Below are 47,464 nucleotides of genomic sequence, written 5' to 3'. Positions count from 1 at the left end.
CACGACGAGCTCACCCTCGAAATGGTCACCGACGAGGAACGCGACTACATGTGGGCCGAATACGCGAAAGACCCGCGTATGCGCGCCAACATCGGTATCAGGCGGCGGCTGGCACCCCTGCTGGACAACGACCGCAACCAGATCGAACTGTTCACCGCCCTGCTGCTGTCCCTGCCCGGCTCGCCGATCCTCTACTACGGCGACGAGATCGGCATGGGCGACAACATCTGGCTCGGCGACCGCGACGCGGTGCGTACGCCGATGCAGTGGACACCCGACAGGAACGCAGGGTTCTCCTCCTGCGACCCGGGCCGCCTGTTCCTGCCCACGATCATGGACCCGGTCTACGGCTACCAGGTCACCAACGTCGAAGCCTCCATGTCGTCCCCGTCCTCGCTTCTCCACTGGACCCGGCGCATGATCGAGATCCGGAAGCAGAACCCGGCGTTCGGACTGGGCTCGTACACCGAACTGCCCTCCTCCAACCCCGCCGTGATCGCCTTCCTGCGCGAACACAAGGACGACCTCGTCCTGTGCGTCCACAACTTCTCCCGCTTCGCCCAGCCCACCGAACTCGACCTACGGGCGTTCAGCGGCAGCCACCCCGTCGAACTCATCGGCGGAGTCCGCTTCCCCGCGATCGGTGAACTCCCCTACCTACTCACCCTCGCAGGACACGGCTTCTACTGGTTCCGGCTCACCCGAGTCACCCCGCGCACTGGCCGACGACATTGAGCGTGTGCCCGCGAAAGGACGCGTCACCATGCCGAAGACCGCTTCTCTTCGCCCGAGCAGGACGGACCTCACCCGGCCGCTGACCTCGCTCGGTGGGCTGCTGCGCGAATGGCTGCCCCAGCAGCGCTGGTTCGCGGGCAAGGACCGGCCCGTCACGGACCTGGGCCTGCTGTCGATGACCGAGCTGTTTCCCGGCTGTCTGCATCTGCTCGTCCGCACCGGCCACACGCCCGTCCCCGCCCCCGGCGGCACTCCCCCGCCCGGCGACTGCTACCAACTGCTCCTCGGCGTACGAGACCGTATGTCACCGCACCTTCGCCGGGCCCTCATCGGCCGCGCGCAGGAAGGGCCCTTGGCGGGGTTGCTGGTCTACGACGCCCTGCACGACCCCCGGGCGGCGGAACTGCTGCTGGAGCGTCTCCGGCATCCCGGCACGGCCGGCCCCCTGCGTTTCGAGGCCGACCCCGGTGTCACCGTGCCCGCCGGACTTGCCCCGCGCCTCCTTGACGTCGAGCAGTCCAACTCCTCGCTCGTGTACGGCGACTCGTTCATCCTGAAGGTGCTCAGACGCGTCCAGCCGGGTGTCCACCCCGACCTGGAGGTGCCCGCCGCCCTCGCCCGCCAGGGCTGCGCCCGCGTACCCGCCCCAGCCGCCTGGTTCCGGACCGACCTGCCGCAGGACGCGACCCTCGGCGTGCTCCAGCCGTTCCTGCCCGGCGCCTCCGACGGCTGGACGCTGGCCCTGCGCGCCCTCGCCTCGGGGCACCCGTTCACCGACGAGGCCCACGAACTGGGCCGCGCCACCGCCGACGTACATCTGGCCCTCGCGACCGCCTTCCCCGGCGACACCCGCGGCATGCGGCACGACACGCGTACGGCGGCGGCGATGGCCGAGCGTCTCGATGCCGCCGTACGCCATGTACCGGCGCTGCGGCCGTACGCCCGGGGACTGCGGGCCGCGTTCGACACATCGGCCGGGTTCGACGCCGGTCCGGACGCGCAGCGCGTCCACGGTGATCTGCACCTCGGACAGGTGCTGTGCACCGGGGGTACCGGCGGGGACTGGTTCGTGATCGACTTCGAGGGTGAGCCGTCCCGTCCCCTCTCCGAGCGCCGCAGCGCCCAGTCACCGGTACGGGACATCGCCGGCATGCTGCGCTCCTTCGACTACGCCGCCCGTACGCGTCGGCCGTGGCGCCCCGAGTGGGCGCAACGCTGCCGGGACGCCTACTGCGCGGGGTACGCGGCACGGGCCGGCTGGGATCCGCGCCGCATCCCCGGGCTGCTGCGCGCGTACGAGACCGACCGGGCCGTGTACGAGGTCGTGTACGAGGCCCGGCACCGCCCCGACTGGCTCCCCGTCCCCATGGCGGCGATCGAGCGACTCGCCGTCCGAGGAGGCTGACCGCTGTGGCCCTGCACGACTCCGACTCCGCCCTCCCCGACCCGTCCTCCCTGGGCAGACCCGATGCCCTCTGGGACCCGGGCGAGCGGCAGCGCCTGCTCTCCGGCACCCATCACGACCCGCACGCGCTGCTCGGCGCTCATCCCGTGCCGGGTGGCGGGGTCGTCTTCCGTGCCCTGCGCCCGCTCGCGCGCGGCGTGAGTGTGGTCGTGGACGGGCGGGTCAGTGCGCTCGACGACGACGGTGACGGGTGCTTCAGCGCCCTGATCCCCCTCGATCGCCCCATCGCCGAGACTCCCGACTACACGCTGCTGGTGTCGTACGAGGGCGGTGAGTCGAAGAGCGAGGATCCGTACCGCTTCCTGCCCGCCCTCGGTGAGCTGGATCTGCATCTCATCCGTGAGGGGCGGCACGAGGAGCTGTGGCGGGCGCTCGGCGCCGAGCCGATGACCCACCAGGGAGTCACCGGCACCCGGTTCACCGTCTGGGCACCCAACGCACGCGGGGTCCGGGTGGCCGGGGACTTCAACTTCTGGGACGGCACCGGGTATCCGATGCGGTCGCTCGGCTCCTCCGGGGTGTGGGAGCTGTTCGTGCCCGGCGTCGGGGAGGGCGAGCGGTACAAGTTCGAGGTCGTGGCGCGGGACGGCGGCCGGGTCATGAAGGCCGACCCGATGGCCCGGCGTACCGAGGTGCCGCCCGCGACGGCGTCCGTCGTCACCGTCTCCCACTACGAGTGGGGCGACGAGGAGTGGCTCGCGCGCCGCTCCGGCAGTGCCGTGCACGAGGAGCCGTTCTCCGTGTACGAGGTCCATCTGCCGTCCTGGCGGCCCGGGTTGACATACCGTCAGCTCGCCGATGAACTCCCCGCCTACGTCAGGGAATTGGGCTTCACGCATGTGCAGCTCATGCCGGTGGCCGAGCATCCCTTCGGCGGCTCCTGGGGGTATCAGGTCACTTCCTACTACGCCCCGACCGCCCGGCTGGGTTCCCCCGACGACTTCCGGTATCTGGTCGACGCGCTGCACCGGGCCGGTGTGGGTGTGCTGTTGGACTGGGTTCCGGCGCATTTCCCCAAGGACGACTGGGCGTTGGCCAGGTTCGACGGGGAGCCCCTCTACGAGCCCGGCGACTCACGACGGGCCGAGCATCCGGACTGGGGGACCTACGAGTTCGACCTCGGGCGGACCGAGGTGCGGAACTTCCTGGTCGCCAACGCCGTGTACTGGTGCGAGGAGTTCCACCTCGACGGGCTGCGCGTCGACGCGGTCGCCTCGATGCTCTACCTCGACTACTCGCGTGACTCCGGGCAGTGGACGCCGAACGTGCACGGCGGGCGGGAGGACCTGGACGCGGTCGCCTTCCTCCAGGAGATGAACGCCACCGTCTACCGGCGGGTCCCGGGGGTCATGACGATCGCCGAGGAGTCCACCGCCTGGGGCGGGGTGACACAGCCGACCGACAGCGGCGGGCTCGGCTTCGGGCTGAAGTGGAACATGGGGTGGATGCACGACTCGCTCGGCTATGTGGGACACGAGCCGGTCCATCGCAAGTACCACCACAACGAGATGACGTTCTCCATGGTGTACGCGTACAGCGAGAACTACGTCCTCCCGATCTCCCACGACGAAGTGGTCCACGGCAAGCGGTCGTTGGTGTCGAAGATGCCGGGTGACTGGTGGCAGCAACGGGCGAACCACCGCGCGTACCTCGGTTTCATGTGGGCCCATCCCGGCAAGCAACTCCTCTTCATGGGGCAGGAGTTCGCCCAGGGTTCCGAGTGGTCCGAGGCCGACGGGCCGGACTGGTGGGTGCTGGACACGGAGTACGCGGCCGAGCCCGACCACCGGGGCGTGCGCGATCTGGTCCGCGATCTCAACACCGTCTACCGGCGCACCCCCGCCCTCTGGCAGCGCGACACCGATCCCGCCGGTTTCCGGTGGGTGGCCGGGGACGCCGCCGAGGACAACGTCTTCGCGTTCCTGCGCTACGACGCGGCCGGGGCGCCCCTGTTGGCCGTCAGCAACTTCTCGCCCGTCGTCCGCCACGACTACCGTCTCGACGTGCCCGGCTCGGTGCCCGCCTGGCAGGAGGTCCTCAACACGGATGCCGCCCGGTACGGGGGCAGCGACGTCCGCAACTCCGGGCCGCTGAAGCCCCGTTCGTCGAGTGTCCGGCTGACGTTGCCGCCGCTCGCCACGGTGTGGCTGATGCCGGTGCGCGGGTGAGGTGACGCGAGGGGCACGTGTGGAAAGCGTCTTCCGAACCACTGCCGAGAACACGCCCTGAGCATCTTCGGGACACCTACTTCACAGTTCCCGACAACAACGTCCGCCACCTGAGCTAGATTCGTTCACCGTCGATAACTCCACTCGTCGGCGTGGTCACAGTCAGTACGATCCAGGAGCAGCGCATGCGCGACTTCGCCCTCGCTCCCCCCACCACCGCACCGCTGACGGGCGGTCTCGCCGACAGTGTCTTCGACACGGCGCTGCGGGAACCCGACCTGCCGCAGCTCGCGCGCCGCCTCGACCCGGCCAGACCGGACTGGACCGAGGTGACGGCCGCCGACCTACGGGACGAGGTCGTCGATCTCGCCAAGGGGTTCGTCGCCTCCGGCATCTCACCGGGCCACCGCGTGGCCATCATGGCCCGCACCCGCTACGAGTGGACGGTGCTCTGCTACGCGCTCTGGGCGGTGGGCGCCGAGGTCGTGCCGATCTACCCGACGTCCTCGCGCGACCAGGTCGCCTGGATCCTCTCGGACTCGCAGTGCAGCGCCGTCGTCGTCGAGGACGAACAGGGCCTGATGACCGTCGGCTCGGTCTGCACCTCGCTGCCCCTGCTGCGCAACGTGTGGCAGCTGGACGACGGAGCCCTGCCCCAACTCGTGGAGCTGGGGCGGCCGGTACCGATGGCCACGATCGACTCCCTGCGCCGGATCGTGCTGCCGGACTCAGCCGCGGTGATCGCCTACACCTCCGGCACGACCGGGCATCCCCGCGGCTGCGCCCTGAGCCACCGCAACCTGGCCAGCCCCTGCGACACCCTGCTCGCGGGCTGGCGGCAGACGGCGGCACCGCCCGGCGAGCAGCCAAGCGTCCTCGCCTTCCTGCCCTTCTCGCACGTGTACGGCCTGATGATCCAGGGCCTGTGTCTGCGCGGCGGCATGCTGATGGGGCACGAGCCCGACCTGAGCGGGGACGCGCTGTCGTCGGCGCTGCTCTCCTTCCGGCCGACGTATCTGTACGCGGTGCCGTCGGTGTTCGAGAAGATCTACAAGAACTTCCTGCGCGCCGCCCAGAAGGCCGGCCGGGGCACCCTGTTCGAGCGGGCCGTCGGCACCGCGCGGGACTTCGCGACGGCTGTCGAACGGCAGCGGCTGGGCACCGGCTCCGGACCCGGATTCGATCTGCGGCTCCAACACGCCCTCTACGAGCGGACGGTGTACCGCAAGCTCCGTGCCGCCCTCGGCGGGCGGGTGTGCGGCGCGGTCTCGGGCGGCTCGCCCCTCAACCGCGAACTGGCCCTGTTCTATGCGGGTATCGGCATCCTCGTCCATGACGGCTACGGCCTCACCGAGACCAGCGGCGGCATCACCGCGCAGCCCGTGGGCCGGGAGAAGTTCGGGACGGTCGGGCAGGCTCTGCCCGGCTCGGAGATCCAGGTCGCGGACGACGGCGAGATCATGGTGTACGGCGCCTCCGTCTTCCAGGGGTACGTCAACGACGACGCCTCCACCCGGGCCGCGCTGTACGGCGGCTGGCTGGCCACCGGGGACATCGGACGGCTCGACCAGGACGGGTATCTGACGATCACCGGGCGCAAGAAGGACATCATCATCACCAGCAGCGGCAAGAGCGTCGCGCCGGCGGCCCTGGAGCAGCGGCTGCGGGTGCATCCGCTGGTGCACCAGGCGGTGATCGTGGGCGACAACCGGCCCTGCGTGGGCGCCCTGATCACCCTCGACCCGGAGTTCCTGGCCCACTGGCGGGGCTCGCTCACCCTCCAGGACGACGCCCCGGAACGGCAGGCGCGTGAGGAGAACGCCCTGCGGGAGGAGATCGGACGGGCCGTGGCCGCCGCCAACAGCACGGTGTCGCGGTCCGAGTCGATCCGGGTGTTCCGGGTCCTCGCGGAGCCCTTCGCCCTCAGCAACGGTCTGCTGACGCCCTCGATGAAGCTGCGCCGGGACGCGATCGTGCGGCACTACGCCGTCGAGATCGACGCGATGTACCAGGCCCGGGCGCCCATTCCCCGGCCGAACCCGGCGGCGGAGGAACTGGCGCGCTGGGAGGACGCCGACAACATGTTCCGCTGAGCCGACGGCGCGTACACGGGGCGGATGTTGGTTGACGGTACGGCGGGCGGGCCCGCAGAGTGATCTCCGTATCGGCCCTCCCGTACGGATTGGACCCTGTCGTGACCAGTACCGCCGCACCGTGGTCGCACCCGCCCGTCAAGGTCGGGCTCGTCGGCGCCGGACCCTGGGCGCGGGGGGTGTACGCGCGCGTGCTGGCCGCCGGCCCCGAGACCGAGCTGGCCGGGGTCTGGGCGCGCCGCCCCGAGGCCGCCGAGGAGACGGCGGCACCGTACGGGGCGCCGGTCGCCGCCAGCTTCGAGGAACTGCTCGACTCCTGCGAGGCGTTGGCGTTCGCCGTGCCGCCCGCCGTACAGGCCGAGCTTGCCCTGCGCGCCGCGAAGGCGGGCAAGGCGCTGCTGCTGGAGAAGCCGATCGCGGAGGATCTCGGGGCGGCCCGGCGGCTGGTGGACGCGATCGACGAGGCCGGGGTCGTCTCCCAGGTCACCCTGACCAACCGCTACCACCCCGAGACCCGCCGGTTCCTGGAAGCGGCGGGCGAGGCGGACGTGTTCGGCGCGCGGGCGGCCATTCTGAACGGGGCCTTCCTGGGCGGCGCGTTCTCCACCCCCTGGCGGCTCGAACACGGCGCGCTGCTCGATATCGGGCCGCACGCCCTCGACCTGCTCGACGCGGCCGTGGGGCGGATCGTCCGGGTGCGCGGGGCAGGGGATCCGCGCCGCTGGATCGAACTCACCTGTGAGCACGAGAACGGCGCGGTCAGCCAGGCCTCCCTGTCCGGTTCGGTGACCGTGACTCGGAGCGTCTCCCGCATCGAACTCTTCGGTTCCGGCCCGGAGTTGGTGTTCGACAGCACCGACCTCGACCACGAGGAGAGCTGGCCGGTGCTGCGCCGAGAGTTCGCGACCGCCGTACGCACCGGTGTTCCCGGCGAACTGGACGCCCGTCGGGGCCTGCATCTGCAGACGCTGATCGCGCAGGCGTCGGAGGGCTGAGCACCCCCGGACACCCCTGCTCACCCCCGAAACCCGACGTGACGTGGATCACGCCCTGCTTCGGGGTCGATGCGGAACAACCCGGGGAGGTCGGCCGTTCTTACCTACGTGGCTGCGGAGGGGACAGTGTCCCCGGGCCTCACCTATAGCCCATGGGGAAGATCGTTCGGCTGAAGCCCCATGGAGCCTTTCGCCGAGAGGCGACCGCCCTCCGCGTGCCACCACCTACGGCCCTGGCTGGTCTCCCCCGTCCAGCCAGGGCCTTCTCATGTCAAAAATCGGTCTTGTTCCCGTCGCCGAGGTGCCCGAGGCGTCCGCAACGGCTCAAATGGGGGTAGGGGAAGCATCCAGATCGCCGGCGAGGAGCCCTGCTCATGACCAAAGCGACAAAGCTGCTGTCCGCCCTTCCCCCGCCCCGCCGTGAGCGGCTGCTGGCGCTCGCGACCGAGGTGTCCTTTCCCGAGGATCACACGATCTTCGAGGCGGGCGGCACCGCCGACCGTTTCTGGGTCGTCCGCTCCGGCGCGGTCTCCCTGGTCCAGCAGGTGACGCCGGTGCAGCGGGTGACCGTGGCGAGCCTCGGCGCGGGCGATCTGCTCGGCTGGTCCTGGCTCTTCCCGCCCCATCAGTGGGACTTCGGCGCCGAGGCCTTCAGTCCCGTACGCGCGTACGAGTTCGACGCCGAGGCGGTGCTCAGGCTCTGCGACGAGGAACCGGCCCTCGGGCTGCAACTGGTGCGGATCATCGCCGAGATCCTCGCCTACCGGCTGGAGCTGACCCGGGGCAAGTTGATGGACCACTACTCCCTGCACAAGCGGGGCCCCGGGTAGGGGGAGCCGGTCCGGTGCTCAGACGCGGTAGCGGCGCAGCGCCGGCATCGCGGCCGCCAGGGCCAGGGTGACGGCGACGACCAGGAGTCCGCCGCCGGCGACGGCCGTGCGGGTGCCCAGGGCGGATGCCGTGGTGCCGTGCAGCAGGTCGGCCAGGCGGGGACCGCCCACGACGACGACCGTGAAGACGCCCTGCATCCGGCCGCGCATCTCGTCGGTCGCCGCCGACAGCAGGATCGCCACCCGGAAGACGCTGGACACCATGTCGGCGACCCCGGCGGCGACCAGGAACGCCACCGCCACCCACAGGCTGGTGCTCAGCCCGAAGCCCGTGATCGCCAGCCCCCAGGCGACGACCGCCCCGATCACCATCCAGCCGTGCCGCCGCGCCCGCGAGAACGTGCCGGAGAACAGTCCGCCGACCACCGCGCCCACGGGGATCGCCGCGAACATCAGCCCGAGAGCGAGCCCCTCCCCGTAGGGGGCGTACGTCTGGGCGGCGAGCTGCGGGAACAGGGCGCGGGGCATGCCGAAGACCATGGCGACGATGTCCGCGAGGAAGGACAGCAGGAGCACCGTGTGCAGGGCGATGTAGCGGAATCCGGCCACGACCTCCCGTGCGCCCGCCTTCCGGGAGGCCGCAGGGCCCGGCGGGAGCGCGGGGAGCCGTACGACGGACCACAGGGTGACGCAGAGGGCGAGCGCGTCGATCAGATACAGCTCGGCGAGGCCGATGACGGGTATGAGGGTGCCGGCGAGCAGCGGGCCCGCGACCAGGCCGGTCTGCATGACGGTCGTACCGAGGGCGTTGGCGGCGGCGAGTTCCTCCTGGGGGACCAGCTGGGCGACGACGGCGCTGCGGGCCGGTGAGTTCAGGCCGAAGAAGGCCTGCTGGAGGGCGAGCAGGATCATCAGGGTCGCCACCGAGTCGAGGCCGACGAGGGCCTGGATCCAGAACAGCAGCGACGTGACGGCGATACCGGCGTTGGTGATCAGCAGGAGCTTGCGGCGGTCCATGCTGTCGGCGACCGCGCCGCCCCACAGGGCGAACACGACCAGGGGCAGGAGTCCGGCGAGGCTCGCGTAGCCGACCCAGGCGGAGGAGCCGGTGATGTCGTAGATCTGTTTGGGCACGGCGACGGCGGTGAGCTGGCTGCCTACGGCGGTGACGGCGGTCGAGGACCACAGGCGGCGGTAGGCGGGGCGGCGCAGGGGCCGGGTGTCCATGGCCCAGCGGCGTCCGGCCCGGCGGGGCTCGTCCGTGGGGGTCTTCGGCTGGGAGTCCTCGTCGCTGCCGGTACTGCTCTCGCTGGGGTCCACTGATGTCCTGGTTGCTAGTTACATCCAATCGGCTCAGCTTTCAATATCACAGGTACCGCAGGGGCTGCCGGGGTCTTCCGCGGCGAGCGTCCGGGCGGCGCTGTCCAGCAGCATGTCGAGGGCTGTCGGATAGGCGCTGGCGACCATGCGGGCGGCGAGCAGCGGGGCCGCCTCGGCGATGCGCGGGTGGGTGGTGCGGGGCAGGCGGGCGTAGGTCGAGCGCCACATGTCCTCGTCGGCAGTGAGGCTGGCGCGCGGCAGGGCCAGGGAGGCGGCGTCGAGGGCGGCGAAGGCCAGCGTCTGGTCGATGAAGGCGTGGTAGATCCGTACCGTCTCCGGCAGCGGGAAGCCCGCCGTGCGCAGGACGTCGAGGATGGCCTCGTCGGCGGCCAGTTCGTGGGCGCGGCCCGTGACGCGGCTGGCGGTCAGGACGGCGGCCTGCGGATGGCCGACGTACGCGGCGTGGATGCGCAGTCCGATGGCGCGCAGGTCCGCCGACCACTCCCCCGTCGGTTGCCAGCCGTGCAGTGCCTGGCCGATGAGGGCGTCGCCGATGGCGAGGGTCAGGTCGTCCATGCCGCGGAAGTAGCGGTAGAGGGTGCTGGGGTCGGCGTCCAGGGCAAGGCCGAGGCGGCGGGCGGTGAGGCCGGCGCTGCCGTGTTCGCGGAGCATGCGCAGGGCGGTGTCGACGATCAGCCGCTCGGACAGGACGGTGCCGCTTCTGGTGGGGCGGCGGCGCCGTCGTTTCTCCTCCGGTACCACCGGTTTCGGCATGGTCGCTCGCCTCCGTGGTTCGTTCGTGGTCCGTTCGCGGGGTCTTATGCCAACGCCATTGACCTTAGACGACGGCAGGGCGTTGGATCGGTGGACAACGACATCGGAACCGCCGTAACCACCTGATCCTTCGGAACCTTCGTAAACAGGGAGTTTTGCCATGCGTGTGCTGCTCGTGGGCGCCGGCGGGGTGGGGACCGCGATCACCCGGATCGCCGCCCGGCGATCCTTCTTCGACCGGATGGTCGTGGCCGACTACGACCCGGCGCGGGCGGAGGCGGCGGTCGCAGCGCTCGGGGACGGGGACCGGTTCGTGGCGGCGCGGGTCGACGCGTCCGACGAGGGCGCGGTGGCGGAGCTGCTGGCCCGGCACGGGTGCGATGTGCTGCTCAACGCGACGGACCCGCGCTTCGTGATGCCGCTGTTCCGCGCGGCCCGCGCCGCCGGGGCCACCTATGTCGACATGGCGATGTCCCTGTCGCGTCCGCATGCCGAGCGGCCGTACGAGGTGTGCGGGGTGAAACTCGGCGACGAGCAGTTCGCGGCGGCGGACGAGTGGGCGAAGGCGGGCGCGCTGGCCATCGTCGGGATGGGCGTGGAGCCGGGCATGTCCGATGTGTTCGCCCGGCACGCCGCCGACGAACTCTTCGACGAGATCGAGGAGATCGGCATCCGCGACGGCGCGAACCTCACCGTCGACGGCTATGACTTCGCGCCGTCCTTCAGCATCTGGACGACGATCGAGGAGTGCCTCAACCCGCCGGTGGTCTACGAGTCCGGCCGGGGCTGGTTCACCACGGAACCCTTCAGCGAGCCGGAGGTGTTCGACTTCCCCGAGGGCATCGGCCCGGTGGAGTGCGTGAACGTGGAGCACGAGGAGGTGCTGCTCGTGCCGCGCTGGATCGACGCGCGCCGGGTCACCTTCAAGTACGGCCTGGGCGACGAGTTCATCCAGACCCTCAAGACGCTGCACCTGCTCGGCCTCGACCGCACCGACCCCGTGACCGTCCCGAGCACTTCAGGCCCGGTCGCCGTCTCGCCCCGGGACGTCGTCGCCGCCTGTCTGCCCGACCCGGCGACGCTGGGTGAGCGCATGCACGGCAAGACGTGCGCGGGGACGTGGGTCAAGGGCACGAAGGACGGGGCGCCGCGCGAGGTGTACCTGTACCACGTGGTCGACAACCAGTGGTCCATGGCGGAGTACGGCTCCCAGGCGGTGGTGTGGCAGACGGCCGTCAATCCGGTCGTCGCCCTGGAACTCGTCGCCACCGGCGCCTGGACCGGTTCGGGAGTCCTCGGCCCGGAGGCGTTCCCGGCCCGCCCCTTCCTGGACCTGCTGGAGGCGTACGGCTCGCCCTGGGGCATGCGCGAGCAGTGAGGTGCCCTCCCCGGGCCGGAACCCGGGGAGGCAGGAGCCCTAGGGAGCGGACGGCTTGCCCTTCGTGCCGATCCAGGTCTTGAACAGCGGGTCCAGGTCCTTGCCGGAGACTCGCTCGGCGAGGGCGGTGAACTGGGCGGTCGTACCGTGACCGTTGCGGTGCTGGGCGGCCCAGGTGCGCAGGATCTTGAAGAACGCCGTGTCACCGACCGCTTGGCGGAGCTTGTGCAGGGCCATGGCGCCACGCTGGTAGACGGGACTGCCGAAGATGTTCGCGCCGCTGCCCGGGTCGGCGGGCGGGAACGACCACAGGTCGTCGTCGGCCGGCGTGGCGTAGAGGTCGTCGAAGGTCTTCTGGGCGCTCGGGCCGCCGTGCTGTTCCGCGTACAGCCACTCCGTGTAGGTCGCGAAGCCCTCGTTGAGCCAGATGTCCTTCCAGCTGGTGAGGGTGACGGAGTCACCGAACCACTGGTGCGCGCTCTCGTGGACGAGGGTGCTCAGATCGGGTGCCTGGTCGTACACGGGACGGGTCTGTGTCTCCAGGGCGAAGCCGACCTGTGGGGCGCGGTCGACGATGGATCCGGCGGCCTTGTACGGGTAGGGGCCGAAGAGCTTGGCCTCCCACTCCAGGACGGACGGCAGTTTCTTCAGCACGGGCGCGGCGGCAGCGGCCTCGCGCGGATCGACGGCGTTGTAGACCTTGATGCCGCTCCGGGTGGTGTACTGCTCGACCTTGAACCTGCCGACCGTGGCCGTGGCCAGGTAGGCGGCCATCGGCTCGGACTGGCGCCAGCGGAAGGTGGTCTTGCCGCCCGCGGTCTTCTGGCCCAGGAAGACGCCGTTGGCGACCGCGGTGCGCCCCTGGGGGACGGTGATCGTGAAGTCGTACGAGGACTTGTCCTTGGGGTGGTTGTTGCCGGGGAACCAGCTCATGGAGCCCTGCGGCTCCCCCGCGACGAACACACCGTCGTCGGTGGCGATCCAGCCGTCCTTCGAGCCGTCCGGGTCGATGACCGCCTTGGGGACGCCGCTGTAGGTGACGGCGACCTGGAAGGTCTGGTTCTTGTTCAGGGCGCGGCGCGGGCTGACGATCAGTTCCTGCCCGGAGCGCCGGAAACCCGCCTTGACGCGGTCGACCGTGAGGGCGGTGACCTTCAGGCCGCTGAGGTCGAGGTTGAAGCGGGTCAGCTTCTGGGTGGCGCGGACGGTGAGAACGGCCCTGCCGTCGAGGCGGCGGCTGGTGGGGTCGTAGCGGAGGTTCAGGTCGTAGTGGCCGACGTGATAGCCGCCGTTTCCGGACAGCGGGAAATACGGGTCCCCGACACCGGAGCTGCCGGTCGTCGCGGCTCCCGCCGGTCCTGCGGCGGCCAGCAGGGCCGCGAGGGCGACGGGCACGGTCGCGAGGACCGCGTCCCGGCGGAGGACCGCGGTGCGTGTGCCGGAGTACTTCCTGGGGGGTCTCACGCCAGCTCCTACGGTGTTCGGTCTGATCATCTTCAGGCTTTTCACCCTAGAGGCGCCACCGCACGGAATCCTCCCCCTTTTGGTCAAGTTGCGAGCCCCGGCGGCCGACCGCATCATTCTTTCGGCCAGTGAACCCGTATCTCCCCGCCGGAGGCCGCTCGTGACCGTCCGTGTCCGCCGCGTCTACGACCCTCCCGAGCCGGACGACGGCGTACGCGTCCTGGTCGACCGGCTGTGGCCGCGCGGTCTGTCCAAGGACGCGGCGCAGGTCGACGAGTGGCCGAAGGCGCTCACCCCGTCGACCGAGCTGCGCCGCTGGTACCACGCACAAGAGGCCGACGCGTACGAGGAGTTCCGGCGCCGGTACGAGGCGGAGCTGGCTGCACCTGCGGCGGCCGAGCCCCTCGACGCGCTGCGTGAACTGGCCGCCAAGGGCCCGGTGACGCTCGTGAGCGCCACCAAGTCCCTTGAGCGGAGCCATGCTTCGGTACTGGTCGAGTTGCTGACGTCCGGCGACAGACCCTAGGCCGTCGCCTGCGCCGCCGCCCGGCCCGCCGCACGGCCCGAGAAGAGGCAGCCGCCGAGGAAGGTGCCCTCCAGGGCGTTGTAGCCGTGTACGCCACCGCCGCCGAAGCCCGCCACCTCGCCCGCCGCGTACAGGCCCTCGACGGGTTCGCCCGTCGCGCCCAGCGCGCGTGAGTCGAGGTCCGTCTGGATGCCGCCGAGGGTCTTGCGGGTGAGGGTGTGCAGTTTGACGCCGATGAGCGGGCCGGCCTCGGGGTCGAGGATGCGGTGCGGGGTGGCGGTGCGGCCGAGCCGGTCGCCGATGTAGCGGCGGGAGTTGCGGATGCCCTGGATCTGGGCGTCCTTGCTGTACGGGTTGGCGATCTGGAGGTCGCGGGCCTCGATCTGGCGGCGCACCTGGGCCGTGTCGAGCAGCGGCTTGTCGGTCAACCCGTTCATCTTGCCGATGAGTTGGTCGAGGTTGCCGGCGACCACGAAGTCCGCGCCGTGCTTCACGAAGTCGGCCACCGGGCCGGGGGCGCCCTTGCCGAGGATGCGCTCCTTGAGGAACGCCTTGCGGTTCTTGGCCGTGATGTCGGGGTTCTGCTCGGAGCCCGACAGCGCGAACTCCTTCTCGATGATCCGCTGGGTGAGGATGAACCAGGAGTGGTCGTGCTCGGCCAGGTCCTCGGTGGTGCGCAGGTACTTGAGAGTACTGAGGGTGTCGTACCCGGGCAGGCAGGGGTCGGGGAGGCGGCGGCCGAGCGCGTCGAACCACATGGAGGACGGACCGGGCAGGATGCGGATGCCGTGGCCTGGCCAGATCGGGTTCCAGTTCTGGATGCCCTCGGTGTAGTGCCACATGCGGTCGCGGTTGACCAGCCGGACGCCGGCCTCGGCGCTGATGTCGAGCATCCGGCCGTCGACGTAGGCGGGCACGCCGGTGACCATGTTGGCCGGTGCCGTGCCGAGGCGTTCGGGCCAGTACTGGCGCACGATGTCGTGGTTGGCGCCGATGCCGCCGGTGGTCACGATCACGGCCTGGGCGGTGAGTTCGAAGTCCCCGATCCGGTCGCGGTTGGACGCCACTCCGCGCGGTGAGGTGTCCTCGGCGAGGACCGTGCCGCGTACCCCGCGTACGGCGCCGTCCGTGACGACGAGTTCGTCGACCTGGTGACGGTGGTAGAAGGTCAGCAGCCCGGCGCGGGAAGCCTGCTTGGCGCTGAGCACGAACGGCTCGACGACTCCGGTGCCGGTGCCCCAGGAGACGTGGAAGCGGGGTACGGAGTTGCCGTGGCCGTGGGCGCGCAGATCGCCGCGCTCCGCCCAGCCGACCGTCGGCAGGAACGAGATGCCGTGCCCTGCGAGCCAGGACCGCTTCTCCCCCGCCGCGAACTCGACGTAGGCACGCGCCCATTTGACGGCCCAGGAGTCCTCGTCGTCGACGCGGTCGAACTGGGCGCTGCCCTGCCAGTCGCTCCAGGCGAGGTCGAAGGAGTCCTTGATGCCGACGCGCCGCTGTTCCGGCGAGTCGACGAGGAACAGCCCGCCGAAGGACCAGAAGGCCTGCCCGCCGAGGTTGGCGGCGTTCTCCTGGTCGACGAGCGCGACCCGCCGGCCCTTGCTGGTCAGCTCGTGCGCCGCGACCAGTCCGGCGAGGCCGGCTCCGACGACGATGACGTCCGCATCCATGGCGACCGTTCCCTTTCTCATCCGCCGCTGCGCGCGGCCGGGTTGTCGCTGCCGTGGGTGAGCAGTGCGGTGAGCAGCTGCTTCAGCCACGCGCGCGCGTGCTCGACGTCCTTGTCGAGCAGCAGTTGGGTCGTGACCCCGTCGTACGCGGCGATCACCGCGTGGGCGGCGCCCTCGGCGTCGCCGAGTACGGCGGGCAGTTCGGTGTGTCCAGTGGCCCGGGCGAGCCGGTCCGCGATGGCTCCCCGGAGGCGTTCGCGGTGCTCCAGGAGGGTCTGGGCGACGGCTGGGGACCTGGCCGCGTGGACCAGGAAGTCGGTCTTGACCAGCAGCCAGTCCAGGTCGAGCAGCAGGACCTCGGTGACCCGGTCGACGGCGGCGGGCACGTCGAGGTCCGGGCCGTCCAGGGCGAGCGCGCCCGCGACCTGGTCGGCGATCAGACCGGCGCGCTCGCCGTAGAGGGCGAAGAACAGCTCGTCGAGGCTGTCGAAGTTCGAGTAGAAGGCGCCTCTGCTGTAGCCGGCGGCCTCGCAGACCTCCTCGATGGAGACCCGCCCGAACCCCTTCGCGGCGAACACCGCGAACGCGGCCTCCAGCAGATTGGCGCGCGTCCGCACGCGCCGTTTGGTCACCCGCCCTGTCGTTCCCTCGACCGCCATGCCCGGCCCTCCGTTCGATACGGGAATGTATCCGATACATCCATGTATCCAAAGAGGTCGGGAGGGACAAGATTTCGCCACCAGCAAATAGGAACACATATTCGAATAGCGGAGTACGCTGGTTCCATGACCGCGCACCTCCAGGGCTCCCTCTTCGACCAGACCGACGAGCTGCGGCTCGGCGCGCTGACCGGGATGCGCCGTACACCGCTCGGTCACGGCGCCTGGATCGACGAGCTGCCCGGCTGGCTCGGCGGCGCCGACGCCTTGTTCGAACAGCTGGCCGCCGAGGTCCCCTGGCGGGCCGAGCGCCGCAAGATGTACGACCAGGTCGTGGACGTACCCCGGCTGCTGGCCTTCTACGGCGAGGGGGACGAGCTGCCGCACCCGGTGCTGGCCCGCGCGCGGGACGCGCTCGGCGCGCACTACGCCGCCGAACTCGGGGAGCCGTTCACCACGGCGGGGCTCTGCTACTACCGGGACGGGCGGGACAGTGTCGCCTGGCACGGTGACCGGTTCGGGCGTGGTGCGCGGGAGGACACCATGGTCGCGGTCCTCTCCGTGGGCGCACCGCGCGACCTGCTGCTGCGGCCGATGCGCGGCGGCGAGACGGTACGGCGTCCGCTGGGGCACGGGGACCTGATCGTGATGGGCGGCTCCTGTCAGCGGACCTGGGAGCACGCCGTACCCAAGAGCGCGCGGGCCACGGGTCCGCGGATCAGCGTCCAGTTCCGGCCGCACGGGGTGCAGTAGGACAACAGGGGCCCGCCCGGTGGTGATCCGCTCCGTAGGCGTCTGCTTTGCTGTGCGTCATCCGGCAGCGAACAGCAGAACGGGAAGATCATGCGGGCAGACGTCCAGCAAGTCGCCGATGGCATTTACCTCGTGCACGGAAGCAACACCAACTGGGTGATCCTCAGCGAGGGGGACGCCGTCACCCTGATCGACACGGGGTATCCCGGGGACCGGCAGCTGGTGCTCGACTCGCTTTCCCAGGTGGGGAGTTCGCCGGAGGCGGTCGCGGCGATACTCGTGACGCACGCCCACAACGACCACATCGGCTCGGCCGAGCACCTGCGCTCCACGTACGGCACGCCGGTGCTGACGCACGAGGCCGAAGTGCCGCACGCGCGGCGGGACTTCCTGCACCAGGTGAGCGTCGGGGACGTGCTGAAGAACGGGTGGCGGCCGGGCGTACTGCCGTGGGCGGTGCACGCGATCCGCTCCGGCGGTACGGCGCAGGTGCCGGTGATCGAACCGCAGCCGTTCCCGGAGGTGCTCGACCTGCCGGGCGGGCCCGTCCCCGTGCACACTCCCGGGCACACCGACGGGCACTGCGCGTTCCTTCTGCCGGACGCCGGGGTCGTGGTCTCGGGCGACGCGCTGGTCAGCGGGCACCCGACCTCCCGGCTCAAGGGCCCGCAGCTGCTGCCCGACATGTTCCACCGCGAGCGCGCCCGTGCCGTGGCCTCGCTGGACCTGCTGGAAGGGCTCGCGGCCGACGTCCTGCTGCCCGGACACGGGCCCGTGCACCACGGCAGCGTGCGGGAGGCGGCCGGGCAGGCGCGGGAACGGGCCAAGTGAGGTGGCGTTCTAGAGTGAGCTGACGATCACCGGCGGGACGAGAACGAACGAGAACGGTCAAGCCATGGCATTGCAGATCAGCGCCACCAACCCCGAGCACCCCGTACTGCTGCTCGAACTGCCCTGGCACCTCCCTCTGGAGGAGTGGCCCGACCGCTATCTCGTTCCGCTGCCGCGCGGTATCTCCCGGCACGTCGTGCGCTACGCACGCGCCGGCGACGAGGTGATCGCCGTCAAGGAGCTGGCGGAGCGCCCGGCCCTGCGCGAGTACGAGCTGTTGGTGGACCTGGACCGGCTCGGCATCCCGGCCGTGGACCCCCTGGCCGTGGTCACCGGGCGCGCGGACGAGGACGGCGACGCCCTGGAGCCGGTGCTGATCACGCGGCACCTCGGCGGCTCGATGCCGTACCGCTCGATGTTCGAGACGACCATGCGTCCGGCCACCATGCACCGCCTGATGGACGCGCTGGCGGTCCTGCTGGTCCGCCTCCACCTAGCTGGATTCGCCTGGGGCGACTGCTCCCTGTCGAACACCCTCTTCCGGCGGGACGCGGGCGCCTACGCGGCCTACCTGGTCGACGCCGAGACCGGCGATCTGCACCCGCAGCTCAGCAACGGGCAGCGTGAGTACGACCTCGACCTCGCCCGCGTCAACATCAGCGGTGAGCTGCTGGACCTGGAGGCGTCCGGGGCGCTGCACCCCTCCGTGGACCCGATCGAGTTCGGCATGGAGATCTGCGCCCGTTACCAGCGGCTGTGGCAGGAGCTGACCCGTACCTCCGTCTATCCGGCGGGCAAGTACCACTACATCGAGCGCCGCATCCGGCGCCTCAACGAACTCGGCTTCGACGTCGCCGAGATGCAGATCCAGCACTCCTCGAACGGCGACACGGTGACCTTCGTACCGAAGGTCGTCGACGCGGGCCACCACCAGCGGCAGCTGCTCCGGCTGACCGGGCTCGACACCGAGGAGAACCAGGCACGGCGGCTCCTCAGCGACCTGGAGAGCTGGATGGCCACCCAGGACGACTACGAGCCTGGCGACCCGCTCGGCGCCAGCCCGGAGGTGCTCGCGCACCGCTGGGTGCGGGAGGTGTTCCGGCCGACCGTGCGTGAGGTGCCGCGCGAGCTGCGCGGGAACGTGGACCCGGCCGAGATCTACCACCAGCTGCTGGAACACCGCTGGTACCTGTCCGAGCGGGCGCAGCACGACATCGGCCTGGACGAGGCGGTCAAGGACTACATCGCGAACATCCTGCCCAAGGCCCGCCAGTCGCTGCCCCTGCCGACGGACGAGGATGCGGCGCCGCCGGTCTGAGTCACTCGTGCGGTACGACGGCCACCGGGCAGTGCGCGTGGTGCAGTACGCCATGGGCGACCGAGCCGATCCGCGCGCCCACGGCCGATCGGCGGGCGCGCCGCCCGACGACCAGCAGCTGCGCCCGCGAGGCCACCGACAGCAGCACCTCGCCCGCGCTGCCCATCTCCACGTGCTGGGTGACCGGCACATCGGGGAAGCGTTCGATCCAGGGTTCCAGCGCGGCGGCGAGCGCGTTCTTCTCGTACGGTTCCATGCCGCCGGCCTCGTCGAGAAGCTTCAGCGAGCCCGGGCTGTACGCGAACACCGGCGGCAGGCTCCACGCCCGTACGGCACGGACGGAGGCGCCGCGAGCCGCCGCGGCCTCGAACGCGAACCGGAGCGCCGGTGCGCTCTCCTCCGGGTCACCGTGCTGCCCCACGACGACCTCGCGCCCACCGGCCTCGTCGGAGGCGCGGTCCTCCGCCCGTACGAGGACGACGGGCCGCGTCGACTCGGCGATCACGTGCTGCCCGACGGAGCCGAGCAGGAATCCGACGAGGGCCCCGTGCCCACGGGAGCCGAGCACCAGCAGCTCGGATTCCAAGGCCGCCTCGGCGAGGGTGTGCGTCGTGCTGCCCTCGATCACGTCGACGGTCACGTCCAGCTCGGGGTGCCGTTCGGCGACGGTCCGCGCGGCCTCGTCCACGCCCTCCCGCACCCACGCGTCATGGGTCTCCCGGGAGGCGGCCCCGAACGCCTGGTCCGGCACCAGCTGCCAGGCGTGCAGCACACGCAGCGCGAGGTTCCGGCGTACAGCCTCACGGGCCGCCCAGTCCAGCGCCGCGTGACTTTCGAGCGTTCCGTCCACCCCTGCCGTGATCGGGCGCGTCATACGGTTCCCTCCGTGTCGTGGTCAGTCGTGATCATGCGTACCGGGCCCCAGTCTTCACTACCGTGTGCCCACGCCTTCGGAGTGGGAACGGGTGATCGTGGACGCGGCGGACCCGGTCGCGCCGGGGAGCCGAACCGGAGCGAAGCGAGGCCGTCGAACATACGATGGGGCGGAGGCGGCGCGCCGCACCGGTGACGCCGCCCGGTGAATCCGACCGCTCGGGGTGGGAGACGTATGGCACAGGCCGCGGACGCAGCGCGGACCGTCATCATGACCGTGGACGACGACCCCGGAGTGTCCCGGGCCGTCGCCCGTGACCTGCGGCGGCGCTACGGCGAGTCGTACCGCATTGTGCGCGCGGAGTCCGGCGAGTCCGCGCTGGACGCGCTGCGGGAACTGAAGCTGCGCGGCGATCTGGTGGCGGTGATCCTGGCCGACTACCGAATGCCGCAGATGAACGGCATCGAGTTCCTCGAACAGGCCCTGGACGTCTATCCGGGCGCCCGGCGCGTCCTGCTGACCGCGTACGCGGACACCAACGCGGCGATCGACGCGATCAACGTCGTCGACCTCGACCACTACCTCCTCAAGCCCTGGGATCCGCCGGAGGAGAAGCTCTATCCGGTGCTCGACGATCTCCTGGAGGCGTGGCGGTGCAGTGACTTCCGGCCCGTGCCGAGCACCAAGGTGGTCGGGCACCGATGGTCGGCGCGGTCGTCGGACGTACGGGAGTTCCTGGCCCGCAACCAGGTGCCGTACCGCTGGTACTCCACCGAGGAGCCCGAGGGACAGCGGCTGCTGGCGGCCTGCGGTCAGGACGGGCAGCGGCTGCCGGTCGTGATCACGCCGGACGGTACGCCGCTCGTCGAGCCTGAGGTGCCGGAGCTGGCCGCGCAGGTGGGCCTTGCGACGACGCCCACGGCCGACTTCTACGACCTGGTCGTCATCGGCGGCGGTCCTGCCGGTCTTGGCGCGGCCGTGTACGGGGCCTCGGAGGGGCTGCGGACGGTGCTGGTGGAGCGGTCGGCGACCGGCGGGCAGGCCGGGCAGAGTTCGCGGATCGAGAACTACCTGGGGTTCCCGGACGGGGTGTCCGGCGCCCAGCTCACCGACCGGGCGCGGCGGCAGGCCACGAAGTTCGGCGCCGAGATCCTCTCCGCGCGCGAGGTGACCGGCCTCGAGGTGAGCGGTGCGGCGCGGCTCGTCCGCTTCTCCGACGGGTCGGCGATCGCCGCGCACAGCGTGATCCTCGCGACCGGGGTGTCGTACCGCCAGCTGGAGGCGCCGGGTGCCACCGACCTGTCGGGCTGCGGGGTGTTCTACGGGTCGGCGCTGACCGAGGCCGCCGCCTGCCAGGGCCACGACGTGTACATCGTCGGCGGCGCCAACTCGGCCGGGCAGGCGGCGATGTACCTGTCCAGGAACGCCAAGTCGGTGACGCTGCTGGTGCGCGGGGCGGACCTCACGGCGTCGATGTCGCACTATCTGGTCCAGCAGATCGCCGAGGCGCCGAACATCTCGGTGCGGGCCGCAACGGTCGTCGAGGCCGCGCACGGCGGCGACCACCTGGAGCAGCTGACGTTGCGCGACACGGCGAGCGGGCAGACCGAACTGGTCGACGCGCAGTGGCTGTTCGTGTTCATCGGCGCGGCCCCGCTGACCGACTGGCTGGACGGCACGGTGCTGCGCGACGAGCGCGGCTTCATCCTGGCCGGCCCCGACCTGACCGCCGACGGACGGCCCCCGGCGGACTGGGAGCTGGACCGGCCGCCGTACCACCTGGAGACCAACATCCCCGGCGTGTTCGTCGCGGGGGACGCGCGCGCGGAGTCCGCCAAGCGGGTCGCGTCCGCCGTCGGAGAGGGAGCCATGGCCGTGATGCTCGTACACCGGTATCTGGAGCAGTCGTGAGCGGCCGGCTGATGCCGTGCAGCCCGGCGGAGATCGGGGCGCTGTTCCTGTTCGAGAAGCTGACCGCCGAGCAGCTCGGCAGGCTGTGCGGCGAGGGCCGGGTCGAACTGTTCGACCCCGGACCGGTGTTCGCCGAGGGCGACCCGGCCACCTGCTTCTACGTGATGATCGAGGGCACGGTAGTGATGTCGCGCCGGGTGGGCGGCGACGACGTCGAGGTGAGCCGTACGTCCCAGACCGGGGTGTACGCGGGGGCCGTACAGGCGTATCTCGGGGACCGGAAGCCGCAGGTGTACCGGAACTCGCTGCGGGTCCCGGAACCGACCCGGTTCTTCGTGCTGCCCGCCGATTCGTTCGCGGACATCATGCACGAGTGGTTTCCGATGGCGGTCCATCTCCTGGAGGGGCTGTTCCTCGGTTCGCAGACCACTCAGCGGGCCATCGGGCAGCGTGAACGGCTGCTGGCGCTGGGCTCGTTGTCCGCCGGGCTGACGCATGAACTCAACAACCCCGCCGCGGCGGCCGTACGGGCCACGTCCTCGTTGCGGGACCGGGTCGCGCACATGCGGCACAAGCTCGGCATCATCGCCTCGGGCCCCTACCAGGGCGACTCCCTGAAGAGCCTGGTCGCCATCCAGGAGCGGACGGCCGAGCGGGTAGCCAAGGCGCAGGCGCTGAGCCCGCTCGAAGCGTCCGACCGGGAGGACGAACTCGCCGACTGGCTCGACGACCACGGCGTCCAGGGCGGCTGGCAGATCGCGCCGACCTTCGTCCAGGGCGGCCTTGACGTCGACTGGCTGGAGCAGGTCGCGGCGGCCGTGGACGAGGAGATCCTCCCGAACGCCATAGGGTGGCTCAACTACACGGTCGAGACCGAGCTGTTGATGTCGGAGATCGAGGACTCCACGACGCGCATCTCGCACCTCGTCGACGCAGCCAAGCAGTACTCCCAACTGGACCGCGCCCCCTACCAGGTGGCCGACGTGCACGAACTCCTCGACAGCACCCTGCTGATGCTGTCGGGCAAGTTCGGTTCGCTCGTCAAGGTCGTGAAGGAGTACGACCGTTCGGTGCCGCGGATTCCGGCCTACCCCGCCGAGCTGAACCAGGTGTGGACCAACCTCATCGACAACGCGGTCTGCGCGATCAAGGGCGAGGGCGGCAGGGAAGGGACGTTGACCGTACGCACGGCGCTGGTGCACGACCGGCTGCTGGTGGAGTTCCGCGACACGGGCCCGGGGGTGCCGGCGGAGATCCGCGGCCGGATCTTCGACCCGTTCTTCACCACCAAGCCGGTGGGCGAGGGCACGGGGCTGGGGCTCGACATCTCCTGGCGGATCGTCGTCAACAAGCACCACGGCGACCTGAAGGTCGAGTCCGTGCCCGGCGACACCCGCTTCCAGGTGCTGCTGCCTCTGACAGCCGTCGACCCCGACACCGACACAGCCGGGGACTCCGCCCCGGCCGAGGAGCCGTCATGACCAAGGACACCGGAATCGACCCCAGCGTCCCGCCCAGCGGTGCCGGATGCGTCGAGTGCGACGCCGTCGGCGGCTGGTGGTTCCATCTGCGGCGCTGCGCCCAGTGCGGTCACATCGGCTGCTGCGACGACTCCCCGGCCAAGCACGCCACCGGCCACTTCCGGGAGACCGGCCATCCGGTGATCGCCAGTTACGAGCCGGGCGAGCACTGGTTCTGGAACTTCGAGACGAGCGAGCTGTCCGGGTCCGGCCCGGCACTGGCTCCCCCGGCCAGCCATCCGGCGGACCAGCCGGCTCCGGGGCCTACGGGGCGCGTGCCTGCCAACTGGGCAGAGACGCTGCGCTGAGAAACCTGTTCACACAGACAGAGGGCACAGGCCCACCAAGGCCCCCTGTCCGCAGGCCACCGGCCGCGAGAGAGCCGCAGGGGCGCGCCGGTGTCGAGGGCCCGAACGCGCGGAGGCCCGAAGGGTCGAGCACGATCGGGTTCTCGACACCGGCTTAGGCGCCCCGGAGGCGAACGAGCCAAGGGGGGAGCGGCCCGAAGGGTCGAGCACGAGCGGGTTCTCGACACCGGCTTGAGCGCCCCGGAGGCGAACGAGCCAGAATAGGTGCCGTGCCGCAGAACCTGTTCAATACCCCTCTGATCGGCCGGGACGACGAGTTGACCCGTCTCTCCGGTGTGCTGGACCGTGCCCGGGTCCGTGAGGCCCGGGCCGTGCTCATCGCCGGGGACGCCGGGGTCGGCAAGACTCGGGTGCTCGCGGAGGTCGCCGGGCAGGCCTCGGAGCGGGGGATGACCGTGCTCACGGGGCACTGTGTCGATCTCGGTGACGTCGGTCTGCCGTATCTGCCGTTCACCGAGGTTCTCGGGGTGCTGGCCGCCGACGAGCGGTTCGCGGGGGCGCTTGCCGCGCATCCCGTGGTCGGGCGGCTGCTCGGGAGCGGGGCCGAGGAGGGGGTGCGGGACGCCGGTGGGCGGCTGCGGCTGTTCGAGGGCATGGCCGGGCTGCTGGCCGATGTCACCGAGGTCGCTCCGCTGCTGCTCGTGCTGGAGGACCTGCACTGGGCCGACCAGTCGTCCCGGGATCTGCTGCGGTTCCTGCTCAGCCGGGGCGTGCTCCAGGGGCCCACGGGCGGGGCGCCGGGGCATCGGCTCGCGGTGTTCGCGTCGTACCGCGCGGACGATCTCCATCGCCGGCATCCGCTGCGCCCGCTCCTCGCGGAGCTGGTGCGGCTGCCCGCCGTGGAGCGGCTGGAGCTGCGGCCGATGGGTGACGCCGAGGTGGCCCGGCTGGTGCGTGCCCTGGGCGAGGGGCCGCTGTCCGACACGACCGTGCGGCGGATCGTCGAGCGTGCCGAGGGCAACGCCTTCTACGCGGAGGAGCTGCTCGCCGCCACCGACGCGGAGTCGGGCGGCGTACCCAGCGGGCTCGCCGACGTCCTCCTCATCCGCTTCGAGCAACTGTCCGACACCGCCCAGCAGGTGCTGCGGACGGCCGCCGTCGCCGGGCGGCGGGTCGAGCACGATCTGCTGAGCGATGCCGTCCAACTGCCGGAGGACGAGCTGGAGTCGGCGCTGCGCGAGGCGGTGGAACGGCAGCTGCTCGTTTCCGGTGAGGGCGACACGTACTCCTTCCGGCACGCGCTGGCCCGCGAGGCCGTCTACGCGGATCTGCTGCCGGGCGAGCGGTCGCGGCTGCACGGGGCGTTCGCTCGGCTGCTGTCCGGGCGGGGCCGTCCTGCCGAGAGTGCGGCGGAGCGCGCCCATCACTATCGGGAGAGCCACGACCTGGCCGAGGCGCTCACCGCGTCGCTGGAGGCCGCCGAGCACGCCGACTGCGTGGGCGCGCCCGCGGAGGAGCTGCGGCATCTGGAGGCCGCCCTCGACATGTGGCCGGCGGTGGAGGCGGGCGCACGCCCGAAGGGCGAGGGCCTGGACACGGTGACGCTGATGCTGCGGGCGTCCGCCGCGGCGGCGCACGCCGGGGAGTCGCACCGCGCGGTGTCGCTCACCCGGGCCGCGCTCGCCGGGGTCGGCCAGGACACGGACGCCGAACTCGCGGCCCGCGTCCGCTACACACTCGCCGACAACCTCATGAACGTCGACCATCTTGCGGCGGCGTTCGCGTACAGCAGCGAGGCGCTGGCCATGATCCCGGCCGATCCTCCGTCGCGGACATGGGTGTGGGCGGCGGCCACCCATGTCATGGCGGCACGGCAGATGGGCGACAACGACACCGCGCTGCGGGTGGCCCGCCAGGCCCTCTCGGTCGCCGAGGAGCTTCAGGTCCTGGACGCGCAGGCCGATCTCCTGATCTCCGTGGCGGGTCTCGAAGCCGGGGGCCGCCGCACACCCCAGGGCCGCGAGCGGCTCCGGGAGGCCCGTGAACTGGCCCGGCGGGCGGGCAGTTCGCCGGTGGAGATGCGCGCGCTGTTCAGTCTCGCGATCGGCTACTACGAGTCAGGGATGCTGGACGAGTGCCTGCCGTGGCTCTCCGAGGGCCTGGACCGGGCCCGTCGCGCGGGCCTCCTCTCCTCGCCCTACCCCCGGGAGATGCGCTACCTCCAGTCCTTGGTGCTGTACACCCTGGGCCGCTGGGACGAGTGCGTCCGCGCGGCGACGGCCGACACCGAGGTGCTCCCCGCGGCCACCGGCTATGTGTCGGGGCCTTCGCTGTACGTAGCACTGGCCCGCGGCGACCTGGGCGCCGCCGACCGCGCCCGGGCCCTGCTCGACGGCCCGTTCGACTGGATGTCGACCATGGTCGCGGGCGTCGTGCTCACGGACGCAGCCGCCATGGCAGGGGCCCCGGAGGCGGCCGTGGAGCGCGTGCACAACACGGTGAAGGCCCTCACCGACGACGCCGGGGCGCGCCCGGAAGTGGCGGTCCGGCTAGCCGCCCTCGCCCTGGCCGCCGTCGCCGACACGGCCGTACGGCTGCGCGGGTCCGGTGACGAGGCGGGGACGACCCGCTGGACGGACACGGCGACGGAGCTGCTGGAGCTGGCCCGGTCCCAGGCCCTGAGCGGCCGGGACGGCACCCCGCAGGGCCCGGAAGGACTGGCGTGGCTGGCCCGTGCGGAGGCGGAGTGGGCCCGGGCGACGGCCGGTCCTGAGGTCGAGGCGTGGGAGCGGGCGGTCACCGCGTTCGGCTTCGGTGAGGTGTACGAACAGGCGCGCTGCAGAAGGCGGTTCGCCGAGGCCCTGCTGGCGGACGGCCGCCGCGAGGAGGCTGCCGCACAGGCCCGGACGGCACGCGAGACGGCGGTACGGCTGGGCGCCGCGCCCCTGCTCCAGGCGCTGGACGCCCTGATCGGACGCAGCGGAACCACGGCCCCCTCCCCCACCCAGGCTCTCCGCACCGCCTCGACGCCTCTCACCGCCCGTGAGCAGGAGGTCCTGCGGCTGCTCGCCCTCGGCCGCAGCAACCGTCGGATCGGCGAGGAACTGTTCATCAGCGGCAAGACGGCCAGTGTCCACGTCTCCAACATCCTGGCCAAGCTGGGCGTCGCGAGCCGGGGTGAGGCGGTGGCGGTCGCCTATCGGGAGGGGCTGATCCCGGCGGGCGGGGAGGCAGGGACGAGGGCGGAGCCGACGCCGGGTTCGGACTGACCCCGAAGTCCTGACCTGCTGCTATTGATCCGCCCGGATGAAGGACCGGATCGCCGTCGCCGCCGCCCCGCGCGCCCACTCCTCGAAGGGCAGCGGCCGGGTCACCAGGTCGCAGCGGGCGGCGGAGCCGAAGGCGGCGGCGGTGAACGCGTCGCGGATCTGCTCGGCGAACAGGTCGTACGCGGCCAGCCCCTCACCGGAGATGATCACCCGCTCGGGGCCGAGCAGGTTGGCCACGGTGGCGATGCCCCGCCCGATCGCCTCCCCGGCCCGCGCGTACACCTCCCGTGCTCCCGGGTGGCCGGCGTGGGCGAGGGCGACGGCCTCGGCGCTGTCGGTGATCGAGGTGCCCGTGATCTCCCGGACCCTGGCGACGATCTCCGCGTCCCCCGCGTACGCCTGCAGGCAGCCCCGCTTGCCGCAGTGGCAGGCCGGGCCGGCCGAATCGATGGTGACATGCCCGATCTCGCCGGCCACCGAGTGCGCCCCCGCGACCACACGACCGTGGACCACGAGCCCGCAGCCGATGCCCGCGCCGACGGTCACCACGGCGAAGTCGGACAGTCCCACGCCTGCGCCGAACCACTGCTCGGCGCCGGTGAGCGCACGTACGTCGTTGTCGACCGTGACGGGCAGCCCCGTGGTCATGGCGGCGAGTTCGGCGAGCGGCACGTCACGCCACTCCAGGAACGGCGAGTAGCGTACGGCCCCTTCGACGCGGTCGACCTCTCCGGCGACGGCGATGCCACAGCCCAGCACCGGCACACCGAAGCCGTCCGCCTCGGTGAGCAACTCCCGTACCAGCTCGGCGACCGAGGCCAGCACCGCCTTGGGCGCACGGGCGGGCAGGGGAAGGTGCCGGGCGACGCGGATCCGGCAGCACAGGTCGGTGAGGACGCCGAAGATCTCGTCGCCGGTGATCTTGATGCCGATGAACAGCGCTCGCCCGCCGTCGACGCGGACAAGGCTCGCGGGCCGCCCCACGACAGGACGTACCTCGTCGTCCGCGTCCTCGACCAGATAGCCGGCCTCGATCAGCGGGCGGACCGCCTTCGTGACGGCGGCGGCGGACAGCCCCGCGCGCCGGGCGATGTCGGCGCGGGTGAGCGGGCCGTGGGACAGGACTGTGGTGAAGATCTGCGAGGCGGCGGGCGTATGGGCCGGAAACACCTCGGCACCGAAGGTCGAGGGTGTCGAGGACATCGAGGGCATGGCCGGAACCTAGGTCGCTTATTTTCCGCTGTCAATGAAAGAAGCAGGGATGGAATGAAGTACCACTGTGACCGCCCCTAGACTTGCGAAAGACCGAAACCAGCACCCCATTGACACATGATCGATGGTCACGCGAACGTGAGGCACCATGCCGCTGATCTCCCACGACCCGGACACCGGGGTCTGGCTGCTGACCACCCCGAGCACGTCGTACGCGCTGCGGATCGACGAGACCGGCGCGCCCTGTCATCTCGCGTGGGGTCCGCGGCTCACCCTGCCGGAGGCGGGCGCGCTCATCGTTCCGGCGGTCGAGACGGCGAGCAGTTTCGAGGGGCGGCCTCCGGTGGGCGAGGAGCTCCCCGTCGACGGCGGCACCCGCTACGGCCCGCCCTCGCTCCAGGTCCGGTACGCGGACTCCTCCCGTGGCTTCGAGTGGGTGCCGACCGGCCACCAGGTCCTCGAACCGGCTTCCGGGGCGAGCGAGTTGGTGCTGGAGTTCCGCGATCGCCGCTATCCCCTGCATGTCGCACTGCACTACGCGGTCCGCGCCGACACGGACGTCATCGAGCGCCGGACCGTGATCCGCAACGCCGGTGACGAGCACCTCGACCTGCTGCGTGCCGACTCCGCCGCCTGGACGCTGCCGCCGCTCCCCGGCTATCGGCTCAGCCATGTCACCGGCCAGTGGTCGGCCGAGAGCCAACTCCGGCGCGACGCCCTGCCGTTCGGCGAGACGGTGCTGACCAGTCGGCGCGGTATCACCAGCCACCACGCCAACCCCTGGGTGATGCTCGACTCGGGCGAGGCGAGCGAGGAGCACGGCCGGGTGTGGAGCGCGGCCCTCGCCTGGAGCGGGAGTTGGCGGATCACGGCCCAGCGGACCCCCGACGGGCTGGCCGGCTTCACCGGAGGCGTCGGCCACGAGGGGACGTCGGTACCCCTCGCGCCGGGTGAGGAGTTCGCCACGCCGGTGTTCGCCGGGCTGTGCACGGACGGCGGGTTCGGGGCGGCGAGCCGTGCCTGGCACACGTACACGACGACCCATGTGCTGCCCCGGGCGCGGGAGTCGGCGCCGGTGCTCTACAACTCGTGGGAGGCCACCGGCTTCGACGTCGACGAGGCGAGCCAGAAGGCGCTGGCCGAGCGGGCCGCCGTACTCGGGGTGGAGCTGTATGTCGTGGACGACGGCTGGTTCGGGGCGCGGCGCAGCGACCGCGCGGGTCTTGGCGACTGGACGCCGACTCCGGAGCGCTTCCCCGAGGGGCTCGGGCCGCTGGCCGACGCCGTGCACCGCCTCGGGATGCGGTTCGGGATCTGGGTCGAGCCGGAGATGGTCAATCCGGACAGCGCGCTGTACCGCGAACACCCGGACTGGGTAGTGCACGTACCCGGGCGGGCGCGTACCGAGATGCGCAACCAGCTCGTCCTGAACTTCGCGCGGGACGAGGTGGCCGAGTGGGCGTACGGCTGGCTGACCCGCCTGGTCGGGGACCACGGGGTCGACTTCCTCAAGTGGGACATGAACCGGGCGTTCGGCGAGTCGGGCTGGCCGGAGCAGCGGGACGGCAACGACCGGCTGTGGACGCGGTACGTGGCGAATCTGTACGGCGTCATCGACCGGCTGCGCGCCGACCATCCCGGGCTGCGGGTGGAGACGTGCAGTGGCGGTGGTGGCCGGGTCGACCTCGGCATCCTGTCCCGTACGGATCAGGCGTGGACGTCCGACAACACGGACGCCGTGGACCGGCTGGTGATCCAGCACGGGTTCGGGCAGGTGTATCCGGCGCGTGCCATGTCGGCGTGGGTGACCGACGTGCCCAATCAGCTCACGGCGCGTTCGGTGCCGCTGCGGTTCCGCTTCCACGCGGCGATGTGCGGGCTGCTCGGGATCGGCGGTGATCTGACGCGCTGGTCCGAGGAGGAGCTGGCGGAGGGCGCGGCGCTGGTGGCCGAGTACAAGAAGGTGCGGCATGTCGTGCAGCACGGGGAGCTGTACCGGCTGTCGGGGCCGCTCGGTGAGGAGCCGACGGTGGTGGAGTACGTCGGTGAGGACGCGGCCGAGGCGTTGGTGCTGGGCTTCCGGTACGGGCCTCGGCACGGTCTGCCGCGGATTCCGGTGCGGTTGCGGGGGCTGACGCCCGGCGCCCGGTACCGGGACGCGCACACGGGTGCCGTGCACCACGCGAACGTGCTGAGCGAGTACGGGATGCGGCTCGATCTCGCGCCCGGCGACTGGTCCAGCACGGCCGTTCATCTGGTGCGCGTCGAGGAGTCGTAGCCGCCCGCTTTCCCCGGTCGGCTGTCGTCGGCCGGGGAACTGCGGCGCCCTGGCCGGGCGTTATAGGGGCAAGGCCCCTATGGGGCACGAACGACGACCCCAGGGCAGGCGCGATGAGCGAGTTGGTCCCCGGGGGCAACACGCCCCTGCCGGGCGGCACCCTCACGCTCCGGGTGCCGGGCCCGTTCGATGTCAGCGCGCTGGTGACGGACGACGGCGGCAAGGTCGGCGGCGACGCCGACTTCGTGTTCTACAACCAGCCGACGGCACCGGGAGCCCGGCTGCACGGCGACACCCTCACCGTCGACCCGGCGGGCCTGCGCCCAGGCGCGACACGCGTCACGGTGGTCGTCAGCGCCGCCCACCCCGGTACGGCGCTGGGGGGACTGCCCGCGCCGACGCTCAATGTCTCCGGCCCCGGGGGTCGCCCGCTGGCCCGGTTCACACCGCCGCGCCCGCGCCAGGAGACGGTGCTGCTGCTGGCGGAGTTGTATCGGCGGGGCACCGGCTGGAAGCTGCGCGCGCTGGGGCAGGGATACGCGGACGGGCTGGCGGGCCTGGCCCGGGACTTCGGGGTGGATGTCGCGGACGACGGGCCTTCGGCCTCTGCCGGATCAGGCATGGCTGGGGCGGGCATGGCCGGGCCTGGGTCGGCCGGGTCGGGCACGGCTGGGGCGGGCGCAGCTGGATCCGGCTCGGTCGGGTCGGGCATGGCCGGAAATGGGTCGGTCAGGTCTGGCTCGGTCGGGTCTGGGTCAGCCAGGTCGGGCATAACCGGATCCGGTTCGGTCGGGTCGGGCACGGCCGGATCTGGGCCGGCCGGGTCGGGCATAACCGGATCCGGCTCGGTCGGGTCGGGCACGGCCGGATCTGGGCCGGCCGGGTCGGGCATAACCGGATCCGGTTCGGTCGGGTCGGGCACGGCCGGATCTGGGCCGGCCGGGTCGGGCTCACCGCTCCCGGCAGCAGGTGTGCCCCCGCGTACGCCATCCCGCTGGTCCGACGCGGCCTCGCGGTTGTCGGGGGCCGCCTCGCGCCTGTCGGAGGCGGCGGCCTCTCGCCGGTCCCGGTCGACGGGCACCCCGTCACCGGCCGCCGCGCCTGCCGCCGGTGCGCGCCCCGGGTCGGTGTCCCCGGGCGCCTTCGCCGCACGACCGGGTTCGCTCTCCCCCGCCGACGACTTCCTCACCCTCGTCAACTCCGCCCGTGCCGCCGCCGGTTCGCCGCCCGTCTCCCTCGACGAGCGGCTCCGCGCCGCCGCTCAGGCGCACGCCGCCGACATGGCCTCGGCCGGCCGCCTCGGCACCGAGAGCCGGGACGGCACCTCCGTCCACCAACGCGTCACGGCCGCCGGATACACGTATCTGACCGTCGGCGAGCACCTGGTCTCCGGGCCGCGTACGCCCGAGGAGTTCGTCGACTACTGCCTGCGCACGGAACAGGCCCGGCGGACCCTGCACGACCCGGCGTTCACCCAGGTCGGCCTGGCGTACGTCACCGGGTCCCGTACGGGGGACACGTACTGGACCGCGCTCTGGGCCCGGCCCCTCCTGCCCGGGGACCTGGACCGGACGGCCGCCGAGGTCACGGACCTCACCAACCGGGAGCGGGCCCGGGCCGGGCTGCCGCCGCTGGCCACCGACGCCCTGCTCACCCGGGCCGCGCAGGCGCACAGTACGGACATGGTGGTCCGCGCGTTCTACTCCCACACCGGGCCCGACGGCAGCCAGCCTTGGGACCGGGCCGCCGCCGCGGGGTCCACGCGGCGCACGATCGGCGAGAACATCGCGTGCGGGCAGCGCTCCCCCGCCGAGGTCGTGGAGGGCTGGATGAACAGCCCCGGCCACCGCGCCAACATCCTCAAGCGAGAGTTCACGCACATAGGCATCGGTTTCGCGGGCGGCGGCAAGGCGGGCACGTACTGGACGCAGCTCTTCGGCGCCTGAAGGTCTTCTCCGCGGTTCCGCCTGCCTACGGTTTGCGCGCGACGCCGCCCAGTGCGATCACGTCCCCCACCCCACGTGCCGTCTCGGGATCGGGGCGCCAGTCGGTGATGGGGACGACACCGGGGGCCAGCAGTTCCAACCCGTCGAAGAAACCGGCGAGTTGCTGCGGGCTCCTCAGGTAGTAGGGCACGGCTCCGCTCTCGTTGTAGAGCCGGGTGGCCTCGACGTTGGCCTTGTTGGTGTCCACGCTGTCGTTGAAGGCGAACCAACTGCCCGGCGGCAGCGCGTCCATCAGCGCGCGGACGATGGCCCGTGCCTCGTCGTAGTCGGCGATGTGCCCGCTGACCTGCATCAGCGTGAGCGCCACCGGCCGGCTGAGGTCCAAGGTCCGTGCCGCTTCCCGGAGTACGGCGTCCGGGTCGTGCAGATCGGCGTCGATGTAGCCGGTCACGCCCTCGGGCGCGCTGGTGAGCAGGGCCGCGGCATGGGTGAGGACCAGGGGGTCGTTGTCCACGTAGACGATGCGGGCGTCGGGGGCGACCCGCTGGGCGATCTCGTGGGTGTTGTCCGCCGTGGGCAGGCCCGTGCCGATGTCCAGAAACTGCCTTATCCCGACCTCGCCCGCCAGATGGCGCACGGCCCGGCCGAGGAAGGCGCGGGAGTCACTGGCGAGGTCGGTGATGCCGGGGAAGATCTCCCGGAAGGCGTCGCCCGCCTCGTGGTCGACCGGGTAGTTGTCCTTGCCGCCGAGCCAGTAGTTCCAGATCCGGGCGGAGTGCGGCACCGTGGTGTCGATCTTCTCCGGCGTCTGTGTGCCGAGGGCGGACGAGTCCTGCGTCACCGGGCAACCTCCTTGTGGCGGAACGTAGTTGGCCCTGCCCTACAACGTAGCGTCACCACCCTGCTGACAGGGGGTCGTCCGATGCGCAAGGGGGCGCTTCCGGCCGCGTCACTCCCCCGGATTCTCTCCGTTCCGCGCGTTCTCCTGGCGGAACGGCACCCTGCGGGACACGATGCCCCCATGAAGGGTGACCTCTTTTCCAGTCAGTACATGGTCCAGCCGGCCACAGCGCCCGGGATGACCGTCGAGAACGCCAAGTCCATCAAGTACGCGGTCAACGGGGAGATGTTGGCCCGCCAGGGCGCGATGATCGCCTTCCGCGGCAACCTCCAGTTCGAGCGCAAGGGGCAGGGCGTCGGCGGCATGCTGAAGCGTGCCGTCACGGGTGAGGGGCTGCCCCTGATGGCGGTGCGCGGGCAGGGCGAGGCGTGGTTCGCGCACGAGGCGCAGAGCTGTTTCATCGTCGAGATCGACCCGGGTGACGTCTTCACGGTCAACGGCCGCAACGTGCTGTGCTTCGACGCGTCGCTGACGTACGAGATCAAGACCGTGAAGGGGGCGGGGATCAGCGGCGGGGGCCTGTTCAACAGTGTCTTCACCGGGCAGGGGAAGCTCGGCCTGGTCTGCGAGGGCAGTCCGCTGGTGATCCCGGTCTCGCCGCAGTATCCGGTGTACGTCGACACGGACGCCGTCGTCGGCTGGTCGGCCGGCCTCCAGACGTCGCTGCACCGTTCGCAGTCCTTCGGCTCGATGATCCGCGGCGGTTCCGGCGAGGCCGCCCAACTGATGCTCCAGGGCGAGGGGTTCGTCGTCGTACGCCCGAGCGAGGCGACCCCGCAGAAACCCCAGCAGCACTGACGACGGCGGGGCTGTGCGGGAGATCACGTGGCGAGATCGTGTACAGGCCGACACCTCAGGTCCAGTGAATTCACCCAATTCTTCGCACACGTGCTCGGCGCAGATGAATAAAAGGGGAATCGGGCCCAGGAGTTGCCGAATAATTGAACACACCCCGTCGCACCCGTCGTACCTGTGGGAAAGGTGAGAGCCAGGGGTTCAGCGAGGGATGGCCATGGTCAAGGCGCACGTCTCCACACACGAGTTGGTGGCCGGCAGGTACCGACTCCTCGATGTCGTCCATCGCGAAACGAACCGGGTCTCCTGGTACGGCGAGGACACCGCATCCGAGCGCCCGGTCGTCCTGACCCAGATCCAACTCCCGCCCGATCCCCGGGAGCAGACCGCCCGCCGGACCATCGCCCGGGTGATGCGCGCGTCCGAGATCCTCGGGCTGGTGCTGCCCGGGCGGGTGGGCGCCGTGATCGACGTGGTCGAGGAGTTCGGCACGCTGTGGACGGTCGCCGAGTGGATCGACGGCACGCCGCTCAGCGAACTCCTGGAGCGGCAGGGCACGTTCAACTACGTACGGGCGGCGCGCATCACGCTCGAAGTGCTCGACGTGCTGGACGCGGCGCACCGCGAGGGCATCGTGCACGGCGAACTCAGCCCCGGCCAGGTGTTCGTGCGGGACCAGGGCCCGGTCGTGGTGACCGGCTTCGGCCTGGCCGGCGCCACCTCCGCGTCCCGGGTCGGCGCACCCGCGTACGCCTCGCCCGAGCAGGCCCACGGGGCGCGCGCCGAGCCGTCGGCCGACCTGTGGGCGCTCGGCGCGATCCTCTACGCGATGGCCGAGGGGCGGCCGCCGTTCCGTGACCGGGGTCGGCCCGACGCCACGCTCAAGGCGGTCGACCGGCTGCCGCTGCGCAGCCCGGTGCGTTCCGGTCCCCTCACCCAGGCCATCACGGGGCTGCTGCGCAAGAACGCCCGGGAACGGCTGACCGCTCCGGTGGTGCGGGACGCCCTGGTCCGGGTCATCAGGGAGGACCCCGACACCTCGGACGAGCCGATGCCCTCCGCCCGGCTGCGCGGCGCCTGTGCCGGTGCCGCGCGGCGGGCCGGCCGGACCTGGAACAGACGCGGCACGAACAAGCTCGCCGTCGCCGGTACGGCCCTGGCCGCCGTCACGGTCACCGTCGCGGTCCTCGCCACGACGGACAACCTGCCCGGCCTCAATGTCTCCGCGTCCGGCACGGACACCAGCCCCTCGGTCGCCGCCCCGGCCCCGTCGGCCTCCTCCGCCGGCGGGAACACCGCCCTCCCCGAGCAGCCCCCCGAGCCGAGCGCCACCGCCTCAGGAGCGGTCTCACCGTCGCCGTCGGCCCCGGCCACGTCCCCCGAGCCCTCGCCCACGCCCACCGCCTCGGGCCCCGCCACCGACGCCAACGCGCTGCCCGCCGGGTTCCGGGTGTACAACGCCCCGGAGGGGTTCTCCGTCGCGCTTCCCCAGGGCTGGAAGCGGCTGAGCGAGGACATCTCCCCCGGCAACATCGCCTATCGCATCGTGTTCGGCGCCGACGACGACCCGCGCACGCTGACCGTCACCTACAGCGAGGCGCTCCGGGCCGACCCGGTCGCCGTGTGGCGCGACGACGTCCAGCCCGGTCTGATCGCGGCGGGCATCGGCTTCCAGCGAATCGGCGAGATCCGGGCGACGAACTATCGTGGCCGGAGCGCCGCCGACATGGAGTGGACGTCCGACTTCGAGGGCATCCGGATCCGTACGTTCGGCCGGGGCTTCCTCACCGGCCAGAACACGGGCTACTCGCTGCGCTGGACGACACCCGCCGCCGACTGGAACGACACCGCCAACCGGCAGGCGCTGAACACCTTCCTGCGGACCTTCAGAGAGTGAGCCGCGTTCAGCCATGGCTGGGGACACGTGTCGACCACCGGGTGTGCGAGCCCGGTGACAGGCCGGGATCCGGGTCGGGCCCGGTCTGCCGAAGCAGCGTCAATGAGCGCATATAGGCTGCCTGTCTGCACCTTCGCAGTCCGTCCAGCCTTGCCCGGGAGAGTCACCTGTGACCGTAGCGATCGCCCCGTCCGAAGCATCGGAGATGCCCGAGCCGTCCGAGACACCGGAGGTGTCCCCCGTGTCCGAGGAGTTCGACGGGTCCGACTGGTCGGAGCCGGCCGCCGAGCCCGACAACGTTTCCTCCGAGGCCTCCGTCGACCTCGACGTGTCTCCGCTCGTGGCGCGTGACGCGCAGGAGTTCGGGGCCTACGCGCGGACCGGGGGCTGGACCTTCGGGCTGAAGGTGGCGCGCAGCGTGCGGCCCGGCGGTGAGTCCGCCGGGGAGACGCCGAAGGTCTCCGCCAAGGAGTTCGCCGGGCTCGCCGACTGCTCGCCCGAGCGGGTCATGCGCTACTACAAGGCCTGGGACAAGGCCGCCGACGACGGTGTCGTCCCGCACTTCGAGGCACTGGCGCCGGGCCAGGACGTCGAACTCCCGGGCTACGACCTGTGGCTCACGTACTACAGCTCACGTTCCAGCGCCGGTTCGGAGCGCGGCACCGCCATCACGGAGGCCGCCGAGGCCGAGGGCATCCGGCCGACGAAGGCGCTGGAGGTCGCGGAGAACCCGACCGCGCTGCGGGCCGCGATCATGGCGGACCCCTCGACGGCCCGCGCCGCCCGGCACGCCCTGCTCGACCGGATCAAGGAGGACCCGGATCTCCAGGCCGAGCTGGCGCGCGACATCGTCCGCACCGACGACCTGAAGAAGGCCGTCGCGACCGAGTCCCGCTCGGCCGACCGGGTCGGATACGTCCGCCAGATCGCCGAGTCCGGCCAGGTCAAGACGCCCGCCGGGCAGACCATCGACGCGCCCGTCGACCTGCGCCAGGAGGCGGAGCGTCACCTCTCCCTCCTCGACGAGCTGGACGAGGACGAGGACACCGGCGAGTGGGCGAGCGAGGCCTACGACACCCTCAAGAGCCTCGTCGTCGAGGCCGTCGAGGCCGACCCCGAACTGCGTGTCCAGGAACGGCGGACGAAGTTCTACAGCAGCCTGTCGAAGGCGACGAAGGCGTTCGAGGAACTGACCTTCGACGACGTCGAGGAGTTCGCCGAGGACGACATGGTCCAGCAACTGGAGGAACTCCAGGAGGCCATCTCCTCGTGCATCTCGGCGCTGCGCGCGTCACGCACCGCACCCGCGTAGGGACTTGGGGCGCTCCGGGCTGAGTACTCGTACTCATGCCCGGGACCGGGCCGCTCCCCCACGATGATGCTCCCACCACAAGGAGCGTCCCGATGCCCGCAGTCGACACCCTCTCCCCCACCCTCCCGGCGGCCACCGGCGCCCCGCGACGGCACCTTCCCGTGCTGCTCGCCGGGCTGGTGGCCGTCGGACTCGCGGTGTCGGTGTGGCAGCCGCACGACCTGATGACCTGGTTCCTGGAGACGGTCTGGATCCTGGCCGGACTGCCCTTGATCGTCCTGACCTGGCGGCGCTTCCCGCTCACGAACCTGCTGTGCTGTCTGCTCGCCCTGCACGCGCTCGTCCTGATGGTCGGCGGCCACTACACCTACGCGCAGGTTCCGCTCGGCGACTGGGCGCGCGACACGTTCGGCCTCGACCGCAATCCGTACGACCGGCTCGGCCACCTCATGCAGGGCTTCGTGCCGGCGATTCTCGTACGGGAGCTGCTGAGCCGTACGTCACCGCTGCGCGGCAGCCGCTGGCTCGCGCCGCTGACCGTGTGCGCCTGTCTCGCCTTCAGCGCGGTGTTCGAGATGTTCGAGTGGGCTGCGGCGGTGATCGGCGGCGCCGCGGCCGACGACTTCCTGGCCACGCAGGGCGATGTGTGGGACACGCAGTGGGACATGTTCTGCGCGCTGATCGGGGCGACCGTCTCGCTGCTCGTGCTGAGCCGCGTCCACGACCGGCAGCTCGCGGCGGTGCGTGCTCAGTCCTCGGTGTAGCGGTGGCGCGTCCACATCGGCACCGCGACCCAGCAGGCCAGGTACCAGACGACGACGCCCGCGACCAGCCAGGGCACGAAGTCGTTGTGGGTGGCCACCCGGAGGACCAGCAGCAGCGCGGAGATCATCGTCGCGAACAACAGCACCAGACCGGCGAGGGTCAGCCGTGAGGCCCATTGCACGGCCTCGGGTTTCACCTGGCGGCCGGAGACGATCCGGTGCAGGGCGACCGGTCCGATCAGGGCGCCGGTGGCGGCGGCGCCCAGGACGACGGTGACGATGTAGATCGTGTGCTCCGTGTCGCCCAGTTGCTCGTAGCGCGGGGTGAACACGACGGTCAGCAGGAAGCCGAACAGGATCTGCACACCCGTCTGGGCCACCCGGACCTCCTGGATCAGCTCGCCCCACCTGCGGTCGGCGCGCTCCTCCTCGGTCTCTTCCCGCCCCCGGTCGAGCGTGCCGCCCTCACCGTCGGTGTCCGACATGGTTCCTCCCGGCATCCGCGTCCTGACGTGTCTCTCGGCTCCGAGTGCCCCGTCGAGCGCGGTTCGATCAGATCCCGGCCGGGCGGTTTGGATGATCGGCTGGATGGTTACCCGAGGTGCACCACGGTGGCCACAGTGGAGGAGGTCCGGCCATGTCCGGAACACAGCTCACCCTCACGGTCAGCGGCGGCAACGCCGCCGACGCGCAGACGGTCGTACGGGCCCTGGAGTCGGCCTTCGGACCGGCGGACGAGTTCCCGGGGGACGACGACGGGCACTCCACGGTGCACACGGCCGCGTTCACGGTCGGTACGGAGTCGCACGCGCCCGGTCATCCGAAGCACGAGCCGCTGTCGGCGCCCGTGACGGTCACCGTGCAGGGCACGCCCGAGGCCGTCCGCTGCGCGGGCGCCACCCTCACCGGTACGTTCACCGCCCACGACCGGGGCAGCGTCTCCGGCGACCAGGAGCAGCAACGGCAGCTGCTCCTGGAGCCGTGACACGCATACGTCCGCCTGCTACCAGCGGCTCTCCACCTGCGCCTTGATCCGGCGGTCGTAGAGGTCCTGGATCGCGGTGAGCGTCTCCTGCGACAGCGGCGGCAGGGCGGCGGTCGCCGCGTTGGCGAGGGCCTGCTCGGCCGAGCGGGCGCCCGGGATCACCGTGGTCACACCCGGCTGCTGAAGGATCCAGCGCAGCGCCAGCTGGGCCGGGGTGTACCCCTCCGGGGCGAGGGCGGAGAACTCGGCCGCCGCCTCGACGCCGGTCGCGTAGTCGACGCCGGAGAAGGTCTCGCCCTGGTCGAAGGACTCGCCGTGCCGGTTGTAGGTGCGGTGGTCGTTCTCGGGGAACACCGTGTCCTTGGTGTACTTGCCCGACAGCAGGCCCGAGGCGAGCGGGACCCGGGCGATGATGCCGACGCCCGCCTTCTCGGCGGCCGGGAGCACCTCGGCGAGGGGCTTCATGCGGAACGCGTTGAGGATGATCTGCACGCTGGTCACGCCCGGGCGGGCGATCGCGGTGAGCGCCTCCTCGCAGGTCTCGACGCTGACGCCGTACCGCGCGATGCGCCCCTCGTCGACCAGGGTGTCCAGGGCGTCGAAGACCTCGTCGGAGGAGTAGACCGGGGTCGGCGGGCAGTGCAGCTGGACCAGGTCGATCCGGTCGACGCCGAGGTTGCGCCGCGAACGGTCGTTCCAGGCGCGGAAGTTGTCGAGGACGTAGTTCTCGGGGATCTGGTCGACCCGGCGGCCCATCTTCGTCGCGACCAGGATGTCCAGCTCGGGCCTGCCGCGCAGGAAGGTGGCGATGGTCTGTTCGCTGCGCCCGTCGCCGTACACGTCGGCGGTGTCGAAGAAGGTCACTCCCGACTCGACCGCCGCGTCCAGCACCGCGAGGGCGTCCTTGTCCTCCACGTCGCCCCAGTCGGCACCCAACTGCCACGTTCCGAGGCCGATGACCGACACCCGCTGACCCGACCTACCGATTACACGCTCGTCCATGGCGTCAGTCTGTCATCCGTCCGGCCTGCCTGCGGACAGGGCCAGACGTCACCCACACGAGTGAATTGATGAAAGCGGCAACTAACTCGTTCCGGTCACCCTTTAGCGTGACCGGATGACTGATCACCTGGCACGCCGGGGCTTCCTCCTCGGCGCGGCCTCCCTCGCCCTCGTGGCGATCGCGGCCGATCCGGCCGTCGCCGCCGCCGAGCTGCCCGACTTCCCGGCGGAAGTCACCCCCTACCGCTCCGGCTATCGCAACTGGGTCGGCGAGATCACCGCCGACGGCCTGTGGGCATGCGCGCCGGCCGACCCCGGCCAGGTGGTCGACGTCGTCAACTGGGCCTGGCAGCACGGCTGGACGGTCCGTGCCCGGGGCTCCGCGCACGGCTGGTCGCCGCTGACGATCACCGACGGTACGGAGTCCGACGCACCCGTGCTCCTGATCGACACCGCTCCCCATCTCACCGGGATCGCCCTGGAGTCGACCGGCCCCGCCGCCGTACGCGCCGGCACCGGGATCACCCTGGAGGCCCTGCTCACCCACCTGGAGCAGCACGGACTCGGGGTCACCGCCGCGCCCGCGCCCGGCGACCTGACCCTGGGCGGCGCGCTGGCCGTCGACGCCCACGGCACCGCCGTACCGGCCGACGGGGAGGCCCGGCAGCCCGGTCACACGTATGGCTCGCTCAGCAACCTGGTGCTGTCGCTGACGGCGGTGGTGTGGGACGAGGACGCCGACGCCTATGTCCTGCGGACGTTCGACCGCGACGAGGCGGACTGTGCGGCGCTCCTCACCCACCTCGGCCGGTCCCTGGTCGTCGAGGTCGTGCTGCGGGTGGGGGCCAACGCGAACCTGCGCTGCGTCAGCCGTACGGACATTCCGGCGTCCGAGCTGTTCGCGGCACCCGGCGGCGACTCCGGCGCGCGTACCTTCGCGAGCTTCCTCGACGAGGCCGGGCGGGTGGAGACGATCTGGTTCGCCTTCACCGAGTTCCCGTGGCTGAAGGTGTGGAGCGTCGCCCCGACCAGACCGCTCACCTCACGGCGCGTGTCGTCGCCGTACAACTACCCCTTCTCCGACAACGTCCCGACCCTGGTGGCGGACCTCGTCGGGCGGATCCTGGCCGACGGTGCCTGGTATCTCGCGCCGGTCCTCGGCAACGCACAGCTGGACGTGGCCGCGCTCGGGCTGGTGGCGACGCTGTCGGCGGACATCTGGGGGCCGTCGAAGAACACGCTGCTGTACGTCAAGCCGACGACTCTCCGAGTGACCGCGAACGGCTACGCGGTGCTGACCAGCCGGGACCAAGTGCAGCGCGTGATCGCCGAGTTCACCGCGTTCTACCGGGAACGCCTCGCCGCGTACGCCGCCCTGGGCCGCTTCCCGGTCAACGGCACCGTCGAGATCCGCGCCACCGGCCTCGACCGGCCGGGCGACACCGACTCGGCCGGCGCCCGGGCCCCGCTGCTGTCCGCGCTGCGCCCCGTCGACGGGCACCCCGAGTGGGACACCGCCGTCTGGCTGGACGTCCTGACGCTGCCCGGGACTCCGTACGCGGAGGCGTTCTTCCGCGAACTCGAACAGTTCCTGCTCGGGACGTACGACGGCGGGCACGCGCTGACCAGGGTCGAGTGGTCGAAGGGGTGGGGGTACACGGACACGGCTGCGTGGAGCGACGAGGAGGTCATCGGGACGGCCGTACCTGCCTCCTACGGGGACGGCGTGTGGCAGCAGGCCGTCGGGACCCTGGACCGGCTCGACCCGCACCGGGTGTTCGGGAACGCGTTCCTCGACCGGCTGTTGCGCTGACGCTCCGTCAAGGGGTCAGCAGGGCCTGCACGGTGGGCGCGTACCGGTCCACGATGTCGTCGATCGTTGCCTCCCGCAGATGCGTTCCCCGGGCGATGCCGTACATGACTCCCAGGCCGAGCAGCGTGCCGACGGCCAGTTCGGCGCGCAGGCCCGGTTCGGGGCCGGTGAGGCGGGCGGCGAGGCGCTCGCTCACCTGGGTGCGGAAGTTGGCGCGCATGATGTCGCCGCGGTCGCCCTGGAGGGGGGCGAAGACGATCCGCAGGACGGGGTCGACGCCGCGCTCGGACTGGCCGGTGAGGAGCAGGCGGACCATGTGGCGGCCGAGGCCGTCGAGGGGGGCGTCCAGCAGGGCTTCGGCGTCCTGGTCGAAGGACATCACTCGGGTGAAGAGGGCGTCCTTGTTGCCGAAGTACTTGAGGATCAACGGCGGGCTGACACCGGCGCGTTCGGCGACCGCCTTGAGCGTGATGTCCGCTTGGGCGTAGCGGGCGAGGAGATGACGGGCGGCGCGCAGGATGGCGGCCTTCGTCTGTTCCGCGTCCCTGCGCGGGGTCGCCCCCGGGGAGGATGAGGATTCAGTGCCGGTGTCGGTCGTCGGTGGGGTACGCACGGCACTCATGCTCCCTCCATCGCCCCGTCCCGGACTCCCTTGGTGCGGCCACGGGCGCGCCGGGGGCCGCCGGTGACCGGGTCGCCGGGGATGGTGAGGGCCGCCGTGCAGGCCAGCAGGGCGACGACGCCCGCCATCCCGAACGCCAGCAGATAGCCGTGCAGGGTGGGCACCGGCGTACCGGCGACCGGGCTTGTGTGGCGTACCAGCACGGCGACGACCGCGGCACTGCACATGGCCTGGCCGACCGTGCGCATGAGGACGTTGACGCCGTTGGCGGAGGCGGTCTGGCCGGGCGGTACGGCCCGCAGGATCAGCGTGGGCAGGGCCGAGTACGCGAAGGTGGTGCCCAGACCGACGACCGAGGCGCCCACGATGATCATCCACAGGTCGCGGCTGTCCGCGATGCGCACGACGTAGCCGAGCGCGATGACCGCCGTGCCGATGACCAGGGTGACGCGCGGCCCGTACGTCGTCGAGACGCGGGCGGAGACGGGCGAGAACACCAGCATGACAATGCCGCCGGGCAGCAGGACGAGGCCCGTCTCGACGATGGACAGGCCGAGCCCGTACCCGGTGGCCTCGGGCGCCTGCACCAGCTGGGCCGTGACCAGGGAGTTGGAGTAGAAGGCGAACCCGGTCAGCAGGGCGGCGACATGGGACAGCCCGACCCGGGGCCTGGCCACCAGCCGCAGGTCCACCAGGGGCTCCCGGGCGCGCAGTTGCTGCCACCACCACAGGCCGAGCACCCCGACCGCGCCGAGGAACAGTCCCAGGATGCGCGGGCTGCTCCAGCCCCACTCGCCGCCCTCGACGATCCCGAGGAGCAGACACACCAGCCCTACGGCCAGCCCCAGCGCGCCCACGACGTCGAAGCGCCCCGGTTCCCGGACGGGCGACTCGCGCACCGCCCACCACACAGCCATCACGCCCGAGGCGCCCAGCCCGGCGGTGGCCCAGAACATGACGTGCCAGTCCGCGTACTGGACGATCAGCGCGGCGAGCGGCAGCCCCAGGGCCGCGCCGATCCCGACGGTGGCGCTCATCAGCGCGACCGCGCTCCCCGTACGCTCCGGCGGCAGTTCGTCGCGCAGGATGCTGATCGAGAGCGGTACGACGGCGGAGGCGGCGCCCTGGAGGGCGCGGGCGGTGATGAGCACCCCGATGTGCGACGACAGGGCGCACATGACCGAGCCGACGACCATCAGCCCGAGGCCCGCGATGAGCACCCGCCGCTTGCCGTACATGTCGCCGGCCCGTCCCAGTACCGGGGTGAGGACGGCGCCGGACAGCAGGGTCGCGGTCACCATCCAGGAGACCGCGCCGGGCGAGGCGCCGGTCAGCCGGGGCAGATCGGGCAGGAGCGGGATGACGACGGTCTGCTGGACCGCGTAGAGCATCCCGCCGAACGCCAGCGCCGGAACGGTCATCCGCTCGCGCAGGCTCCGCGGAGGCGCGGCCGACGGGCCGGACGACCGGTCGGATGTCGGGACAGGCTGGTCCATCGGTACTCCAGCGGCCGGCCGCTCTGCGCGACAAAAAAATGGGGTGAATGGCGATTCACCATAGCGGTGAATCGCCATTCACCCAATAACAGCGGCCGTGACCAGGCTATTTTCCGGAGATCTCGGCCTCTTCGCGGGTACGGGAGGCCAGCACCCGGCTCTGCGCGGTACGGGCGAGCTTCGGCCCGAGCCAGCGCTTGAACCGGCGCAGCGCTTCGAGGCGCCCCGCCGCCCGGTCGATGCCGTAGTACAGCTGGGGCGGCACGTACGGCAGGAGCGGCGAGTGACGCTGGCCGAGCAGGGCGAACATACGGGCCGGGGGCAGCCGGATGTAGCGCGGCAGGTTCTCGTACCACTGGGCGCTGTAGCGGGCCGCGCTCTGGATGGAGAGCAGTTCCGACTTGCGCTGGTTCTCGTACGCGGTGAGGGCCGTGGGGAGTTCGGCGTGCGTGCGGAGGGCGTCGGCCAAGGCGATGGCGTCCTCCAGGGCGAGGGTGGTCCCGGCGCCGATGGAGTAGTGCGTGGTGTGGGCGGCGTCGCCGAGCAGGACGAGGTTGCCGTGCTGCCAGGTGCGGTTGGTGAGCGTGCGGAAGTTGAGCCACTGGGCGGCGCCGTCGGCGGCGGAACGGCCGATCAGGGGGTTGCCGTCCAGCACGTCGGCGAAGAGCTTCTCCAACTGGGCGAGACCGTCGGCCTCGTTCGCCCGGTCGAGGCCGAGGCCGGTCCAGGTCTCGGGGGAGCATTCGACGACGCAGGTGCTGTGGTCCTGGCTGTAGCCGTAGCCGTAGCACCAGATCCAGCCGTGCTCCGTCTCCTTGAAGGCGAAGGTGAACGCGTCGAAGACTTTGGTGGTGCCGAGCCAGATGTACCGGTTGCGTCCGGCTCGTAGCCCGGCGCCGAAGTGTTCGGAGTGCTGTTCGCGCAGCGCGCTGTTGACGCCGTCGGCGGCCACGACGAGGTCGGCGTCGGCGAGTTCGGCTGCGTCGGTGATGCCGTGCTCGAACTCCAGCCGTACGCCCAGTTGTCGGGCCCGGTCGGCGAGGATGTCGAGGAGCTTGTGGCGGCCGATGCCGAAGCCCTCGTCGCCGGGGTGCCGGGTCGCGCTGTCGCCCACGTGGGCCACTCCGTGGTTCCAGGACACCGAGGCGTCGGCGACGGCCCGCGCGGAGTCGCGGTCGTGCTCGTGGAGCTTGTCGAGCAGTCCCTGCCAGTAGGTGACGCCCCAGCCGTAGGTCGAGCCCGCCGGGTCGCGCTCGTACACGGTGATGTCGTGGGACGGATCCTGGAGCTTCATCAGGATCGAGAGGTACAGGCCGGCGGGCCCGCCTCCGACACAGGCGACCTTCACACACACCCCTAGCGATTACAGAAGGTGGTCAGTTCGCGTCGGAGAGTAGCAGGGTGTGGGGGTGCGGAATGTGTGGTTCGTCGGCTGCGGGCCGGTGGGGGCTGGTCGCGCAGTTCCCCGCGCCCCTGGGAGGCTGCCCCTGCGGGGCGCCTCAGGGGGCCTCTGCTGTGCGGCACTCCGGGTGGCCCCAGCCCTGCGGGTTCTTGGCGATCGTTTCGCCTGCCGCGTAGGCGCGGCCGCAGACGCAGCGGCCCGGGAACTTCGCCTTGAGGGTGCGGTTGTTGGAGGAGTTGGCGCTGCGCGGCCGGGACGTCTTCGTGCCTGACGTCTTCTTGGGCGTCGAGCGTGGGGTGTCCGGCGAGGCCGGGGGTTCCGGGGAGCCGAGGTCGCTGCCTGCCGACTGCTGGACGATCGCGGCCTGGCTGGCGGCGCGGTCGGCGAAGTCGTTGAGCTTGTCACCGTCGACCTGGTGGGCGGGGACGTAGCGGAACTCGACGGAGCGGCCGTCGAGGAGTTCGTCGATACGGACGACGAGTTCCTGGTTGGCGACCGGCTTGCCGGCGGACGTCTTCCAGCCCTTACGCTTCCAGCCGGGCAGCCAGGTGGTGACGGCCTTCATCGCGTACTGGGAGTCCATGCGGATCTCCAGCGGTACGTCCGGGGCGACGGCCGTCAACAGGCGTTCCAGAGCGGTGAGTTCGGCGACGTTGTTCGTGGCTCTGCCGAGCGGCCCGGCCTCCCAGCGAGCGGGGCTCTCCGAGCCGTCGGCCACCACCCAGGCCCAGCCCGCCGGTCCCGGATTTCCCTTCGAGGCCCCGTCGCAGGCGGCCACCACTCGTTCACGCATGCGCTCGATCATGCCATGCGCGAACCGGGCCCCCAGCCGCCCCGTCGGGTGCCTCCGTCAGCCCACGTCCGTCGACTTGGGCATCTCACCGGCCGTCGTCGTCAGGTCGATGATGGAGAAGTTGGCGCCCTGCGGGTCGCTCAGGGCGGCGAACCGGCCGAAGGGGCTGTCCATGGGTCCGAAGCGCAGCACTCCGCCGAGCTTGGTGGCGGTGGCGACGGCGTCGTCGCAGTTGGCGACGCTGAAGTAGACGTTGATGTACGGCGGCATCTGGGGCGGGAAGTCGTCCGTCATCCGCATCCGGCCCAGGACGGTGTTCTCGCCCAGGTCGTACATACGGAAGTCGATGGCGTCGTCCTGCATCTGCTTCGCCGAGTAGCCGAAGACGGCCGGGAAGAAGGTGTCCGACTTCTCCACCTCGCGTGTGAAGACCTCGGCCCAGCAATAGGCGCCGGCCTGTTCCGCTCCCGCTTCGAAGCCTTCGTGGGTACCGGCCTGCCAGACGCCGAAGACGACGCCGCCGGGGTCGCGGGCCAGGCACATGGTGCCGAACTCGCCCACCTGCATCGGCTCCATCAGCAGCTCGCCGCCGTTCTCACGGATCTTGGAGGCGGTGGCGGCGGCGTCCGGCGAGGCGATATACAGACACCACGCGGACTGCCCTTCCTGCCCGGGCATGGGCGGGACGACGGCGGCGACCGCCTTGCCGTCGGCGTAGGCCTGCGTGTAGTTGCCGAACTCCGACGACGACTCGCCGAAGGTCCAGCCCAGCACCTCGCCGTAGAAGTTCTTGGCTCCCTCGACATCGCTGAACATCGCGTCGGCCCAACAGGGGGTTCCCTCAGGTTGCACGGCCATGATTCCGGCCTCTCCGGTCTCGTCGGGTGGTCCGAATTCTCACGCTAGTCAGGCTTCGGCCGAGGCGCGCGCCGAGCGACCCGGGCTGTTACAGACTGGAAGGCATGGCCGACGGGACGATGCGTGCGTGGGCGGTGGAGCGGCCCGGCCCGGTGGGGCCCGGGCAGGGGCCGTTGCGGCTGGTCGAGAGGCCGGTCCCGGTGCCCGGCGCCGACGAACTGCTGGTGCGTGTGCGCGCGTGCGGGGTGTGCCGGACCGATCTGCATGTCGCCGAGGGGGATCTGCCCGTGCACCGGCCCGGGGTGACGCCCGGGCACGAGGTGGTGGGCGTGGTGGCCGGGGCCGGACCGGCCGTGCGCGGTTTCGCGCTCGGTGACCGGGTGGGTGTGGCCTGGCTGCGTCGCACGGACGGTACCTGCGTCCACTGCCGGCGGGGGGTGCCTCTATGTCTTTCGTCAAGCGAGGCGGGGGGTTCGGTGTTCGTAGAAGGTGCCGTCGCGGAGCATCGCGAAGAGCACGCTGATGCG

37 protein-coding genes and 3 pseudogenes are annotated in these 47,464 nt (G+C 71.3%); 25 read left to right on the top strand and 15 right to left on the bottom strand.

Annotated features, from left to right (window positions below; translation table 11 throughout):
* From ACWCRB_RS27555 to ACWCRB_RS27530, 6 genes are all read left to right on the top strand, one after another.
* Positions 1-735 (top strand): alpha-glucosidase C-terminal domain-containing protein (locus ACWCRB_RS27555; protein WP_450998600.1); only part of this gene is annotated, 735 nt, incomplete at its 5' end.
* Positions 736-763: 28 nt separating this feature from the next.
* Entirely contained in the window at positions 764-2,140 is a 1,377-nt protein-coding gene (locus tag ACWCRB_RS27550; protein WP_450998599.1) for a maltokinase N-terminal cap-like domain-containing protein, read from the top strand.
* 50 nt (positions 2,141-2,190) lie between these two features.
* Complete coding sequence (gene glgB / locus ACWCRB_RS27545) at positions 2,191-4,368, top strand: 1,4-alpha-glucan branching enzyme (protein WP_450998604.1); 2,178 nt, start codon at positions 2,191-2,193, stop codon at positions 4,366-4,368.
* 185 nt (positions 4,369-4,553) lie between these two features.
* A complete protein-coding gene (locus tag ACWCRB_RS27540) occupies positions 4,554-6,461 on the top strand; it encodes an AMP-dependent synthetase/ligase (RefSeq protein ID WP_450998603.1) in 1,908 nt (635 codons plus the stop codon).
* A 101-nt stretch (positions 6,462-6,562) separates the two neighbouring features.
* Positions 6,563-7,456 (top strand): Gfo/Idh/MocA family protein, encoded by an 894-nt coding sequence (locus tag ACWCRB_RS27535; RefSeq protein WP_450998598.1) that lies wholly within the window; start codon positions 6,563-6,565, stop codon positions 7,454-7,456.
* A gap of 374 nt (positions 7,457-7,830) precedes the next feature.
* Complete coding sequence (locus ACWCRB_RS27530; RefSeq protein WP_450998597.1) at positions 7,831-8,286, top strand: cyclic nucleotide-binding domain-containing protein; 456 nt, start codon at positions 7,831-7,833, stop codon at positions 8,284-8,286.
* Between the two features lie 18 nt (positions 8,287-8,304).
* Here the strand turns inward: ACWCRB_RS27530 and ACWCRB_RS27525 are convergent, their stop codons facing one another.
* Both ACWCRB_RS27525 and ACWCRB_RS27520 read right to left on the bottom strand, forming a co-directional pair.
* Positions 8,305-9,606 (bottom strand): MFS transporter, encoded by a 1,302-nt coding sequence (locus ACWCRB_RS27525; RefSeq protein WP_450998596.1) that lies wholly within the window; start codon positions 9,604-9,606, stop codon positions 8,305-8,307.
* Between the two features lie 33 nt (positions 9,607-9,639).
* Positions 9,640-10,380: a TetR/AcrR family transcriptional regulator gene (locus tag ACWCRB_RS27520; RefSeq protein ID WP_450998595.1), complete on the bottom strand. Its 741-nt coding sequence runs from the start codon at positions 10,378-10,380 to the stop codon at positions 9,640-9,642.
* Between the two features lie 160 nt (positions 10,381-10,540).
* Between ACWCRB_RS27520 and ACWCRB_RS27515 the strand changes: the two genes are divergently transcribed.
* Positions 10,541-11,758 carry a saccharopine dehydrogenase family protein gene (locus ACWCRB_RS27515; protein ID WP_450998594.1) on the top strand — a complete coding sequence of 406 codons (1,218 nt, stop codon included), beginning with the start codon at positions 10,541-10,543 and terminating at the stop codon, positions 11,756-11,758.
* A gap of 39 nt (positions 11,759-11,797) precedes the next feature.
* On the opposite strand, the gene ACWCRB_RS27510 is transcribed toward ACWCRB_RS27515, so the two are convergent.
* The gene (locus tag ACWCRB_RS27510) at positions 11,798-13,252 is read right to left on the bottom strand and encodes a M1 family metallopeptidase (protein ID WP_450998593.1); all 1,455 of its coding nucleotides are present in this window, start codon (positions 13,250-13,252) and stop codon (positions 11,798-11,800) included.
* Positions 13,253-13,382: 130 nt separating this feature from the next.
* On the opposite strand from ACWCRB_RS27510, the gene ACWCRB_RS27505 reads away from it, so the two are divergent.
* Positions 13,383-13,748: a DUF488 domain-containing protein gene (locus ACWCRB_RS27505; protein WP_450998592.1), complete on the top strand. Its 366-nt coding sequence runs from the start codon at positions 13,383-13,385 to the stop codon at positions 13,746-13,748.
* Here the strand turns inward: ACWCRB_RS27505 and ACWCRB_RS27500 are convergent.
* A complete protein-coding gene (locus ACWCRB_RS27500; protein WP_450998591.1) occupies positions 13,745-15,418 on the bottom strand; it encodes an FAD-binding dehydrogenase in 1,674 nt (557 codons plus the stop codon). The two genes, ACWCRB_RS27505 and ACWCRB_RS27500, sit on opposite strands and share 4 nt — an antisense overlap.
* A 17-nt stretch (positions 15,419-15,435) precedes the next feature.
* Complete coding sequence (locus ACWCRB_RS27495; RefSeq protein ID WP_369031204.1) at positions 15,436-16,077, bottom strand: TetR/AcrR family transcriptional regulator; 642 nt, start codon at positions 16,075-16,077, stop codon at positions 15,436-15,438.
* A gap of 126 nt (positions 16,078-16,203) precedes the next feature.
* On the opposite strand from ACWCRB_RS27495, the gene ACWCRB_RS27490 reads away from it, so the two are divergent.
* The 3 genes from ACWCRB_RS27490 (at position 16,204) to ACWCRB_RS27480 (ending at position 18,979) form a co-directional block, all read left to right on the top strand.
* A complete protein-coding gene (locus tag ACWCRB_RS27490) occupies positions 16,204-16,830 on the top strand; it encodes an alpha-ketoglutarate-dependent dioxygenase AlkB (protein WP_450998590.1) in 627 nt (208 codons plus the stop codon).
* Between the two features lie 90 nt (positions 16,831-16,920).
* Positions 16,921-17,661, top strand: a complete 741-nt coding sequence (locus ACWCRB_RS27485) for an MBL fold metallo-hydrolase (RefSeq protein WP_450998589.1) — start codon at positions 16,921-16,923, stop codon at positions 17,659-17,661.
* A gap of 64 nt (positions 17,662-17,725) precedes the next feature.
* The gene (locus tag ACWCRB_RS27480) at positions 17,726-18,979 is read left to right on the top strand and encodes a DUF4032 domain-containing protein (protein ID WP_450998588.1); all 1,254 of its coding nucleotides are present in this window, start codon (positions 17,726-17,728) and stop codon (positions 18,977-18,979) included.
* A 1-nt stretch (position 18,980) separates the two neighbouring features.
* On the opposite strand, the gene ACWCRB_RS27475 is transcribed toward ACWCRB_RS27480, so the two are convergent.
* A complete protein-coding gene (locus tag ACWCRB_RS27475) occupies positions 18,981-19,853 on the bottom strand; it encodes a universal stress protein (RefSeq protein ID WP_450998587.1) in 873 nt (290 codons plus the stop codon).
* Between the two features lie 234 nt (positions 19,854-20,087).
* Here ACWCRB_RS27475 and ACWCRB_RS27470 point away from each other — a divergent pair, with 234 nt between their 5' ends.
* The 4 genes from ACWCRB_RS27470 to ACWCRB_RS27455 all read left to right on the top strand — a co-directional run bounded on the left by ACWCRB_RS27470 (position 20,088) and on the right by ACWCRB_RS27455 (position 26,861).
* Positions 20,088-21,764 (top strand): FAD-dependent oxidoreductase, encoded by a 1,677-nt coding sequence (locus ACWCRB_RS27470; RefSeq protein WP_450998586.1) that lies wholly within the window; start codon positions 20,088-20,090, stop codon positions 21,762-21,764.
* The gene (locus tag ACWCRB_RS27465; RefSeq protein WP_450998585.1) at positions 21,761-23,245 is read left to right on the top strand and encodes an ATP-binding protein; all 1,485 of its coding nucleotides are present in this window, start codon (positions 21,761-21,763) and stop codon (positions 23,243-23,245) included. Before ACWCRB_RS27470 ends, ACWCRB_RS27465 begins: the two co-directional genes overlap by 4 nt.
* Complete coding sequence (locus ACWCRB_RS27460; RefSeq protein WP_450998584.1) at positions 23,242-23,592, top strand: UBP-type zinc finger domain-containing protein; 351 nt, start codon at positions 23,242-23,244, stop codon at positions 23,590-23,592. Before ACWCRB_RS27465 ends, ACWCRB_RS27460 begins: the two co-directional genes overlap by 4 nt.
* Positions 23,593-23,861: 269 nt before the next feature.
* Positions 23,862-26,861 carry a helix-turn-helix transcriptional regulator gene (locus ACWCRB_RS27455; RefSeq protein ID WP_450998583.1) on the top strand — a complete coding sequence of 1,000 codons (3,000 nt, stop codon included), beginning with the start codon at positions 23,862-23,864 and terminating at the stop codon, positions 26,859-26,861.
* 21 nt (positions 26,862-26,882) lie between these two features.
* On the opposite strand, the gene ACWCRB_RS27450 is transcribed toward ACWCRB_RS27455, so the two are convergent.
* On the bottom strand, positions 26,883-28,064 hold the full coding sequence (locus ACWCRB_RS27450) for an ROK family protein (protein WP_450998602.1): 1,182 nt from the start codon (positions 28,062-28,064) through the stop codon (positions 26,883-26,885).
* Between the two features lie 157 nt (positions 28,065-28,221).
* On the opposite strand from ACWCRB_RS27450, the gene ACWCRB_RS27445 reads away from it, so the two are divergent.
* The 3 genes and pseudogenes from ACWCRB_RS27445 to ACWCRB_RS27435 all read left to right on the top strand — a co-directional run.
* Positions 28,222-30,351, top strand: a complete 2,130-nt coding sequence (locus ACWCRB_RS27445) for an alpha-galactosidase (RefSeq protein WP_450998582.1) — start codon at positions 28,222-28,224, stop codon at positions 30,349-30,351.
* 113 nt (positions 30,352-30,464) lie between these two features.
* Positions 30,465-30,962: pseudogene (locus ACWCRB_RS27440) on the top strand (TerD family protein); the annotation flags it as partial.
* A gap of 471 nt (positions 30,963-31,433) precedes the next feature.
* Positions 31,434-32,297: pseudogene (locus ACWCRB_RS27435) on the top strand (CAP domain-containing protein); the annotation flags it as partial.
* Positions 32,298-32,322: 25 nt separating this feature from the next.
* Here ACWCRB_RS27435 and ACWCRB_RS27430 read toward each other — a convergent pair.
* Complete coding sequence (locus ACWCRB_RS27430; protein WP_450998581.1) at positions 32,323-33,138, bottom strand: SAM-dependent methyltransferase; 816 nt, start codon at positions 33,136-33,138, stop codon at positions 32,323-32,325.
* A 180-nt stretch (positions 33,139-33,318) separates the two neighbouring features.
* On the opposite strand from ACWCRB_RS27430, the gene ACWCRB_RS27425 reads away from it, so the two are divergent.
* The 4 genes from ACWCRB_RS27425 to ACWCRB_RS27410 all read left to right on the top strand — a co-directional run bounded on the left by ACWCRB_RS27425 (position 33,319) and on the right by ACWCRB_RS27410 (position 37,966).
* Complete coding sequence (locus ACWCRB_RS27425) at positions 33,319-33,996, top strand: AIM24 family protein (RefSeq protein WP_450998580.1); 678 nt, start codon at positions 33,319-33,321, stop codon at positions 33,994-33,996.
* A 214-nt stretch (positions 33,997-34,210) separates the two neighbouring features.
* Positions 34,211-35,890: a protein kinase domain-containing protein gene (locus ACWCRB_RS27420; RefSeq protein ID WP_450998601.1), complete on the top strand. Its 1,680-nt coding sequence runs from the start codon at positions 34,211-34,213 to the stop codon at positions 35,888-35,890.
* A gap of 169 nt (positions 35,891-36,059) precedes the next feature.
* Positions 36,060-37,202, top strand: coding sequence for a hypothetical protein (locus tag ACWCRB_RS27415; RefSeq protein WP_450998579.1), 1,143 nt, complete (start codon positions 36,060-36,062; stop codon positions 37,200-37,202).
* Between the two features lie 92 nt (positions 37,203-37,294).
* Positions 37,295-37,966: a DUF2238 domain-containing protein gene (locus ACWCRB_RS27410; protein ID WP_450998578.1), complete on the top strand. Its 672-nt coding sequence runs from the start codon at positions 37,295-37,297 to the stop codon at positions 37,964-37,966.
* On the opposite strand, the gene ACWCRB_RS27405 is transcribed toward ACWCRB_RS27410, so the two are convergent.
* Positions 37,951-38,451: a DUF6328 family protein gene (locus tag ACWCRB_RS27405; RefSeq protein ID WP_369031189.1), complete on the bottom strand. Its 501-nt coding sequence runs from the start codon at positions 38,449-38,451 to the stop codon at positions 37,951-37,953. The two genes, ACWCRB_RS27410 and ACWCRB_RS27405, sit on opposite strands and share 16 nt — an antisense overlap.
* A gap of 152 nt (positions 38,452-38,603) precedes the next feature.
* On the opposite strand from ACWCRB_RS27405, the gene ACWCRB_RS27400 reads away from it, so the two are divergent.
* Positions 38,604-38,951, top strand: a complete 348-nt coding sequence (locus tag ACWCRB_RS27400) for a hypothetical protein (protein WP_389356523.1) — start codon at positions 38,604-38,606, stop codon at positions 38,949-38,951.
* An 18-nt stretch (positions 38,952-38,969) separates the two neighbouring features.
* On the opposite strand, the gene ACWCRB_RS27395 is transcribed toward ACWCRB_RS27400, so the two are convergent.
* Entirely contained in the window at positions 38,970-39,953 is a 984-nt protein-coding gene (locus tag ACWCRB_RS27395) for an aldo/keto reductase (protein ID WP_450998577.1), read from the bottom strand.
* Between the two features lie 115 nt (positions 39,954-40,068).
* Here ACWCRB_RS27395 and ACWCRB_RS27390 point away from each other — a divergent pair, with 115 nt between their 5' ends.
* Positions 40,069-41,766, top strand: a complete 1,698-nt coding sequence (locus ACWCRB_RS27390) for a cholesterol oxidase substrate-binding domain-containing protein (RefSeq protein ID WP_450998576.1) — start codon at positions 40,069-40,071, stop codon at positions 41,764-41,766.
* 7 nt (positions 41,767-41,773) lie between these two features.
* On the opposite strand, the gene ACWCRB_RS27385 is transcribed toward ACWCRB_RS27390, so the two are convergent.
* The 5 genes from ACWCRB_RS27385 to ACWCRB_RS27365 all read right to left on the bottom strand — a co-directional run bounded on the left by ACWCRB_RS27385 (position 41,774) and on the right by ACWCRB_RS27365 (position 46,937).
* The gene (locus ACWCRB_RS27385; protein WP_450998575.1) at positions 41,774-42,388 is read right to left on the bottom strand and encodes a TetR/AcrR family transcriptional regulator; all 615 of its coding nucleotides are present in this window, start codon (positions 42,386-42,388) and stop codon (positions 41,774-41,776) included.
* Positions 42,385-43,884, bottom strand: a complete 1,500-nt coding sequence (locus tag ACWCRB_RS27380) for an MFS transporter (protein ID WP_450998574.1) — start codon at positions 43,882-43,884, stop codon at positions 42,385-42,387. The genes ACWCRB_RS27385 and ACWCRB_RS27380 overlap by 4 nt, the downstream gene beginning before the upstream one ends.
* Before the next feature lie 106 nt (positions 43,885-43,990).
* A complete protein-coding gene (locus ACWCRB_RS27375; RefSeq protein ID WP_450998573.1) occupies positions 43,991-45,232 on the bottom strand; it encodes an FAD-dependent monooxygenase in 1,242 nt (413 codons plus the stop codon).
* A gap of 151 nt (positions 45,233-45,383) precedes the next feature.
* Positions 45,384-46,091, bottom strand: coding sequence for a ribonuclease H family protein (locus ACWCRB_RS27370; RefSeq protein WP_450998572.1), 708 nt, complete (start codon positions 46,089-46,091; stop codon positions 45,384-45,386).
* Between the two features lie 45 nt (positions 46,092-46,136).
* Positions 46,137-46,937 carry a VOC family protein gene (locus ACWCRB_RS27365; protein ID WP_450998571.1) on the bottom strand — a complete coding sequence of 267 codons (801 nt, stop codon included), beginning with the start codon at positions 46,935-46,937 and terminating at the stop codon, positions 46,137-46,139.
* Between the two features lie 104 nt (positions 46,938-47,041).
* Here ACWCRB_RS27365 and ACWCRB_RS27360 point away from each other — a divergent pair.
* A pseudogene (locus tag ACWCRB_RS27360) lies at positions 47,042-47,383 on the top strand (alcohol dehydrogenase catalytic domain-containing protein); the annotation flags it as partial.
* Positions 47,384-47,464: the final 81 nt, after the last annotated feature.

This window comes from Streptomyces sp. NPDC002156, assembly GCF_053593675.1.
This window is presented reverse-complemented; position numbering and strand designations above follow the sequence as displayed.

Coding starts and splice junctions, on each gene's coding strand:
- ACWCRB_RS27470 (WP_450998586.1), top strand. CDS start 20,088: ATGGCACAGGCCGCGGACGCAGCGCGGACCGTCATCATGACCGTGGAC.
- ACWCRB_RS27515 (WP_450998594.1), top strand. CDS start 10,541: ATGCGTGTGCTGCTCGTGGGCGCCGGCGGGGTGGGGACCGCGATCACC.
- ACWCRB_RS27540 (WP_450998603.1), top strand. CDS start 4,554: ATGCGCGACTTCGCCCTCGCTCCCCCCACCACCGCACCGCTGACGGGC.
- ACWCRB_RS27485 (WP_450998589.1), top strand. CDS start 16,921: ATGCGGGCAGACGTCCAGCAAGTCGCCGATGGCATTTACCTCGTGCAC.
- ACWCRB_RS27510 (WP_450998593.1), bottom strand. CDS start 13,252: ATGATCAGACCGAACACCGTAGGAGCTGGCGTGAGACCCCCCAGGAAG.
- ACWCRB_RS27365 (WP_450998571.1), bottom strand. CDS start 46,937: ATGGCCGTGCAACCTGAGGGAACCCCCTGTTGGGCCGACGCGATGTTC.
- ACWCRB_RS27400 (WP_389356523.1), top strand. CDS start 38,604: ATGTCCGGAACACAGCTCACCCTCACGGTCAGCGGCGGCAACGCCGCC.
- ACWCRB_RS27475 (WP_450998587.1), bottom strand. CDS start 19,853: ATGACGCGCCCGATCACGGCAGGGGTGGACGGAACGCTCGAAAGTCAC.
- ACWCRB_RS27410 (WP_450998578.1), top strand. CDS start 37,295: ATGCCCGCAGTCGACACCCTCTCCCCCACCCTCCCGGCGGCCACCGGC.
- ACWCRB_RS27500 (WP_450998591.1), bottom strand. CDS start 15,418: ATGGATGCGGACGTCATCGTCGTCGGAGCCGGCCTCGCCGGACTGGTC.
- ACWCRB_RS27425 (WP_450998580.1), top strand. CDS start 33,319: ATGAAGGGTGACCTCTTTTCCAGTCAGTACATGGTCCAGCCGGCCACA.
- ACWCRB_RS27530 (WP_450998597.1), top strand. CDS start 7,831: ATGACCAAAGCGACAAAGCTGCTGTCCGCCCTTCCCCCGCCCCGCCGT.
- ACWCRB_RS27450 (WP_450998602.1), bottom strand. CDS start 28,064: ATGTCCTCGACACCCTCGACCTTCGGTGCCGAGGTGTTTCCGGCCCAT.
- ACWCRB_RS27380 (WP_450998574.1), bottom strand. CDS start 43,884: ATGGACCAGCCTGTCCCGACATCCGACCGGTCGTCCGGCCCGTCGGCC.
- ACWCRB_RS27445 (WP_450998582.1), top strand. CDS start 28,222: ATGCCGCTGATCTCCCACGACCCGGACACCGGGGTCTGGCTGCTGACC.
- ACWCRB_RS27405 (WP_369031189.1), bottom strand. CDS start 38,451: ATGTCGGACACCGACGGTGAGGGCGGCACGCTCGACCGGGGGCGGGAA.
- ACWCRB_RS27490 (WP_450998590.1), top strand. CDS start 16,204: ATGACCGCGCACCTCCAGGGCTCCCTCTTCGACCAGACCGACGAGCTG.
- ACWCRB_RS27390 (WP_450998576.1), top strand. CDS start 40,069: ATGACTGATCACCTGGCACGCCGGGGCTTCCTCCTCGGCGCGGCCTCC.
- ACWCRB_RS27520 (WP_450998595.1), bottom strand. CDS start 10,380: ATGCCGAAACCGGTGGTACCGGAGGAGAAACGACGGCGCCGCCGCCCC.
- ACWCRB_RS27460 (WP_450998584.1), top strand. CDS start 23,242: ATGACCAAGGACACCGGAATCGACCCCAGCGTCCCGCCCAGCGGTGCC.
- ACWCRB_RS27480 (WP_450998588.1), top strand. CDS start 17,726: ATGGCATTGCAGATCAGCGCCACCAACCCCGAGCACCCCGTACTGCTG.
- ACWCRB_RS27395 (WP_450998577.1), bottom strand. CDS start 39,953: ATGGACGAGCGTGTAATCGGTAGGTCGGGTCAGCGGGTGTCGGTCATC.
- ACWCRB_RS27420 (WP_450998601.1), top strand. CDS start 34,211: ATGGTCAAGGCGCACGTCTCCACACACGAGTTGGTGGCCGGCAGGTAC.
- ACWCRB_RS27550 (WP_450998599.1), top strand. CDS start 764: ATGCCGAAGACCGCTTCTCTTCGCCCGAGCAGGACGGACCTCACCCGG.
- ACWCRB_RS27385 (WP_450998575.1), bottom strand. CDS start 42,388: ATGAGTGCCGTGCGTACCCCACCGACGACCGACACCGGCACTGAATCC.
- ACWCRB_RS27495 (WP_369031204.1), bottom strand. CDS start 16,077: ATGGCGGTCGAGGGAACGACAGGGCGGGTGACCAAACGGCGCGTGCGG.
- ACWCRB_RS27370 (WP_450998572.1), bottom strand. CDS start 46,091: ATGATCGAGCGCATGCGTGAACGAGTGGTGGCCGCCTGCGACGGGGCC.